The 57,671-nt window shown below is 55.0% G+C and carries 43 protein-coding genes and 2 riboswitches; of the genes, 18 read left to right on the top strand and 25 right to left on the bottom strand.

What is annotated here, in order from left to right:
* The first annotated feature begins 300 nt into the window (after nucleotides 1-300).
* Nucleotides 301-384: riboswitch (cyclic di-GMP riboswitch) on the top strand.
* A 136-nt stretch (nucleotides 385-520) separates the two neighbouring features.
* The 3 genes from I4V53_RS02810 (at nucleotide 521) to I4V53_RS02800 (ending at nucleotide 10,633) form a co-directional block, all read left to right on the top strand.
* Nucleotides 521-5,035 carry an NPCBM/NEW2 domain-containing protein gene (locus tag I4V53_RS02810; protein ID WP_195983878.1) on the top strand — a complete coding sequence of 1,505 codons (4,515 nt, stop codon included), beginning with the start codon at nucleotides 521-523 and terminating at the stop codon, nucleotides 5,033-5,035.
* 254 nt (nucleotides 5,036-5,289) lie between these two features.
* Nucleotides 5,290-5,373, top strand: a riboswitch (cyclic di-GMP riboswitch).
* Between the two features lie 139 nt (nucleotides 5,374-5,512).
* Nucleotides 5,513-9,763 carry an NPCBM/NEW2 domain-containing protein gene (locus I4V53_RS02805; RefSeq protein ID WP_195983877.1) on the top strand — a complete coding sequence of 1,417 codons (4,251 nt, stop codon included), beginning with the start codon at nucleotides 5,513-5,515 and terminating at the stop codon, nucleotides 9,761-9,763.
* Between the two features lie 378 nt (nucleotides 9,764-10,141).
* The gene (locus I4V53_RS02800; protein WP_195983876.1) at nucleotides 10,142-10,633 is read left to right on the top strand and encodes a GNAT family N-acetyltransferase; all 492 of its coding nucleotides are present in this window, start codon (nucleotides 10,142-10,144) and stop codon (nucleotides 10,631-10,633) included.
* Nucleotides 10,634-10,872: 239 nt separating this feature from the next.
* Here I4V53_RS02800 and I4V53_RS02795 read toward each other — a convergent pair whose 3' ends face one another.
* The 24 genes from I4V53_RS02795 to dnaA form a co-directional block, all read right to left on the bottom strand.
* Entirely contained in the window at nucleotides 10,873-11,265 is a 393-nt protein-coding gene (locus tag I4V53_RS02795) for a VOC family protein (RefSeq protein ID WP_195983875.1), read from the bottom strand.
* 120 nt (nucleotides 11,266-11,385) lie between these two features.
* Nucleotides 11,386-12,855, bottom strand: coding sequence for a DUF4340 domain-containing protein (locus I4V53_RS02790; protein WP_195983874.1), 1,470 nt, complete (start codon nucleotides 12,853-12,855; stop codon nucleotides 11,386-11,388).
* On the bottom strand, nucleotides 12,856-14,487 hold the full coding sequence (locus I4V53_RS02785; RefSeq protein WP_195983873.1) for a motility-associated ABC transporter substrate-binding family protein: 1,632 nt from the start codon (nucleotides 14,485-14,487) through the stop codon (nucleotides 12,856-12,858).
* Nucleotides 14,488-14,499: 12 nt separating this feature from the next.
* Entirely contained in the window at nucleotides 14,500-15,207 is a 708-nt protein-coding gene (locus tag I4V53_RS02780) for an ABC transporter permease (protein WP_195983872.1), read from the bottom strand.
* Entirely contained in the window at nucleotides 15,204-16,181 is a 978-nt protein-coding gene (locus I4V53_RS02775) for an ABC transporter ATP-binding protein (RefSeq protein WP_195983871.1), read from the bottom strand. Before I4V53_RS02775 ends, I4V53_RS02780 begins: the two co-directional genes overlap by 4 nt.
* A gap of 952 nt (nucleotides 16,182-17,133) precedes the next feature.
* Nucleotides 17,134-18,132, bottom strand: coding sequence for an aldo/keto reductase (locus I4V53_RS02770; protein ID WP_195983870.1), 999 nt, complete (start codon nucleotides 18,130-18,132; stop codon nucleotides 17,134-17,136).
* Between the two features lie 92 nt (nucleotides 18,133-18,224).
* Nucleotides 18,225-19,496: a DUF1015 domain-containing protein gene (locus tag I4V53_RS02765; protein WP_195983869.1), complete on the bottom strand. Its 1,272-nt coding sequence runs from the start codon at nucleotides 19,494-19,496 to the stop codon at nucleotides 18,225-18,227.
* A gap of 138 nt (nucleotides 19,497-19,634) precedes the next feature.
* Nucleotides 19,635-20,066: a hypothetical protein gene (locus tag I4V53_RS02760; RefSeq protein ID WP_195983868.1), complete on the bottom strand. Its 432-nt coding sequence runs from the start codon at nucleotides 20,064-20,066 to the stop codon at nucleotides 19,635-19,637.
* 83 nt (nucleotides 20,067-20,149) lie between these two features.
* Nucleotides 20,150-21,481 (bottom strand): MATE family efflux transporter, encoded by a 1,332-nt coding sequence (locus I4V53_RS02755; protein ID WP_195983867.1) that lies wholly within the window; start codon nucleotides 21,479-21,481, stop codon nucleotides 20,150-20,152.
* 398 nt (nucleotides 21,482-21,879) lie between these two features.
* Nucleotides 21,880-22,224, bottom strand: a complete 345-nt coding sequence (locus I4V53_RS02750) for a TIGR04076 family protein (protein WP_195983866.1) — start codon at nucleotides 22,222-22,224, stop codon at nucleotides 21,880-21,882.
* Between the two features lie 394 nt (nucleotides 22,225-22,618).
* On the bottom strand, nucleotides 22,619-23,164 hold the full coding sequence (locus tag I4V53_RS02745; protein WP_195983865.1) for an NUDIX hydrolase: 546 nt from the start codon (nucleotides 23,162-23,164) through the stop codon (nucleotides 22,619-22,621).
* 307 nt (nucleotides 23,165-23,471) lie between these two features.
* Nucleotides 23,472-24,008, bottom strand: a complete 537-nt coding sequence (locus I4V53_RS02740) for a heavy metal-binding domain-containing protein (protein WP_195983864.1) — start codon at nucleotides 24,006-24,008, stop codon at nucleotides 23,472-23,474.
* A 1,016-nt stretch (nucleotides 24,009-25,024) separates the two neighbouring features.
* A complete protein-coding gene (locus I4V53_RS02735) occupies nucleotides 25,025-25,681 on the bottom strand; it encodes a lysozyme inhibitor LprI family protein (protein ID WP_195983863.1) in 657 nt (218 codons plus the stop codon).
* Between the two features lie 13 nt (nucleotides 25,682-25,694).
* Nucleotides 25,695-28,238, bottom strand: coding sequence for a DNA gyrase subunit A (gene gyrA / locus I4V53_RS02730; RefSeq protein ID WP_195983862.1), 2,544 nt, complete (start codon nucleotides 28,236-28,238; stop codon nucleotides 25,695-25,697).
* Nucleotides 28,239-28,309: 71 nt separating this feature from the next.
* Nucleotides 28,310-28,837: a YcxB family protein gene (locus tag I4V53_RS02725; RefSeq protein ID WP_195983861.1), complete on the bottom strand. Its 528-nt coding sequence runs from the start codon at nucleotides 28,835-28,837 to the stop codon at nucleotides 28,310-28,312.
* Between the two features lie 13 nt (nucleotides 28,838-28,850).
* Nucleotides 28,851-29,423, bottom strand: a complete 573-nt coding sequence (locus I4V53_RS02720; protein WP_195983860.1) for a hypothetical protein — start codon at nucleotides 29,421-29,423, stop codon at nucleotides 28,851-28,853.
* A gap of 847 nt (nucleotides 29,424-30,270) precedes the next feature.
* The gene (locus tag I4V53_RS02715; protein ID WP_195983859.1) at nucleotides 30,271-30,954 is read right to left on the bottom strand and encodes a hypothetical protein; all 684 of its coding nucleotides are present in this window, start codon (nucleotides 30,952-30,954) and stop codon (nucleotides 30,271-30,273) included.
* Between the two features lie 47 nt (nucleotides 30,955-31,001).
* Entirely contained in the window at nucleotides 31,002-32,942 is a 1,941-nt protein-coding gene (gyrB, locus tag I4V53_RS02710; protein WP_195983858.1) for a DNA topoisomerase (ATP-hydrolyzing) subunit B, read from the bottom strand.
* A gap of 75 nt (nucleotides 32,943-33,017) precedes the next feature.
* Nucleotides 33,018-33,461: a hypothetical protein gene (locus I4V53_RS02705; RefSeq protein ID WP_195983857.1), complete on the bottom strand. Its 444-nt coding sequence runs from the start codon at nucleotides 33,459-33,461 to the stop codon at nucleotides 33,018-33,020.
* Nucleotides 33,462-33,476: 15 nt separating this feature from the next.
* Entirely contained in the window at nucleotides 33,477-33,749 is a 273-nt protein-coding gene (remB, locus tag I4V53_RS02700) for an extracellular matrix regulator RemB (protein WP_050696949.1), read from the bottom strand.
* Nucleotides 33,709-34,812, bottom strand: a complete 1,104-nt coding sequence (gene recF, locus I4V53_RS02695) for a DNA replication/repair protein RecF (protein WP_353616461.1) — start codon at nucleotides 34,810-34,812, stop codon at nucleotides 33,709-33,711. Before recF ends, remB begins: the two co-directional genes overlap by 41 nt.
* Nucleotides 34,781-35,020, bottom strand: a complete 240-nt coding sequence (locus I4V53_RS02690; protein WP_195983855.1) for an RNA-binding S4 domain-containing protein — start codon at nucleotides 35,018-35,020, stop codon at nucleotides 34,781-34,783. Before I4V53_RS02690 ends, recF begins: the two co-directional genes overlap by 32 nt.
* Before the next feature lie 1,166 nt (nucleotides 35,021-36,186).
* Entirely contained in the window at nucleotides 36,187-37,299 is a 1,113-nt protein-coding gene (gene dnaN / locus I4V53_RS02685; protein WP_195983854.1) for a DNA polymerase III subunit beta, read from the bottom strand.
* 1,526 nt (nucleotides 37,300-38,825) lie between these two features.
* A complete protein-coding gene (dnaA, locus tag I4V53_RS02680) occupies nucleotides 38,826-40,139 on the bottom strand; it encodes a chromosomal replication initiator protein DnaA (protein WP_195983853.1) in 1,314 nt (437 codons plus the stop codon).
* Between the two features lie 429 nt (nucleotides 40,140-40,568).
* On the opposite strand from dnaA, the gene rpmH reads away from it, so the two are divergent.
* The 10 genes from rpmH to I4V53_RS02630 all read left to right on the top strand — a co-directional run bounded on the left by rpmH (nucleotide 40,569) and on the right by I4V53_RS02630 (nucleotide 51,427).
* Nucleotides 40,569-40,703 carry a 50S ribosomal protein L34 gene (gene rpmH, locus I4V53_RS02675; RefSeq protein WP_038322395.1) on the top strand — a complete coding sequence of 45 codons (135 nt, stop codon included), beginning with the start codon at nucleotides 40,569-40,571 and terminating at the stop codon, nucleotides 40,701-40,703.
* Between the two features lie 103 nt (nucleotides 40,704-40,806).
* Nucleotides 40,807-41,136 carry a ribonuclease P protein component gene (rnpA, locus tag I4V53_RS02670; RefSeq protein WP_050696953.1) on the top strand — a complete coding sequence of 110 codons (330 nt, stop codon included), beginning with the start codon at nucleotides 40,807-40,809 and terminating at the stop codon, nucleotides 41,134-41,136.
* On the top strand, nucleotides 41,133-41,375 hold the full coding sequence (yidD, locus tag I4V53_RS02665; protein ID WP_195983852.1) for a membrane protein insertion efficiency factor YidD: 243 nt from the start codon (nucleotides 41,133-41,135) through the stop codon (nucleotides 41,373-41,375). Before rnpA ends, yidD begins: the two co-directional genes overlap by 4 nt.
* 158 nt (nucleotides 41,376-41,533) lie before the next feature.
* Nucleotides 41,534-42,595, top strand: a complete 1,062-nt coding sequence (locus I4V53_RS02660; protein WP_195983851.1) for a YidC/Oxa1 family membrane protein insertase — start codon at nucleotides 41,534-41,536, stop codon at nucleotides 42,593-42,595.
* Between the two features lie 53 nt (nucleotides 42,596-42,648).
* On the top strand, nucleotides 42,649-43,527 hold the full coding sequence (jag, locus tag I4V53_RS02655; protein ID WP_195983850.1) for an RNA-binding cell elongation regulator Jag/EloR: 879 nt from the start codon (nucleotides 42,649-42,651) through the stop codon (nucleotides 43,525-43,527).
* 944 nt (nucleotides 43,528-44,471) lie between these two features.
* Nucleotides 44,472-45,836, top strand: coding sequence for a tRNA uridine-5-carboxymethylaminomethyl(34) synthesis GTPase MnmE (mnmE, locus tag I4V53_RS02650; protein WP_195983849.1), 1,365 nt, complete (start codon nucleotides 44,472-44,474; stop codon nucleotides 45,834-45,836).
* 1,226 nt (nucleotides 45,837-47,062) lie between these two features.
* Entirely contained in the window at nucleotides 47,063-48,934 is a 1,872-nt protein-coding gene (gene mnmG / locus I4V53_RS02645) for a tRNA uridine-5-carboxymethylaminomethyl(34) synthesis enzyme MnmG (protein ID WP_195983848.1), read from the top strand.
* Nucleotides 48,931-49,650, top strand: a complete 720-nt coding sequence (gene rsmG / locus I4V53_RS02640) for a 16S rRNA (guanine(527)-N(7))-methyltransferase RsmG (protein ID WP_195983847.1) — start codon at nucleotides 48,931-48,933, stop codon at nucleotides 49,648-49,650. Before mnmG ends, rsmG begins: the two co-directional genes overlap by 4 nt.
* A gap of 74 nt (nucleotides 49,651-49,724) precedes the next feature.
* On the top strand, nucleotides 49,725-50,294 hold the full coding sequence (locus I4V53_RS02635) for a flavodoxin family protein (protein WP_195983846.1): 570 nt from the start codon (nucleotides 49,725-49,727) through the stop codon (nucleotides 50,292-50,294).
* Between the two features lie 164 nt (nucleotides 50,295-50,458).
* Entirely contained in the window at nucleotides 50,459-51,427 is a 969-nt protein-coding gene (locus I4V53_RS02630) for a ParB/RepB/Spo0J family partition protein (RefSeq protein ID WP_353616460.1), read from the top strand.
* A 207-nt stretch (nucleotides 51,428-51,634) separates the two neighbouring features.
* Here the strand turns inward: I4V53_RS02630 and I4V53_RS02625 are convergent, their stop codons facing one another.
* On the bottom strand, nucleotides 51,635-51,877 hold the full coding sequence (locus I4V53_RS02625) for a helix-turn-helix domain-containing protein (protein ID WP_195983845.1): 243 nt from the start codon (nucleotides 51,875-51,877) through the stop codon (nucleotides 51,635-51,637).
* Nucleotides 51,878-52,004: 127 nt separating this feature from the next.
* Here I4V53_RS02625 and I4V53_RS02620 point away from each other — a divergent pair, with 127 nt between their 5' ends.
* From I4V53_RS02620 to I4V53_RS02600, 5 genes are all read left to right on the top strand, one after another.
* Nucleotides 52,005-52,244: a hypothetical protein gene (locus tag I4V53_RS02620; protein ID WP_195983844.1), complete on the top strand. Its 240-nt coding sequence runs from the start codon at nucleotides 52,005-52,007 to the stop codon at nucleotides 52,242-52,244.
* Nucleotides 52,245-52,786: 542 nt separating this feature from the next.
* Nucleotides 52,787-53,551 (top strand): ParA family protein, encoded by a 765-nt coding sequence (locus I4V53_RS02615; RefSeq protein WP_195983843.1) that lies wholly within the window; start codon nucleotides 52,787-52,789, stop codon nucleotides 53,549-53,551.
* 680 nt (nucleotides 53,552-54,231) lie between these two features.
* Nucleotides 54,232-55,089 carry a ParB/RepB/Spo0J family partition protein gene (locus tag I4V53_RS02610; RefSeq protein ID WP_195983980.1) on the top strand — a complete coding sequence of 286 codons (858 nt, stop codon included), beginning with the start codon at nucleotides 54,232-54,234 and terminating at the stop codon, nucleotides 55,087-55,089.
* A gap of 43 nt (nucleotides 55,090-55,132) precedes the next feature.
* Entirely contained in the window at nucleotides 55,133-56,410 is a 1,278-nt protein-coding gene (gene serS / locus I4V53_RS02605; protein ID WP_195983842.1) for a serine--tRNA ligase, read from the top strand.
* Nucleotides 56,411-56,478: 68 nt separating this feature from the next.
* On the top strand, nucleotides 56,479-57,207 hold the full coding sequence (locus I4V53_RS02600; RefSeq protein WP_195983841.1) for an acyl-[acyl-carrier-protein] thioesterase: 729 nt from the start codon (nucleotides 56,479-56,481) through the stop codon (nucleotides 57,205-57,207).
* The last annotated feature ends 464 nt before the right edge of the window (nucleotides 57,208-57,671 follow it).

Raw genomic sequence — 57,671 nt, 5'->3', positions numbered from 1 at the left:
CATTGCAACCCCCGCAGCGTCCAACCGGATGATGCGGGGGTTTTGCGTTTGCCCCGCATCCTCTGAATCGGCAGCCCTCCTGACGCTTTAAAAGCCGGTTTTGCCGCGCGCCGCCGACCCGGCTCCGGATAAAAAAATAACAAAAACAGTAATTATTCCCAATGCGATCGAGGAAAAGTTTATGCGACCTTACAAAGTTCGACAAAAACGATAATACCTCTTGCTCTTGGTGGAAATCTCTGGTATACTGAATGCAATCGATAACCTAGTGGATTACTCGAGTATCCAATTCGAAACAACTTCATAATTTGGCAAACCTGTTGAAAAGCAGGGACGCAAAGCCACGGGTCTAAGCCGATGGAGGTATGACAGCCGGTTGCAGCTTTGGGGGGATTGTTTCGCCCTGGGGTTTTAACTGACGCTCTCAGACTGTCCATTCCCGGACCGGTCGAGGGTGTTTTTATTTTGCCCGGACCGGACGGCTTACTTTTACAGACAGGCATAGAAAGGAAGAAAAGAGATGAAACGAAACAATCTATCCAAAGTCGCGGCCTTTATCCTTACTTTCGCATTGGTCGCACAGGCAGCAGCCCTCCCGGCCTTCGCGGCAGAACAGCCCCTTTCCGTGGAAGCGGACAGCGCGTCCCTCGCTGAAGTCTACAACGCCCCGGAGGAGGAAGCCCCTCTCGTCATGGATTACGACACCACAGTGGGGAACGAAAACGTACAGAACGACATCGTGGACATGGACGCGGAACCGCTGGTGCAGGCGGAAGTCGCGCCCGCCGGCAGCGTGGGGAAATTCTCCGTACCGGCCGCCTATGCCGAATCCTATGACGCGGCCTTTGCCGTACAGGCCGCTTCTGTAACCACAAACGGCGGAAAATATGGATCCAGCGTGGTTACCAACGTCATCGACGGCAACGTCAACACCCATTGGGAGACCGGCAAAGCCAACAACGGCAGCTTTGTCAACAACCTGACCTTTACCTTTGCCGAGCCGGAAACGCTGGGCAGCGTGGTGTACTATCCGCGTGTGCAGGGAGCGACCAACAAGGGATTCCCGACCGCGTTTTCCATCTATGCCTCCCAGAGCGACGACGGGGAGGACTTCTCCCTGGTGTTCCAGGGAACGGCCAAAGTCGCCGGCGGCGGTACGCAGATCGCCTTCCCGGAAACTTCTTTTAAGCGCCTGCGCTTTGTATTTGACGCCTGCCAGGCCAACTGGGCCGCCTGCGGCGAGATGAAATTCTACCGCGCCGACCTCCTGCCCGCACAGGTGGACAAGCTGTTCGCCGACGGGACCTGGAGCGCGCTGGCGGACGGCCTGACGAACGAAGACGTCCAGTCGCTGGTGAACGGCATGGCGGAGCATCCTCTGCGCGATCTGTACGCAGACGCGCTGGACCTGGCCGCACTGCTGGCGGACGGCCAGACCGCGCCGGGCGTCACCGTATACGACGTACCCGCCCGCGGCCCCTACGGCGACGACATCGGCCGCGCCTCCACCTGGAACCAGATGTTCCCCTATCAGCCCACCGGCTATTACGTCGTTCCGGGCACCACGCTGGACGTCTATGTGGAACCCGGCTTCGCGGAGGGCCAGGCCGGCTCTCTCCCGCAGATTGTCTTCGGCCAGATTGCCAGAGACAAGAACGGCTGGGGCCGCCGCTTTAACCTGAAAGAAGGCCACAATGTGATTCAGGTGCCGGGCGTGGACAACATGAACCCGGGCGCGATCTACTTTGTCAACCAGAACTACGGCTACACCGGCATCGCTCCGGACATTCGTTTTGTGGACGCCTCCGGCGGAGACGGCGTGCGCCGCTTCCCGCTCTTCTATCAGGACGACTCCACCGCCAACACCGGTTATCTGCCGGACCGCCGCGACGAAGCCGCCTTCCTGGAGGAACTGGAAGCCTATATCCCGACTCTGTCCGCCACTGACGCAGAGGCCGCGGCAGGCGAGGGCAACTACAACATCTGCGAACTGGTTTCCACTAACGTGCTGGTTTCCACCAGCGCCACCGGCGCGCGCAACGGTTTGAAAAACACTTCCGTGGACAAGCGCACCGGGGAAACGATGAGCGGCCCGTCCGATTTGATGTTCCTGCATGAAAATCATTACAACAATATGATGACCTACGCCGGATATGAGCCGGAACGCCTGGGCGAAACCGCCGCTCCCAGCACGTCCGACCCGCTGTACCGCCAGTACCGCCCGATCGGCCGGTTCATGATCCGCGTATTCTGCCAGGGTCCCTTCGGCTGGGGCGACGCCGGCTATGTCGGCTTCAACGGCGGCTTCTCTGAAAACGACAAGCGCGCGGGCGACATGTTCTCCGCCGTGGCCTCCTGCAGCCAGATCACCGGCGCGGGCTGGGGCCTTGCGCATGAACTGGGCCATCTGCTGGAAGGCAGCCGCGTAGGCCGCGCAGAATACACCAATAACCTGTTCTCCCTGCAATTCCAGAACGAATTCCAGGTATCCAACCGCGTTTCCGCCCGGTTCCGCGAAGAAATTCTGAAATACAACAACAGCGATTATAAATTAGAGGAGCGCCCCGGCTACATTGGCGGCAACTTTGTGCTGCTCGCCATTCTGTACCAGCTGGAAGCCGCCTATGGCGACCACGGCAGCGCATTCTCCGCCGATTCGGTCTACGCCAAAACCCTGCGCTGGTCCCGCGACAACGGCGGACGCCTCGGCGGGCTGGAAAACGGCGACACCCTGTACATGAACCGCTTTGCGGTTGCCGCCTCCAACGCGCTGGGAATCGACCTGACCAACCACTTTGAGCATTACGGGATCGAGATCACCGACGCCGCACGCAAACAGCTGGATCCCGATTTGAAGCCGAACACAAAGAAGACTTGGCTGGCCACCAGCGCCGCCGATGCAAAAGACGTACAGACCCTGCCCGACGGATCCGTCCCCACTGTAAAACTTTCCCGTGAAAACGGGCTTGCCGTACTCCGCATGGATGTTCCGGAAGCCCCGGCCGGCGCGGTGCAGACCTACGAAATCCTGCGCGACGGCGAACTGGCAGGTTATGCGCTGGCAGGCAACGCCTCCAATATTCCGGTTTCCTTCCCGTCCAACCGCGTCACCTGGATCGATTCCGGCTCAAACGACGGTGCGGATCACAGTTATACCGTGCGCGCCTACGACGCCCGTCTCAACGAATCCGGAGACAGTGAACCCGCCGTATTCTCCGCCGACGCGCCTTACATTGTGATGGACGGCGTAAACGTCCTGATGATCCATCAGGAATTTGATCCCCTTTCCGTTGTCACAGCCCACTCGGTCGACGGGCAGGATCTGACCGATTCCATCCGCGTGATTGACAACAATCTGGACGTGGACGTCCGCGGCAACTACACGATTACCTATGCGGTAACCGACGAAGCGGGCAGAGAAACCACACTGGAAGTCCCGTTCGGCGTTATCAGCAACTATGTATATGCGTCCGATGTTTCCGAACAGAGCGCCAAAGTCGGCTACGGTACGCTCAACCATGACGCCAACATCCAAGGCGGCGTGATTACGCTGCTGGAGGACGGCAGACAGGTCACCTTTGCCAAAGGCCTGGGCGCGCATGCTTCTTCTGAAATCATCTACGACCTGACCGATACCGGGTTCTCCTGGTTCGAGTCTTACGTTGGCATCGACCAGTCCATGCGGAACAGCAGTCTTCCGCAAGCCAAGTTCCAGGTCTTTGTAGACGGCGAACTGCGCTACGACAGCGGCGCGATGAAATCCAACACCCCCATGAAGTATGTATCCGTCGATCTGACCGGCGCGAAACAGCTCCGCCTGGTCACCGACAGCATGGGTTCCAACAGCAACGACCATACGGTCTGGGGCGGCGCCCGCTTTACCACAGGCAATGCCGTTCCGGTCATCCATGCACAGGATCTTGTTTTTACCGATCCGGCGGACGTCGATCTGGATGAGATCCTCTCCTCTGTCACCGCAACCGATGCGGAAGACGGCGACATCACCAGCGCGCTCACCTATACCACAAACTTCAAGCCCGGCAAAACCGGTGTTTTTGAGATCACCTATTCTGTCACGGATTCTGAGGACAACACCACGGAAATCACCAGGAATCTTATCGTTGTCAACGATTATGCCTATGTCAGCGACCAGAACTGGAAGAGCGCCAAGGTCGGCTGGGGCAGCATCAAGCGCGACCGTTCCCTGAACGGCAACGCAATCAAGCTGGCTACCGAAAACGGCGTGCAGACCTTTGAAAAGGGCCTCGGCGTCCATGCCACCTCCGAGGTGGTCTATGACCTGACCGGCAAGGATTTCTACTACTTCACCTCTCAGGTGGGTGTGGACAACACCGCCGGAAGCAGCCTCTCTTCCGTCGTGTTCCGCGTATTTGTGGACGGCGAGCTGATGGCGGAAACGCCCGTCATGCGCAAGGGAATGCCCGCTGAAACGCTGGCGGTCTCTCTGGCCGGCGCTAAAACGCTGAAGCTGGTGGTCACCGACGGCGGAAACGGGAACGCGAACGACCACGCCAACTGGGCCGACGCCAAATTCTTCACCGCCGTAGCGGAAGCAGAAAAGGAATCCCTGTCCGAGGCTGTCGAGCGCGCCTATTCGCTGGATGAAAGCCGCTACACGGTCGAAAGCTGGGAGTCCCTGACGGACGCGCTGGAAGCGGCGGAGGACGTCCTCTCCCGTCTCACCGCTTCTCAGGAGGAAACCGACGAAGCTTTGGAAAACCTGCTCGACGCGATGGATGCGCTGGAAGTGTTCCTGGATACCGAAGCGCTGGAGGAAATCATCGAGCTGGCCCGCAGCGTGGCTTCCATTGAAAACGTGTCCTCCATCAATCCCAATCAGCAGCAGAGCTTTGTCGACAATGTGCTTGCCGCCGTTGCAGGCGCGGAAAAAGCGCTTGCCGACCCGGACGTCGACCAGGAAGAGATCGACCGGCAGTTTGCCGTCGTCCGCTATTTCCTCTGGGATATGAACCCCGATTTCACCCCCGGCTGGCAGCCCTATCCGTTCCAGTAATTTTAATGACACAAATGCCGTTCCGGTTCAACAGACCGGAACGGCATTTGTATTAATAGATCCATCATAAAAATCCGTCTTTTGCTGTTTAACAACAAGAATCGTAATTATTCCCAACAAATGTGAGGAAAGTTTATACGACCCTACAAAGTTCGATCAAAACGATAATACCTCTTGCTCTTAATGGAAATCTCTGGTATACTGAGTCCAATCGATAACCTAGTGGATTACTCGAGTATCCAATTCGAAACAACTTTATAATTTGGCAAACCTGTTGAAAAGCAGGGACGCAAAGCCACGGGTCTAAGCCGATGGAGGTATGACAGCCGGTTGCAGCTTTGGGGGGATTTTTCCGCCCCGGGTTTTTAACTGACGCTCTCAGACTGTCCATTCCCGGACCGGCCGAGGGTGTTTTTATTTTGCCCGGACCGGTCGGCAACTGATTTTAACAGACAGGCAGAGAAAGGAAGAAAAGAGATGAAACGTCATCATTTGTCCAAAGTTGCAGCCCTCATCCTCACCCTGGCGCTGACAGCGCAGGCGGCCAGCCCGGCCCTTGCCGCAGAACAGCCGTCCTCCGAAACAGCGGAGAGCAGCGATTCTCTGATGGTAAACCAGGAACCCGCGGAAGGGGAAGACGTCCTGCCCGAAGAGGGGGACGACCTCACCGGCGATATTATCCCTCCTGAAGAGGAGCTTCCCCCGGAACCGGCTCCCGTAAAAACCGGCGTGGGGCCGTTCCATGTGCCCGCCGCTTATCAGGAAGATTACGACGTGGCGTTCCGCGTCACCGGCGACCACGTGGTAAAAGCCGTCAGCAACGGCGGCCAATACGGCGGCAGCGCGCTCAAATACCTGTACGACGGCAACACAAAAACCCACTGGGAAACCGGCAAGGCCAACAACGACAATTTCCAGAACGCCGTTACCTTCACCTTTGACGCTCCGGTAGAGCTGGGCAGCGTGGTCTATTATCCCCGCACGCAGGGCGCGGCCAACAAGGGCTTCCCGACCGCGTTTTCCATTTACGCCTCCCAGAGCGAGAGCGGGGAGGACTTTACCCTGGTCTGCTCCGGCAACGCGGCGATCGCATCCGGCGGCACACAGATCAGCTTTGATCCCACCAGCTTCCTGCGCCTGCGCTTTGTCTTTGAAAAGGCCAACCAGAATTGGGCGGCTGGCGGCGAGCTGGCGTTCTACCGTCCCGACACCCTGGTTGCAGAGGTAGAAGACCTCTTTGCAGACGGCACCATGTCCGCGCTCAAGCCGCAGTATCAGGATCTGGCGCTGCTGCAGGAGATGCTGGAGACGGCCAAAAACAACCCGAATAAAGACCTGGAAAAACTCGTACAGTCCGCCATTGACATTCAGACCGGCGCGGTGGACTACGCGAAGGACGTCGTGACGCTGGAGCAGCGCGGCAACGGCGTCAACCACGCCCGCAACGTGCTGCAGATGAGCAGCTACGGCAGCAACTTCCTTCCGACCGGATACGCCGCCCGCCCCGGGGATGTCATCAAGTTCTATGTGGACGCCGATGAAAACGGCCCCATGCCGACTGTGGTCTTCACACAGCAGATCGGCCGGTTCGGCTGGTGGCAGCAGAGCTACGCTCTGAAAAACGGCGAGAACGTCATTACGGCGCCGAGGATTTTCAGCGACAAGTGGAGCACCAAAACGTATCCCGGCGGCGCGATTTACTTCAGCAATCCGTACACGTCCGAGCAGCAGGAGAAAGCGCCCCGCATCCGCATAGAGGGCGGCATCGACTATCCGCTGTTCCGCGATGGGGACAACGTGGACGCGTTCCTGGACGAGCTGCGCGCCTATAAAACGGCTGTGGAGGCCGACCGTGAGCACTCCGTGGACATCGTGGAGGTATACAGCGATCTCTTTATCCTCAACGGCAACCTGCAGGCCGCCGCGCCGTTCCTCAACGGCACCGGCGATCCCCAGCGCACCGTGGATCTTCACAACGCCCGGGTGGGCGAGATGCTCTCCTTTGCGGGCATCGACGAGAGCAGCTTTGAGAACTCCCGCAACGGCGCGCGGCTCAATATGCGCCTGATGCAGCCCTACGGCTCCGGCTACGCCGCCGGGGACCATGTGGGAATCCAGCAGGGCAGCGCCAACACGTTCTTCAAGGGCCAGCTGGTCGGCTGGGTCTATTCCCATGAAATCGGCCACCAGCTGGACATCAAGGGCGGAAAGGTTCCGGAAGTCACCAACAACATGTGGGCCAACCACATCGCCGTGGACGTCCAGAACGAAAATGACCGCGTGCAGTACGGCAACATCCTGCTCTATGTAGGACGCGACGATTATGAGGACAAAAAAGCCACGCCGCACGACCTGGGCATGTGGTGGCAGCTCCACCTCCTGAATGAAAACTACTGGCCGGACTATCAGAAGGCGTTCCGCGCGGGCGTCGCGAAGGATATGGGCCTGACCGACCGTCAGCGCATGGCGGTTGTCTCCTCCTACGTGCTGGGAATGGATCTGGTCGAGCACTTTGAGCGCTACGGATTCATCAAACGCAGCGAAGTTGTTGACAACGCGCTGGCCGCGCTGAACGTGCCCGCCGCGCCGGAGAATGTCAAGCCCTGGTACCTGTGGACCAAAGCGACCAAGGACCGCACCAGCGCCTTTACCGAGGAGTATACCCCTGAAGTCGTCTCTGTGGAGCGCAGCGGCGAAAACCTCCAGGTCACCCTGAAGATCGACGAATCCGCTTCTGACGCCCTGCTGGGCTTTGAAGTGATGGAAGACGGCAAGGTCATCGGCTTTACCAAAGGAAACACCCTGACCACCGCCTATTTTGCCAACGACAGCGCTGAGCACGTCTACACCGCCCGCGCGTACGACCTGCGCCTGAACCGGACCGAAAGCAGCGCGCCTTACGCGATCAATCTGGACGCCCCTGTATTCCAGATCACCGGAAGCACACTGACCGCGCTTTATGAAGCGTTTGATCCTCTGTCCGTCGTTTCCGCGCTGGACCGGGACGGCAACCGCCTCAACGATTCCATTCAGGTGGAATCCAACGATGTGGATACCTCCGCTAAGGGAACCTACTCCGTTACCTATTCCGTCACCGACGCGGCTGGCATCACCAGCCGTCTGACCGTTCCCGTGACGGTGGTCAGCCGTTTTGACTATGCCTCCGACGTACAGGAAACCAGCGCCACCGTTGGCTGGGGCCAGCTCCAGAAGGACAAGAACATTCAGGGCGGCACCATCAAGCTGCTGAAGGACGGCGCGCAGGTATCCTTCTCCAAGGGATTGGGCGCGCACGCTTCCTCTGAAATTGTCTATGACCTCACCGGTACCGGCTACACCTGGTTTGAATCCTTTGTCGGCATCGATCAGGCCATGAAGAATGCATCGTCCGCCAAGGCGAAATTCCAGGTCTATGTGGACGGCAGCCTGCGCTACGACAGCGGCGCGATGCTGGCAAACACCCCCATGAAGCACGTAGCCGTCGATCTGGCCGGGGCGGAGGAACTGCGCCTGGTCACCGACAGCATGGGCGCGACTTCCAGCGACCACACCGTGTGGGCGGATGCACGCTTCGCCAAGGGAAGCTCCGCTCCCGTCATCCATGTGCAGGACGTCGCGTTTTCCGATCCGGCGGACGTCGATCTGGACGCCATTGTCGCGGAAGCGACCGCCACGGATGTGGAGGACGGCGACCTGACAGACCGCCTGACCTATAACACCGACTATGTGCCCGGCAAAACCGGCGCGTTCACCGTTACCTACTCCGTCACCGATTCCGACGGCAACACCGCCGAGGCCGTGCAGAACCTGGTTGTGGTCAACAGCTTTGTCTATGTCAGCGACCAGAACTGGAAGAGCGCCAAGGTCGGCTGGGGCAGCATCAAGCGCGACCGTTCCCTGAACGGCAACGCGATCAAGCTGGCTACCGAAAACGGCGTGCAGACCTATGAAAAGGGCCTCGGTATCCATGCCACCTCCGAAGTGGTCTACGACCTGACCGGCAAGGATTTCTACTACTTCACCTCTCAGGTGGGCGTGGACAACACCGCCGGAAACAGCCTCTCTTCCGTCGTGTTCCGCGTATTTGTGGACGGCGAACTGATGGCGGAAACGCCCGTCATGCGCAAGGGAATGCCCGCTGAAACGCTGGCGGTCTCTCTGGCCGGCGCTAAAACACTGAAGCTGGTGGTCACCGACGGCGGAAACGGGAACGCAAACGACCACGCCAACTGGGCCGACGCGAAATTCCTGACCGCCGTAGCGGAAGCCGACAAGGAATCCCTGTCCGAGGCCGTCGAGCGCGCCTATGCGCTGGACGAAAGCCGCTACACGGTCGAAAGCTGGGAGGCTCTGACGGACGCGCTGGAAGCTGCGGAAGACGTCCTTTCCCGCCCCGACGCTTCACAGGAAGAAACCGATGAAACGCTGGAAAACCTGCTCGACGCGATGGATGCGCTGGAAGTGTTCCTGGATACCGAAGCGCTGGAGGAAATCATCGAGCTGGCCCGCAGCGTGGCTTCCATCGAGAACGTTTCCTCCATTAACCCCGATCACCAGCAGGCTTTTGTCGACAACCTGCTCTACGTGGTCGAACGGGCCGAAAAAGTGCTTGCCGATCCGGACGTTACCCAGGAAGAGATCGACCAGCAGTACGCGATCGTCCGCTATTGCCTCTGGGACATGAACCCCGATTTCACCCCCGGCTGGGAACCCTTCCCGTCCCGGTAACCCGGTCAGCGCAAGCTGATTGCAAACTACAGTAAGAGCCGCTGCTCCGGTCCAATGAACCGGAACGGCGGCTCTTCTTCTGTTGCAAAACAAACCATACAACGGGATGGGATAGCTCTTATTACCGGGCGGCATCATGGATTTATCATTCCGTATAATACAAGATGATTGTCAAATGACGCCTCATTGTTTGCCGCGTCATCTAAAAAAAGAATCCATGCAAACCCGTTTCTTCAATTTACTGTTCAGGCCATGAAAAAAGTAAATGCCGCCAGATGTTGACAACCGGCCGCCCCTGTCCGTACAATGAAAAGGCGTGGTCAGTCCGCTTTTCATCGCGGTACAGCCGCGGAAAGACAAAAGAAAGAAGTGGACGGGATGGAAATCAAAATCCGGGCATATACGGAAGCCGACGCCGCGGACGCGGTCAAAATCTGGAATCAGGTTGTGGAGGAGGGGACCTCCTTCCCGCAGACGGACCCACTGACGGAACAGGAGGGGCACGTGTTTTTCTCCGAACAGTCCTTCACGGGGCTCGCCTGTGATGCGGAGAGCGGGGCAATCGTGGGGCTGTACATCCTCCATCCGAACAACGTCGGGCGGTGCGGGCACATCTGCAACGCCAGCTACGCTGTCCGGGCCGACCTGCGCGGTCACCGGATTGGTGAAGCGCTCGTGCGCCACTGCCTGGAAAAGGGGAAGGCGCTGGGCTTCCGCGTCCTCCAATTCAACGCGGTGGTAAAAAGCAACGCCGCCGCGCTGCACCTGTACCGCAAGCTGGGGTTTACGCGTCTGGGAACCATTCCCGGCGGGTTTCTGATGAAGGACGGCCATTACGAGGACATCATCCTGCACTATATCGTGTTATAACGACAGGGCTGCGATAGGTTCGGGCAGGCCGCTTCCTCCGCAGCGCCTGACCGGCTGCAAAATGTTTTTTATCAAATGGCAAACGCCTGTATAGAAGCAAAAAGTAAAGGCTGATTCTCGCGGGAGAATCAGCCTGTTTTTGTATATCCTGCGCCAACGACGACGCATCTTTTTCCGCCTTTGAACCGCAGTAAAACGATGTTTGCCATAATGGTAAATAACTGGTGCGCCGTACATGCTTACATCCAGGGCAGAATGGGGGGCAGGATACAGAACGGATGCCCCGCGGGGTCAAGCATCACACGCCAACGATCGTCGAATTGCACTTCGGACAGGGTTGCGCCGCATGACAGGGCATGCTTCACACCTTCTTCCACATCTGCCACATGGAAGTCCAGATGCGCCATCTGCTGCTGTTCCTCTCGCGTGGCGGGCCAAACGGGAGGAACATAATCATCTGCCTGTTGAATGGTGATCCAGGTTGGAAGCCCCTTTTGCTCCAAATCGACTAAAACTGTATATTCTTCGCCTTTGAACCGCGTCCAGCCAAGCAGCTTTTCATAAAATGCAGACAGTTCATCCGCATGATCGGAATCCAGAACGGTATTCCACCCCACAAGGTTCAGCGCCATTATATGATACCTCCACTTTTTATCGCGCCTGAATCCCGCCTGACCGAGGGCGGTTTTTTTCAAAAAGAAACAAATAAAAGCACTTTTTTCAAGTTGTACCGACTTTTACCGCGCTGGTTTTTACGCCATCCCCTGCACGGCGGCGGCAAGGGCATCCACGTCCGTGCGCGGGACGCTGCCCCGCACGGAGCCGTTCAGCACGGCGACACAGGTACGCGCGCCGGAGGGATAGAACGTCAGCTCCTGCGCGGCGGAGCCGTCCTGCGCCTCCACTTTAACGGACAGGACCGGTTCCGTATCCGGCTGGCTGTCCGCGCTTTCCAAAACCGTTTCCGCGGCAAACTGGCGGTACAACGTCTGGAAGCGGTCGTAATCGACCGGCGCGCCGGACGCGTCCGTCACCGCGTATTGGTAATAGGGGGTGTCCTCCGTGGACTTTTCCTCATCCTTCGTGCGCGCCACATCCCAGCGGAAGGCCATGTCTCCTTCCAGCGTGACGCTGAGGCTTTTCACGTTTTCCACGCCGCCGGTCAGCAGCGCCTTGTCCTGCACGTCAAACGGTTTGAGGATACTGACCCACGGGGCTATCACGTCCTCCGCCACGCGGTAGACAATGTCCACGCCGTCCAGCATCAGGAAGCGGTCGCCCTCCCGGCCCGCGCCGGCCTTGAGCAGGTAGGTGTTGCCGTCGGAACAGTACAGCTCCACGGTGTTGACCGGGTTTTCCAGCCCGTATTCCCGGAGCTGCGCCGTATCGGGATGGAGGGCCGACACCTCGCTCGCGGTCAGCGTGGAGAGCAGATCGGTCAGGGCGGAAACCTCCGCTTCGTCGGTTTCCATCCGACCAGGTTCAGTCATCACATACCGGCCTTCCTGTCCCTGCTCCAGCGTGATGGGCTGCGTCAGGGCCTTGCCGCCCAGCACCAGCCTGCGGAAGGGGGCGGCGGTCCCGTCGCCCAGCGCGGTGAAGTCCAGAACCTGGCGGGATAGGAACGACCGCTTGTCGTCCAGATAGGTTTCCGGAAGTTTCACCACATAGACCTCTTCGGAATCGGTCCCGCGCAGGTAATAGGCGGCACTGTCCTCGACGGAGGTATTGCCGACCGTATAGCCGTAGACGCTGCCGTCCTGAAAGCGGACCGTCACTGTGGCGCGCGGCGTGGAGAGGCCGAATTCACCGGGATTGCTGACCGTGCCGATCTTCTTTGTCGCAAAGAGCTTCCAGCCGCCCTCCGCCGCCGTGTTGACGGCATAGGCGTCCTGCGGCAGACCCTCCAGTTCCGCGATGGTAAACGTGACGCTTTCCGCCCCGGAGGAAGATTCCTGCGAGGAAACGCCCGCCGCGCTGGTCTCCGGCTGTTTTTCCGCCGGAACGATGGTGAACAAACCGTTGGTATTGCTGACCTCAATGGAGGAAATATCCGTCTCCTCCCTGTTGAGCAGCGCGATATCCTCGGAGGGCTGCTCCAGCACGCCGGAGGAAATGACGTCCTCTTCGCTGCCGCCGGTCATCAGCAGGCCGGCCAATACGCCGCCCAGCACGATGATGCACGCGCCGAGGACGGCAAAATTACGGGTCGCCGGTTTCATTTACAATCGCCTCCTCCGGATATAGATCACCAGCCCGATCACCGCCACACAGAGTGGCAGCAGGATGGTAAAGACACCGAGCCCCAGCAGGGTGACGTTGAACAGGCTCATGGAGATGTCCAGTTCCGCCGTGCGCACCTGCGCGTTCTCCATGGAAACCGTCTCGCTTCCCGTCACGCCGGTCACGTACCGGGACAGGTCCGTAACGAAGGAACCGTTTCCATAGGTGTTGACGTTCAGGATGCCGTCGTCAAACATGAAGGTGCTGCCGACTGCCACCACATTGGCGGTATTCTGGCCCACCTGCTTCTGCGCCATGGCCGCGACGTTGTAGGAACCCATCTGCGGATTGTCGAAGCTCTCCTGCGTGCCGTCGAACAGGTAGGAGGTGCTGTTGCTGGCGGCAAGGGAATGCGTTGTGATCCCGTTGCGCTCGTCAAACAGGAGGTGGATGGGGCTGCTCTGCGGCATGACCACCAGATTGTAATTCTGCGTGTTGCTGTTCAATGTCACGTCTGAACCGATATTGACCAGAATATTGCCCGGGTCGGCGGGGATATAGCGGTTCGCGTCGCTCTCGACGACCTCCGTCGCCTGCTGCACGTCGAGTCCCCATTCCTTTAAAAAGGCCGTCAGGTTCGGCAGCGCGGCCTGGTTGGGGTGGAAGGTCACCAGCAGGGCGCGGTCAGAACCGCGGTTTTCGTCGTTCAGAAAAGATTCCAGCGTTTCGATCTCGTCCGGGGTGCAGTCCGTGGTGGGCGTACCCAGAACCAGAAGCTGCGCGTTCTCCGGAATTTCCCCGGTCAGGAGCTGGAAATCCTGCGTTTCAAAATTGTTCCCTTCCAACAGGGTGCGGTAGACGGAGAGGTCCACCGCCTCGCTGTGGCTGCTGTCAAAGACCGCGAGCGGCAGGGTGTCCGCGTTGACGGAGCTGACCGCGGAGGCCAGCGCATTGTCGACCTTGGAATACGTCGCCATACTGCCGTCCATGGAATACTGCGTGCTGAACAGGTCCCCGTAGTTGAGGACGCGGTGGCGCTTTTCCGTCTCCACCAGCACGCTTCCCGTCGTGATGTTTTCATCCTGGTACTGCGCCGCAAACGCCGGGTTTTTATCGAGCTCCAGATAGGCGACGGTAATGTTGGAATTGCGCTCCGCCATCTTATCGGCCAGAATGCTGACCTGCTGGTAGTTTGTATCGGACCGGGCGACGTCCTCGCCCGCCATGATTGTGATGGTGGTCGGGGTCTGCACGTTGTCGGCAACCTGCGCGGCGCTCTCGGAAAGGGTGTTCACCCTGCCCGTCGTCAGATCCAGATTCATGGAGGGGTAGCGATCGCCCAAAATGCTGACCACCACGTTCAGCAGGACGATCAATGCGATCAGGCCCGCGGTGAACGCGAAGGAAATCCCCCGGAATTTGCCCCTGCGGGAATCCTTCTTCGGCTTTTTGGGTTTCTCTTCGATTGCCGGTTCGGCGGGGGGCACCTGTTCCTCCGCGGCGGTTTCTTCCGTCGGGTTTTCCTGCTGCTCCTGTGCGGAATCTGCCGCCTCATTCTCCGTTACAGGCCCGCCCGTTGCAGCCGGGGTTTCTTCTTCTGGCTGGACGCCGTTTTTATTCTCGTGATCCATCTGCCTGCCTCCTTAGTTCCAGCGCCGGCTCTCCAGCTTGCGGGCCGTCAAAAACAGGAAGACCGCCGCAACGCTGAGGAAAAACACGATGCTTGCAAAGTTGAAGATGCCATTGGTGAACGGGGTATAGCGGCTGTTGAAGGACAGCCAGTCCAGAATTTTTGCAGCCGTTTCGTTGCCCGCCATGCCGGAGAACTGATCCACGATCACCAGCAGGATCGACACGCCGAACGTGCCGATGGCCGCGACAATCTGGCTCTGCGTCAGGGACGAGATAAAGATGCCGATGGCGAGCATCGCCGCGCCGTACAGGAACGAGCCAAACACCGTGCCGGCGATCAGCGCCCAGTTTGGGGCGGAAAAGAACGAGATGACCACCACCGGGACCAGACTTCCCAGCATGATGATCCCATATATGGCGGCGGACGCCAGAAACTTGCCCAGCACAATCGAACCAGTCCCAACGGGGGCGGTCAAAAGCGCCTGGTCGGTTTTGTTTTTCTGCTCTTCACTGAAGCTGCGCATGGTCAGGATGGGGAGGATCATCATGCTCCAAATGAACATGGAACTGTACACGCCCGCCGCGATGTAATAGGTGGAGCCGACGAGCATCACGGAATAATAGTAGAAGCCGTACAGGGCAAACAGCACCGCCGCACAGACATAGCCCACAGGGGAGGTGAAATAGGAACGCAGTTCCTTTTTGAAAATCGCCGTCATACCGCTTCCTCCTCCTTTTCCTCCGGTTCCGCTTCTTCGGATGTTTCCCCGCCGATCAATCGCAGGAAGACCTCCTCCAGCGTCAGGTCGCTGCTCTTCATGCCCAGGATGGGCCAATGATGCTGCGCGGCGGCGTCAAAGACCGGACGGCGCAGGTCGGTGTGCTCCGCGCCCTCCACCGAAAACTCATAGACGCCGGGTTCTTTTTCGCCCAGACTCGTGACGTGTTCCACGCCGGGGATCGCCTGCAGCGCCGTGTGGATGGCGGATTCCGCGCCTTCCATGCGGACCAGCAAACGGTTTTCCCGGGAAAGATCGTGCGCCAGGCTGTCCGGCGTGCCGTCCGCGACGATCGCGCCCTGGTTGACGACGATGATGCGGTCGCACACAGCCTGCACTTCCGGCAGGATATGGGAACTCAAAATAACGGTGTGCTTCTGGCCCAGGCTTTTAATCAGGTTGCGGATTTCAATGATCTGTTTGGGGTCGAGTCCAACGGTCGGTTCGTCGAGAATCAGAACCGGCGGGTTTCCCAGCATGGCCTGCGCGATGCCGACGCGCTGTTTATATCCTTTGGACAGGTTGGCGATCAGCCGGTTCAACATGTCGTCGATCTGAACCAGCGCGCAGATTTCCGCAATGTGTTCCTTTTTTGGCAGCTTGACTTTTTTCAGCTCATACATGAAGCTGAGGTATTCCCGCACGGTCATGTCGTTGTAGAGCGGGGGAATCTCCGGCAGGTAGCCGATGCGCTTTTTGGCCTCCATCGGGTTTTCCAGCGTATCGAAACCGCCCACGGTGACGCTGCCTTCCGTGGGGGAAAGGTAGCCGGTGATGATGTTCATGGTGGTGGACTTTCCCGCGCCGTTCGGACCGAGAAAACCCAATATGGTGCCTTCCTCCAGCGTAAAGCTGATATGGTTCAGCGCCAGATTTGTACCGTACCGCTTGGTGAGGTTTTTCACCTCGATCATATGCGTCCCTCCATTTTCTGGAATGTAAATACTGCAAAGATATCTAATTTTTATAGTGTAGCAAGTGAATGTGATGATTGCGTGAAAATCCCTTGAAAGCAGGCTGACAGGCTGAGCCTGCAGGCACGGCGCGGGCGGACGTTGGGTAAAATAAAATACCACGGATGTACGCGACGAAAAGAACAATCTCCCGTGTGGCATCTGCACCAATAATTTGCTAAAAATTTAAAGAGGAAAATTCAGCCAAAGTTCCGCCGTCAATGAAAACCACACCGCCCTCCCTGAGCAACTCAGGCATATGAGGATACCGGGGGTGAAGGGGGGCGCGAGTCGTACCCTCCCGGAGCCCAGCTCTCACGCCCCCCTTCGCGTGCTTTTGCTTACTTTTGTGGCAAGACGAAAAGTAAGTGCCGCCCGGCATGAGGGCAACCTGCGGTTTTCTCTTGCTTTTGCTAAAGCGAACAAGCGGTAAAGATTGCATTTGCAATCAATTTGCTTAATTTATGTGAAGCCCTATAAGGATATTCAGGATTTCGATATAATGTTGTTGATGCAACATTCTGTAAAACAAGGTTTTATTTGAGTAAATAAAAGTTTATAGAAACATTGCTTACGCAATGTAAAATTTGTTTTACTTTTTTAAAGTAAAAAGTCTTTGCTGTCGCTTTTCAAAGCGACGAACCCCCCCGGCGAAAGCCGGGAAACCAAAGAGAAGCCCCAGAGGCAGTGCCCTGCCTCATAAACAACTCTATCACTCGTTCCCACTCGCTCTTCTCAGAAAGAGAGTTTCGTTCTCTGCGGAGAACGACAAAGGGCGCCGCCCTTTGATCCCGCCACCTTTTGGAAAGGTGGATAAATACGTTTTAGCCTTTACCCGCAAGGCAAACAAAAAAGGGGCTGTTTTGCAACAGCCCCAAAATATTAAAATTTTAAGTTCTTTTAAAAAAGAACATCACCCCGCTGGGCTGATTGCATCAATCGCCCGCAGTTCCTCCGCTGTAAACGCGGTCTTTTTTACAATCCCAATATTCTCCAAAATCTGCGCCGGTTTGGACGCGCCGATCAACACGCTGGTCACTTCGCCGTCGCGCAGAACCCAGCTCAGCGCCATCTGTGCCAGCGTCTGGCCGCGGTTCTCTGCGATCTCGTTCAGCGCGGCAATCTGGCCCAATTTTTCCGGCGTCAGCTGGTCGGCGTGCAGGAAACGCCCGTCGCGCCTGATGCGGCTGTCCTCCGGAATGCCTTTCAGATATTTGTCCGTCAGAAGGCCCTGCGCCAGCGGGCTGAACGCAATGATCCCGCAGCCGTTCTGCGCCGCAAACGATTTCAAGCCGTCCGTTTCAATGTGCCGGTCAAAGATCGAATAGCGGCTCTGGTTGATGATAAACGGGCATTTCAGCTCCTTTAAAATTTCCATCGCCTTCCGTGTGGTCTCCCGGTTGTAATTGGAGATCCCCGCATACAGCGCCTTGCCGCTCTTAACGGCGGTATCCAGCGCCATCATGCTCTCCTCCAGCGGCGTATTGGGGTCCATGCGGTGATGGTAGAAGATGTCCACGTAGTCCAGGCCCAGCCGTTTCAAGCTCTGGTCCAGGCTGGCGAGCAGGTATTTCCGGCTGCCCCAGTCGCCATAGGGTCCGTCCCACATCGTGTACCCGGCCTTGGTGCTGATTACCAGCTCGTCGCGGTACCCGTGCAGCTCCTCCCGCACGATTTTTCCAAAGTTGACCTCCGCGCTGCCCGGCTCCGGGCCGTAGTTGTTCGCAAGGTCAAAATGCGTGATCCCGTTATCAAATGCGGTAAAGCACATGGCTTTCATGTTCGCATAGTTGTCGTTCGTGCCGAAATTGTGCCACAGGCCCAGGGACAGCATCGGCAGCTTTAATCCGCTCGCGCCGCAGCGGTTGTACGGGATTTGCCCGTATCGTTCTTTACTGGCTGTATAAGACATATTCATTCCTCCTGATTGTAAATGAAACAGGTTCGTTTTCATCGTTAAAATCATTTTACACCTTCAAGCACACTTGAAGTCAAGGGGAATTTTCACTCCGCCAACGGATTCATCAGGAATCCCGTAATCAGCTTGGGATAGAACCAGGTGGATTTCTGCGGCATCTTTTCGCCCGCGTCCGCGATCCGGCGGATTTCCTGTATGCGCGCGGGATTCAGAAAGAACGCACACTGGCTCTTCCCGTCGCGCACGGAGGAGAGCGCCTCCTGAAAATCGCGGGTATAGGTCAGGTTTTCCTGCCTGGCCAAATTGGCCGCGTCGATCCCGAGCATATCCTCCAGAATGACCTTGTGCAGCAGCGACACATTCAGGTTCCGCGTTGCTTCGCTCTGTTCCGGACAGAGGCGGTCCATCAGATTTTCGTCCTTCAAAATCAACAGCTGCCACTTGTCCCCGCCGGAATAATATGCAAACGCCTTCTTTGCCTGCCGGTGCAGCGCGTCCAGATTGGTTTCTATATTTTCCGGCGTGTCCATCTCATAGACGTGAAAATGCGTCCGGCAGCGCTCCAAAAGTGCGGCTTCGTCCAGATGGGGAAGACCGTGCAGCAGCCGGTGAATCGGCAGCACCGCCAACCCCGGTCCATTGATGTCCGCCAGTCCCATCATCAGATACTCCGCGCCGGGGTAGTCCTTTCCCTGTTCTTTACACCAGCGGCGGAATTCCAGCGCCGTCGCGTACCGGTGATGCCCGTCGGCGATATACAGCTTGCGATCCCGGAAGTCGTCGCAGAACGCTCGCAGCACCACCAGATCGTTGACCACCCACAGGCGGTGCGTTACGCCGTCCAGCGTGCAGGTATAGCGCGGCTTGCAGTCGGACAGACGGTCAATGCGTTCTTTTGTCTCGCGCCTGGGGTCCTCATACAGGCCGTAAACCGGGCTGATATTGCAAAACGTGGACTGCATCAGGCGCAGGCGGTCCTGTTTGGCTTCGTCAAGCGTTTCTTCATGCGGCAGAATCATCCCCTCCTGCGGCTCGGAGAGCTTGACCCGGCAGAACAGAATCTTGTTGCGCAGGATTTCCCCGCGCAGCCGGAACTCCTGTTCATAAAGAAACATAGCGGGCAGCAGGTCGCGCTTCAACACGGTTTCTTCCGTCCACTTCTGCAATCGCTCGGCGGCGGCCCGGTAAGGATCGTCCCCCTTGGGAACCTCCAGATGCATACAGTTGTACGGGTTCCGGGCGGCAAAGCGTTCCCGGTCGCCGGGAACGAGGACGTCGTACGGCGGGCAGAGCAGCGTCTCCATTTCTCCCGCCTTCGCGGTATAGCGCAGCGCGCGCAGGGGTGCGATTTCCGGCATAAGTACCGCCTTTCCGGCCTCATGGGGCCAACGAATTCAAGTGCTTTCATAGTACCCTATTTGCCTGTACAAAAGTTTCTAGAAAACAAAAAAGCGCACGCGGGAAGCCCCACATGCGCGGTTGTGCAATCTATGTATTTACGCGCCTTTCATGGCGTTCAGTTCCTGCCGTTGCATTTTGGTGATAGTCTCCAGCGTGCTGACACGCTCTTCCAAATCCCTGACTTTATCGACTTCGGGGAGCTTTTCCAAAATATCCCGATGGCCTTCCGCCAGCAGTTGAATCTGCTTTTCCACACGGGACTCGATGATGATATTCATCTGCTCAATCATTTCCGTTTTTAAACTTCCAATTTTTTGATCCTGACTTGTTAGTCTCTGTTCAATCTTTCGGTCTTGCTCTGTGAACCGCTCCTCAATTTTCCGATCCTGCTCCGCGAACCGCTCTTCCATTTTCCGGTCCTGCTCCGCGAATCGCTGTTCAATTTTCCGGTCTTGCTCTGCAAACCGCTGTTCCAGCTTTTGATCCATCAACTGCGCAATCGCAAGCAAATCATTTTGATCCAGCATGTCATTCCCCTCCCTCTGGATTCATTATAGCACAGCCCCTATGGCGGGACAAGGCGAAATACGGATTGCCCGTGTGAAAGATATTAACTCGCCTCCGGGATGGAATGCGCAATCCATTTGCCGCTGCGGAAGCGCCATGCAAACAGAGCGGCGCGGAATGTCCAATCGATAAACATGGCGATCCAAACGCCCATCACGCCCCAACCGCATACCAAAACCAGCACGTAACTCATGCCGATGCGGAACGCCCACATTGAAAAGATCGAGGTCAGCATCGTAAATTTGACGTCTGTCGCCGCGCGGAGCGTATTGGGAAGCGCGAAGGAAATTGGCCAGACCAGCATGGCCACGCTGTGCACAAGGATGAGCTGCTCCGCAATGGAAGCCGCCTCTGGAGACAGATTGTAAATACTGACGAGCGGTCCGGCAAGCAGGGAGAGAAGAACAGCCAGCACCGCCAGGATGAGATAGTTCAGCTTTATCAGGCTTTTTGTATATCTTTTGGCCTGTTCATATTCGCCTGCGCCGACGCATTGTCCGATCACCGTGACCATTCCCAGTCCAATCGCGGTGCCCGGCAGGTACTCAAAATTGACCAGGTTGCCTGCAACGGCAAAACCCGCGATGGACGCGGTTCCGAGTGTAGCCACAAGGCTTTGCACCAGGATTTTCCCCAGCTGGAACATGCTGTTTTCCATCCCGGCGGGAACACCGATTCGCAGAATGTTCCGAATCATGGAGGGATGAAAGCCCAGCTGCAGTTTCCGGTCGATATGAATCACATTGCTTTCATTCCGGACGATAACCAGCATGATGACCGCGGCGGTTGCCCGGGAAATCACCGTTGGGATTCCCACGCCTTCAACTCCCATATGCAGGCCGAACACACAGATGGCGTTGCCCGCGATATTGATGCCGTTCATGCAGAGGGAGGTTTTCATGGATACCTTGGAGTTGCCCATGGAGCGGTACAGCGCCGCACAGGAATTATAGATCGCAAGAAAGGGATACGACAGCGCAGACAGAAAAAAGTAAATTTCCGCGTTTTGCATGACGTCCGGCGCGATATTGCCAAAGATCAGGCGGAGCAGCGGTTTGCTTCCAATCAGCGCGATTGCCATAATGACAACGGAGAGCAAAAACGTGGACAATAGAAGTTGATTGGCGGCGACGCACGCCTGTTTGGATTCTTTCCGACCCAGACATTGAGAGCAGACCACCGCGCCGCCTGTCGCCAGCGCCGCGAGCAGCTGAATAATCAGCAGGCTGATGGAATCCACCAGCGAAACGCCGGAGACCGCCGCTTCTCCCACCGCCGCGACCATCACCACGTCCGCCATCCCGACCAGAACCGCCAGAATCTGCTCGACGATCAATGGAACCAGCAGCCGGGATAAATCTCTTCTTGAGAACATCACTTCACCCGCATTTCAAAATAGGCAGGTCCCTTTGTCGGAATCTGTCGTTGTTTTCCAGGAGACTATTATAGAACACGCGGCGGGTAAATGCAAATTTGGGATGCACGACGCCTCTTGTAAAAACACAGTATATCAAACACACATGGCGGCTTTCAGTAAAAGTCATCTAAAACTGAATTTGCACCCTTCACAAAAGGCGGTTTCCCCGGCAGGCTTTCATAAGATGCCTTTTGATATTCACAGGGTAGCTAAGATAAAACACAGTGGCGGGACAACCGGAATACGTTCCGGAACTTTATCCTGACAGGCAACGGTGGGAAAACGTGTTTCCGCCAAAATAAAAAACGACAGCCCGAAAAGCCGCCGTTTACTGTCTGTTTATTTTTGCACATGTTTTATCGAACCGGTATGTATTCCATTTGGGAGTCTTCGTCCGTTGATTCCAATTTGAAAATGACAGGGCGAAGGCCATCGTTGCAGCTGCAAATCGCGACGCCCGGTTTCCGGATCCAGTCGCCGTAATAGAACAGTTCCTGATCCGCGCCGTGCGAAAGGGCAAACACATACTGATAGATTGCTTTCCACGCCTCGTCGCAGAAACCATCCGGCTTGGCGTAATCGGCGTAAAATTCCTGGCCTTCCATCAGCATGGGGCAGGCGGTCAAACCCTCCGCGCCGTATTCATTCGCCAGTTCCTGATCCAGCGTCGTCTTCAATACGGTAATTTTCACTTTTTTCACTGCGTCCACACCCTTTCAAACTACCATGTATTTACGCATACCGGAAGTAAGAAATAAAATCCGGGATACGCTGATTATAATTACACAAACACATTAAGCCTCGCTGCAACCCCTCTATTTTGTAATAACATATTCATTTTATACAATCAGTTTACTGTTTACAATGGTTTGTAACGCTGAGAAGGAATCGTACAGCCCTTTTTCATTCGGCCTGACAACATATATGAGTCTATTTGTTCCAGTCCATACAGGACTATTCCAACGGACGCTTATTTTGAACCACTGGCAGTTGCATCTGTGATCCGCTTCAAAGACAGCGGCATACCCGATATGCCGTCGATTTCACGCGAAAAGAGGGGATTTCTGTTATAAATATTGCCGATTATACAAATCGTTAAAGTTTTCCTTCCGCTACAAGGCGCGCAGTCTTTAAAATCAGAACCTGTGTTTTGGCGTCCATGATTTCGTTGTTCATGACCATTTCGACGGCCTTGTCGAGTGGAATGCGCTCGACTTCCAGAAATTCGTCTTCATCAAAGTGCGTTTCCCCGAAGCCGGTCACACGGCAGGCGTACAGGTGAATAATCTCGTCACAATAACCGGGCGTGGGGTAGAGCTTTCCCAGGTTGAGGTATTGTTCTGCCGTCGTTCCGGTTTCCTCTTTCTGCTCGCGCTTGCCCGCCTCAAGCGGGTCTTCTCCGCGTTCCAGCTTTCCCGCGGGCGTTTCCAGCACGACCTGTCCATAGGGATACCGGTACTGGCGGACAAACAGCAGCTCATTCTGATCAGTCAGCGCCGCAACGCTTACGCCGCCCGGATGGGAAACAACCTCTCGTTTCGCCTTTGCGCCGTTTTCCAGCTCCACGTCATCTACAAACATGTCGATGATGCGGCCCTGATAAATCTCTGTGCGATCCAGCTTTTTTTCCGTCAGTTTCATAAAATCGGCCTTCCTCTCTCTACAATTCGTATAAAAAACAGCTATGTCATTTCGGTTTCTGAGCGCGTTCCGGTTAATCCGGCATAAAGAGATTTTTTGTTACGTTCAGAGGTTGAAAATCTGATGATTTTCTTAATGTAATAAAAAACATCCGGATTTTCCGGCTGTAAATTGACATATTCAGCATTCGGTTGAAAACTCTGTGGATAATACTAAAAGTTTACCTGTGGTCGCTGCGCAGCAAAACGGTTTTCCCGCTTTTTCAAGTTAAGGTTCAGATGATTGATTGCAAAGAGCGTTCGTTCTCTTACTCTATCTTTTCAATGGTAACCCCGGTTCCATTTGCGACAACCCCCATCATGTTGTTGGAGAATGTAATATAGTCAATATCAATGCCGATGATCGCATTGCTTCTTGTGCGGATCGCTTCTCCCGCCAGCTTTTTAATTGCGGCTTGTTTGGCCTTCTTCAGCTTATCCGCAAACATATTGGATTCTATCCCAAAAAAGTCGGAGAGAGAAGCGCCGAACTCGGAAAGAAAACCTGTGCCCAATACGACCTCGCCAAATATGACGCCATTATAGGAAACGATTTTATACCCGTCAAAAGAATATCCTGTTGTCATCATATTATCGATATAGAACTTTTCTGTTCTTTCTTCGAGGTCTTTTTTTATCTGCTGTTTTCTTTTTTCAAATTCTCTTTCTTCCCTGATTCTCCACAAATCTTTATTGTAAAGAGGGTTATGTACCTTATATTTTTCACTGACTGTCTTTGCCGATCTCCACAAATCCTCAGAAGAAAGCCCTTGAATCTCCTCATCTGTAAAAAGAACTTCCGTCAATCCGCCGCAATAATCGCAACAATCGTGAGGATCCTTTGCGGTAAAAAAATTGCCGCAGACTTTACAGCACAATATCATATGTATTCCCCTTATATACAAAATCACATCTACACAGGGTCAAAATTGAAAGAACAATTTCCCATGAAGCATCTCTGTCGACAATTTTCCAAAAGCTTAAAAGAAAAAAATTCAGCTAAAGCTCCGCCGGCAATGAAACGCACACAGCCCTCCCTGAGCTACTTACGCATATGAGGATACCGGGGGTGAAGGGGGGCGCGAGTCGAACCCACCCGGAGCCCAGCTCTCACGCCCCCCTTCGCGTGCTTTTGCTTACTTTTGTGGCAAGACGAAAAGTAAGTGCCGCCCGGCATGAGGGCAACCAGCGGTTTTTGCACGCTTTATTAAAAGCGTAATTAGGTTGTATGATTTCACATGCAATTGATTTTAAATACTTGATAAGAAATATAAATATAAGTTGCTTATGCAATGATAAGTAGAACTATAACAATGCAGTAGAATGAAAGTTTTAGAAGAAATGTTGTTTATGCAATAAAATTTCTTTAGCTTTCCAAAATCAAAGAACTTCATTGATTCTGCAATAAATATAAAAATTATTTTAGTAAAATTTGTTTTACTTTTTTAAAGTAAAAAGTTTTTGCTGTCGCTTTTCAAAGCGACGAAAATCCCCGGCGAAAGCCGGGGAACCAAAGAAAAGCCCCAGAGGCAGCTCCCTGCCTCGCAAAGGACTCTATCACTCGTTCCCACTCGCTCTTCTCAGGAAGAGAGTTCCGTTCTCTGCGGAGAACGGCAAAGGGCGCCGCCCTTTGATCTCGCCGCTTTTCAGAAAAGCGGAAAAACGCATTTTGGCCAGTACCTGTAAGGTAAAAAGCCCCGGGAGCTTGTCCCGTCCGTCCCACCACAATACTTCACCAAAGATTATTTTTTATATAAGCCTACTGGGAAAACCGCCGGAGGCGCGAAAGACGTTGCACGTCTGGGCCGTCCCGACCGGAGGTCTAGCTGTTTTCAGAAAAATCATATGCATAGTCGGGGTCCACCGCATACAATTCCTCATACAGCTTTGCGGCCCGGCTGCGGTAATAATCCATCACACGGCTGGACGCGTCTACCTGCGCCATGGTGCCGCCAACGGCGGCAGCTTCCTCTTCGATCTCCCGGAGCGCCGATTCCGTGCCGTCGCTCCAGGCCTTTTGTTCCGTTTTCAGCGTCTCGCAGCGGTCGGCGGACACTTTTTCCAGAAGTTTTTCGTAGGCGGAGGAAACCTCTTTTTTCCAGATTTCCGCGTACTTGTCGGAAACCTCGACCATATCGCGGTTGGAAATCGCGTTGTTGTTGTCTTTGATATAGGCCTTGTCGATGGGATTATTCCTGAATTTCGCATCAAATCCCTTGTCGTCCGTCTCCACAGGCAAAACCTGACCCGGGCTGCTCTCCGCCGGCTGAGAGGCGGGGGGAACAGAGGAAACCGGCGTTTCACTGGAGGATTCCCCGTCTACTGTGCCCTCGACGCTGCTCGAGGGCGCGCCGCTGGAGGAAACCGGCGGCGCGGAACTGTCCGGCGCCGGTTCCGGTTTCTGCTGATTGGTACAGCCCGCAAACAGGGACGCAGCGATACAAACTGCCAGTAAGGAAACCAAAAGCTGTTTTTTCATACGCAAGCCCCCTTTATTCTTCCGCAGGCGCGTCGGAACCGGCGGCCTCCTGTTCCATCTCTTCGGGCGTCAGCGCGCCGTCGTTGGCGTCGCCGTCGTCTTCGGGAAGTTCATCCGCCTCGTCTTCGTCCTCCTCATGCGCGGTGCGGGCCAGCGTCACGACGCGGCTGCCCCCGGTTAGGCGCATGACGCGCACACCTTTGCTGGGCCTTGCGCATTCGCGGATCGAATTGGCGCGGATGCGGATGATCACGCCGTCGCTTGCAATCAGGATAATATCGTCGTCCAGGTCGACCACCTTGATGGCGGCAACGTCCCCGTATTTTTCCACATGGTAGTTGGTCAATCCCTTGCCGCCGCGCGACTGGATGCGGTAGTCGTCGATGGAGGACAAGCGGCCGTAGCCGGTCTCGCTGACCGTCAGCACCAATCCGCCCTCGCGCAGGATGCTCATGCCGACGACGCAGTCGCCCTCTTTGAGCGTCAGCGCCTTCACGCCGCGCGCGGTGCGGCCCATGGCGCGCACATCTGTTTCACGGAAGCGGATCGCCATGCCCTTCTTTGTCGCAACCATCAGCTCGTCGCTGCCGTTGGTCATACGGACCCAGCAGAGCTCGTCGCCCTCGTCCAGGTCAATACCGATTACGCCGCCTTTGCGGGTGGTGTTATACGCATCAAGCGGCGTGCGCTTGATGATACCGTTGCGGGTGACCATGACCAGATAACTTTCCTCGTCGAACTGCGGCACGCGGATCATCGACGTGACGCGCTCGTCCGGCGAAATCGGCAGCAGGTTCGCGATGTTCATTCCCTTGCTGGTACGGGAGCCCTCCGGCACCTCGTAGCACTTCAAACGGTAGACGCGGCCCAGGTCGCTGAAGAACATGACATAGTCGTGGCTGTTGATGACAAACATCTCCGTCGCCACGTCCTCCTCCCGGCGGGTCATGCCGGACACGCCGCGCCCGCCGCGCCGCTGGGTGCGGTAGGTGTCGGTCTTCTGGCGCTTGACATACCCGAAGTTCGTCAGCGTGAGGACGCACTCCTCCTCGGGGATCAGGTCCTCGATGTCGACCTCGCCGCTGATGGCGGCAATCTCCGTGCGGCGCTCGTCGTTAAACTTCTTTTTGACCTCCAGCGCCTCTTCCTTGACAATCGCCAGCAGGCGGTCGCCGTTGCTCAGAATATCCTTCAAATCCGCGATCTTTGCCAGCAGGGCGTTCAGCTCGTCCTCCAGCTTCTGGCGGTCCAGACCGGTCAGCGCGCCCAGCTGCATCTGTACGATGGCCTGCGTCTGCACATCGTCCAGGCCGAAGCGCTCCGTCAGCCTCTGTCTGGCGTTGGAGCGGTCCTTGGACGACCGGATGATATTGATAACCTCGTCAATGTTATCGACGGCTATCTGCAAGCCCTCCAGGATATGCGCGCGGTCCTCCGCCTTTTTCAGCTCAAACTGCGTGCGGCGGGTAACGACGTCCACCTGGAAGTTGATGTACTCGTCTAGAATCTGCTTGAGCGTCAGGGTCTTCGGCTCGCCGTTGACGATCGCCAGCATGATTACGCCGAAGGTCGTCTGCATCTGTGTGAACGAATACAGCTTATTCAATACGATCTGCGGGGACGCGTCGCGCTTCACGGTAATTACAATGCGCATCCCCTCGCGGTCGGAATGGTCCTCGATATTGGAGATGCCGTCAAGACGCTTCTCCTTAATCAGCGTGGCGATGTTCTCAATCAGCCGCGCCTTGTTGACCTGATACGGCAGCTCCGTGACGATGATGTGGTACCGGCCGTTCTTTTCTTCTTCGATCTCCGCGCGGGCGCGCACGGTGATGCGGCCGCGGCCCGTCGCGTAGGCGGCGCGGATGCCCGCACGGCCCATGATGATCGCGCCGGTGGGGAAGTCCGGGCCTTTGATATGCTGCATCAGGTCGTCCAGCGTCGCGTCGGGGTTGTCGATCACACAGCACATGCCATCGATGACTTCGCCCATGTTGTGCGGCGGGATGTTCGTCGCCATGCCGACCGCGATGCCCGTGGAGCCGTTGACCAGCAGGTTTGGGAAATGGCTGGGCAGAACGGCGGGCTCTTTCAGGCGGTCGTCGTAGTTCGGCATGAAATCGACGGTATCCTTATCGATGTCCTGCAGCATTTCCACGGCAATATGGCTCATGCGGCTTTCCGTATAACGATAGGCCGCAGGGGGATCGCCGTCGATGGAACCGAAGTTTCCGTGTCCGTCCACCAGCATATAACGCATGGAGAAGTCCTGCGCCAGACGAACCAGCGCGTCGTACACGGACGCGTCGCCGTGCGGGTGGTAACGTCCCAGAACGGAACCGACGGTATCCGCGCATTTGCGGTACGCCTTGTCCGGGGATAAGTTGTTCTCATACATCGTATAGAGGATTCTTCTGTGTACCGGCTTCAGGCCGTCGCGCACGTCCGGCAGGGCGCGGGACACGATGACGGACATGGAGTAGTCCAGAAAGGATTTTTTCATTTCCTTTTCCAGGTCCACATTAATAATCCGGTTATTTTCCTGCATTTCTTCCATTTAGAAACCAACCCTTTCCTGCGGGGAACAATCCTCCGCTTTGATGGATGCTTTTACCGTACGAATTTTTCCTATAAGCTTTTTTCCAGCAGCCGGTGCAGCGCCTCGCATTCTTCACCGGACAGCGCGCGTTTGGGGACATACCGGGACTCCCACGGCCCCAACCGCAGCAAAAAGAGATTTTTATCCTCATACGCGCCGTACAGCAGCGTATAAGGGAGCGCGGCCTCATACCGGTCGGACCGGATTTCCGCGCGATCCTCATAGAACAGCAGCGTCTGCGCGGTCATGCGTTCCTGTGCGCGGTCAAAAAACGACTGCGCCCTGCTCCGCACAAACAACGGCTGGATCGAATCGTGATAAAACCCTACGGCAAGCCCCGCCAGCACCAGCAGGGAACACAGCAGGGTGTTGTACGGGTCCCCCAACCCGAAAAAAAGGCAAAGGACGAACCCGGTAATGACCATCAGGAACCCAACGGCACGCAGCGCGAGCCGTTCTCCGGGACTGGCCGCCGCCTCGACCGCGGCGAGCTGATAGTCGGCGTAATCCTGCCGTGTGGGCAGAAAGCTGACTGTCAATTGTGTGTTTTGCTCCAACCGAATCCCTCCTTTACCGTTTTGATGCGACACGGCGATACTTCGACGCAAAAGTATTCTGCATATGCGCGGACACGGCCTCCCGCCGCTCCTCCGGGATGTTTTTCTTTGCCAGAATCAGCAGGTTGCGGTCCCATCCGCCCGCGCAGACGATATAATCCCTGTTTTCATAACAGGCGCAATAGTCGGTCCAATAGGCACGGAGCTGTTCCATCTGCGTTTCCGCCGCGACGCTGTCGCGGTAAACGGAAATAGAGGCCGGCTCCGCCAGCACATGCGTTTCCCGAAAAACGGCGGCTTCATGCGCCTTTTTACGCTTTGGCTGTGTAAAGAAAAAATAAACCGCCAACAGAAGCGCCGCGCCCGCAAAAACAAAAGGAATCCACGCGGTCGCATACTGGTTCAGGTACACGGGGACGGAAGACAACGCCAGCGCCGCCGCCGACAGACAGATTGCCGCACGGACGCCTCTTCGATTGATGACCGCGCGCATCGAGTCGGCAAAGACCGCCGCCTGCGCGTATTCTTCTTCCGTCAGGGTTTGCTGGACAACGGCGATCGGTTCGCCTTCATAGAAGGTCGGCAAGAAGCAGGACTCCTTTCTTTTTTGTAAAAGGTTCATCAAAACATGTTTTCACCTTGCAGGTAACGGATAAAACGTATTTATCCACCTTTCCAAAAGGTGGCGGTTTCCAAAGGCAGGGCCTTTGGCCGCTCCTCGCAAGGAGCGGGACTCTCTTCCTGAGAAGAGCGAGTGGGAACGAGTGATAGAGATGTTTATGAGGCAGGGAGCTGCCTCTGGGGCTTTTCTTTGGTTCCACGGCTTTCGCCGGGGGTTTTCGTCGCTTTGAAAAGCGACAGCAAAGACTTTTTACTTTAAGAAAGTAAAACAAATCTTAGCATCGCGGAAGCAATAAGATTCTTTGCTTTCAAAAAGCAAAAGAAAATTTTTATCACAAAACAATGGAGTTTCTTTTCATTGCATAAACAACATTTCTTTTAAAACTTTTATTTTACTACACTACATAGTCTTACTTATCGTTGCGTAAGCAATTTATATTTATATTCCTTATCAAACATCTAAAACAAATTGCATGTGCAATCATACAACCTATTACGCTTTTGATAAAGCGGGAGAAAACCGCTGGTTGCCCTCATGCCGGGCGGCACTTACTTTTCGTCTTGCCACAAAAGTAAGCAAAAGCACGCGAAGGGGGGCGTGAGAGCTGGGCTCCGGATGGGTACGACTCGCGCCCCCCTTCACCCCCGGTATCCCCCATATACCTGAGTTGCTCAGGGAGGGCGGAGTGGTTTTCATTGCCGGCGAAGCTTTAGCTAAATTTTCTTCTTTGAATTTTTAGCAAATTATCGGTGCAGTTGCCACACGAGAAGTTATTCTCTTCGTCTCTCTACTGAACAGACAGGATTCTCTTTTATGCCATACGGCGGACTGTTCCGGCCTGTATAATCGCTTCAATTTCCGGAAGAATGTCAGGTTCCACACAGCGCATGGGGAGGATGACCATATCGTCACCTTTAAAATAGACGACGAGGTTCTGCCGGATCACCGCGCTGCGGCAGGAACCGTCGAGCGGGATATTCCATTTGCGGTCGCCGCGGCCCATCACGATTTCATCGGGATAGACCTCCATGCTGACCTCTTTGCCGTCGGCATTGCGCCGGGCGTCCTGCCTGATACGGATGCCCGGCAGGAAAATCATGATGAAGATAAACGCCGCGCAGACCGTGGCAAAAAACAAATTATCCGGCTGGCGATACAGGAAGAAGGAAACCAGAAAAAACAACAGCAGCGCGGAAAAGATACAAAGCTCCACCGCCGTGCGGCGCTTCCGCTTTTGATCGTACTGCGTCTCCTTCATGCAGGCGTAGATTTCTTCCTCGCGGAGTATGTACGAAAACTTGAAGCCGGTCACTGTGTCTTTGTATTCCCGGCTGTCGCCGTCCGCCACCAGTTCGGCCTCGCTTCCGTCCCACTCCACAGATTCTTCCCGCTCCTCTTCCGGATCCGCCGGGTAACCTTCGGATGAGGGGGACGGGTCCCCCTGCCGTTCCGGAGGCTGCCCGGTCTCCCCGTTTTCTTTCTCAAATGGTTTCATTTGGCTGCTTCGCTCCTTTAATCCTGTAAAAGGTATTTCCACTATCGTTATACGTCGAGATTCTGCACATATTTGGCGTTCTTTTCAATGAATGCGCGGCGCGGCTCGACCTTATCGCCCATCAGGACGGTGAACGCCTCGTCCGCGGCGGCGGCGTCCTCCACCTCCACGCGCAGCATGGTGCGGGTATCCGGGTTCATGGTCGTCTCCCAAAGCTGTTCGGAGTCCATTTCACCGAGGCCCTTGTATCGCTGGATTTCGTAACCGCTGACCATTTCCGCCATCAGCTGGTCGCGCTCCCGGTCGGAGAACGCGTAAAAATGCTTTTTCCCCTTGCTGACGCGGAAGAGCGGCGGCTGCGCCAGATAGATATGTCCTTCCTCGACCAAAGGCTTCATGAAGCGGAAAAAGAACGTCAGCAGCAGGGTGCGGATATGGGAGCCGTCGACGTCGGCATCCGCCATGATGATAATCTTGCCATAGCGCAGCCTGGACAGATCGAATTCGTCTCCGATTCCGCAGCCCAGCGCCGTCACGACCGGCATCAGTTTTTCATTGCCATACACTTTGTCCAGACGCGCCTTTTCCACGTTGAGCATCTTGCCCCAAAGCGGCAGGATCGCCTGATATTTGCGGTCGCGTCCGCCTTTTGCGGACCCGCCTGCGGAATCGCCCTCGACGATGTAGATTTCCGTCTCGTCCGGGTTGCGGCTCTGGCAGTCCGCCAGCTTGCCGGGCAGAGAAGCCGTTTCCAATTCGGATTTACGGCGCACCAGTTCACGGGCCTTGCGGGCCGCCTCCCTTGCACGGGAAGCCGCCAGCGCCTTGTCAAAGATCGCGCGCGCCGTCGCCGGATTTTCCTCCAGATACGTCGCCAGCTTATCGCCCATCAGCTGGCTGACCATGGTTCCGATCTCCGTATTGCCCAATCGCGCCTTGGTCTGTCCTTCAAACTGAGCTTCCTTCATCTTGACGCTGACGATCGCCGTCAAGCCCTCGCGGACGTCGTCGCCGGACAGGTTTTTATCGTTTTCCTTGATGATGTTGTACTTGCGCGCATATTCGTTCATCACACGCGTCAGCGAACGCTTAAAACCGTCTTCATGCGTGCCGCCGTCGGTCGTGTGGATGTTGTTCGCAAAGCTTAAAAGCAGTTCATTATAGGAATCATTGTACTGCATCGCGACTTCCGCCGTCGCGCTGTCGTCCGGCGCCACACAGGAGAAATGGATCACGTCCTCATGGATCGATTCCTTCTCCTTGTTGATGAACTCCACAAAGCTGGAGATACCGCCGGCATATTGGAAATCATCGATCACCAGGCGCTCCGGGTCGCGTTCGTCGCTCAATTCAATCCGCACGCCCGCGTTCAGGAACGCCTGCTCGCGCAGACGCTTTTGCAGCGTCTCGTATTCGTATACCGTGCTCTCTTTAAAAATTTCCGAATCCGCCTGAAACGTGACGTGCGTGCCGGTGCGGTCCGGATCGCAGTCGCCGATCACATGCAAATCCTCCACGGACTTGCCGCGCTCAAACCGCTGGTGATAGATTTTCCCCTCATGGAATACCTCGACCTCCAGCCATTCGGACAACGCGTTGACAACGGACGCGCCCACGCCGTGCAGGCCGCCCGCCACTTTGTATCCGCCGCCGCCGAATTTGCCGCCGGCGTGCAGGATCGTAAAGACCACCGTCACCGCCGGAAGGCCCGTCTTCTGCTGGATGCCAACCGGGATGCCGCGTCCATTGTCCGTTACGCGGATGACGTTGCCGGGCAGAATTTTCACTTCAATTTTATCGCAGTAACCCGCAAGCGCCTCGTCAATGGCGTTGTCCACGATCTCATACACCAGATGGTGCAGGCCGCGCGGTCCCGTGGAACCGATATACATGCCGGGACGCTTCCGGACTGCTTCCAGGCCCTCCAGAACCTGTATCTGGTTTTCATCATACGCCTGGGTCGTTTGGGTCATTTCGTTTATTTCCATGTTTGTGATCTCTCCCACTCAAATGTTACTCCATCCATCGGCAAAAACAGGTGGTTTTCGCCGTCCTGCCATTCGCTAAAGCGGTCTCCGGGTTCCGCCGTTCCGTGGCGGCGGGGGCCTTCGCACCGGCACATTCTGCTGTGGCGCCTGTTTCCTTATAGGCGCGCGCTCCGGATTCACCGGACGCCGCCGGAGCTCCGACGGCTGTCTCTTCGGCGCCGGAGGCCGCAGCTGCACAAAGAACGGGCTGGCCAGAAAGAAAAGCAAAAACGGCAGCACAATCCAGAGCAGCGCGAGAAAATCAAATTCCCTTACGAACGCCACCAGCACCAGAAACAGCACCGCGCTGACGCCCGCCGCAACGAACGCCAGGATATACAGCAGCCGGTTCAGCACCACGTTGGAGCAGGTCCCGCACCTGCCGCAGCGAAACTCTCCATGCGTTTTTACCGCCCACGCGCGGAACCAATTCAATCTTCTTCCGCAGCACGGGCATTTCGGCAACCCGAACTTCACCATAATTTCCTTCTCCCTTTACACGTTTGCGATCTCATCCATGTAGCCGGTACGCTTCAGCAGCGTCGCCGAAGAGATCTGCGAAATATAAACGGTTTCTTTCCCATGTTTATCACAGCACAGCACAAAGGATTTCGGCAGTTCCATGCTCACATTGAACACCTTGCCGCTCTTTTGCACGTCCGCCAGATAGTTGCGCGTTGTTTTGGAAATCGTGGACGTCTCCATATTGAAGATGCCGACGATCTCGTCAACCCGGACCACCGTATCCTGTCCCAGGTGTAGATACATAAACTTCCCCTTTCCGCACTTCAAACCGCGCGCCCACTTCCAGACGCGCAATGGTTTCGGGCTCGCAGCAGGTAATAAACACCTGCCTGCCGTCCAGCCGGTTCAACAGATAATTCTGCCGCCCGGCGTCCAGCTCGCTCATCACGTCGTCCAGCAGGACGACGGGCGGTTCCCCGCCCAGCTTTTCCAGCGTGCCGGCTTCCGCCAGCTTTAACGCCAGCACCAGCGACCGCTGCTGCCCCTGCGACCCGAAGGACCGGGCGGAAACGCCGTTAAGCGTCACTTCCAGATCGTCCCGGTGCGGGCCGACGGTGGTATGCCCGCACTGGATGTCTTCCCGGCGGGCGGCGCGCAGCGCCTCACTGAGATTTTCGGCGCTTTTGCGGTATTGTATACCAAATATTTCCTGATTCTCCGAAATGCCCGCGTAAATTTCCGCCGCGGACGGTTCAATTTTCTCTATGTACGCCGCGCGCTCCTTTGTAACGGCTTCCCCATACCGCGCCAGCCGGTCGTCCCAGATTTCCAGGGTATCCAGCAGTTCGGCATGGCGGGGAATATCCTTTAAAAGCGCATTGCGCTGATTCAGCGTGTGATTATAATGCGAAAGCAGGGACGCATACGCGGGCTTGATCTGGCACATCGCCGCGTCGATAAACGTGCGCCGCAGCGCCGGGCCGCCTTTAATCAGGGACAGATGTTCCGGAGAAAACAGCACCGCGCGGAAGGTTCCCACCAGCTGTGCGGGGGATTTTTTCGGCACGCCGTTCAGCACGGCGCTCCGTTTCCCATTTACAACGGATACTTCCGCCTCCTGCTCGCGTCCTTCGCTGTAAAACCGCAGAATCAACGACGCTTTTTCCTGTTCAAAGCCGACCAGCTCCGCGTCTTTTGCGCCGCGGAAGGACCGGCCGCCGGTAAACAGCCACATCGATTCCAACAGGTTTGTTTTCCCCTGCGCGTTTTTTCCGTAGATCACATTCATCCCATCACAGGGTTCGATCGATCCCGCACACAGGTTGCGGAACCCGTCAAACGCCAGACTGCATATCTTCAGAACCACACACCTCGTAACATACATCGTTATAGACGGCGCGGTCGCCCGGCCGCATCTTTTTGCCGCGCATCTCACACGGCTCGCCGTTGACCTGCACGTCGCCGGCCTGGATCACCCATTTGGCGCGCCCGCCGGTATCCACGGCGCCGCCAAGCTTCAACAACGCGTCCAAACGGATGAATTCGGTATCAATTTGGATTTTTTCTGTCTTCATTGTTTCCTCTGACCTCCGGGACCTGCGGTCGGCACGGGACCTGCAGTCGGCACGGGACTTGCAGTCGGCGCGGGACCTGCGGTCGGCACGGCCCGCCCTTTCGTGCTGCCGAAATCGTACCCGCGCTGTGGCGGGACGGACGGGACAAGCTCCCGGGGTTTTCTTTCTTTATCGGTATTTCTCACCTTGCAGGTAAGGACTTCAATGCGTTTTTCCGCTTTTCTGAAAAGCGGCGGTTTCCAAAGGCAGCGCCTTTGGTCGTTCTCCGCAGAGAACGGAATTCTCTTCCTGAGAAGAGCGAGTGAGAACGAGTAATATTGTTGTTTATGAGACAGGAAGCTGCCTCTGGGGCTTTTCTTTGGCTCCCCGGCTTTTGCCGGGGGGATTCGTCGCTTTGAAAAGCGACAGCAAAGACTTTTTACTTTAAAAAAGTAAAACAAATTTTATTAAACAATTTTCATGTCGCGGAAGCAATAAGGTTCTTTACTTTCAAAAAGCAAAAAGAAATTCTCTATATCACCAAAACAATGGGAGACTTTACTTTTAGAAAGTTAAAAGAACTTTGTTGCACAGACAACATTCCTTTAAAAACTTCTATTTCACTTCAATAAATATCTTATTCTTAGACTGTTGCATCAACAATATATTGAAATTCTTAAAGATTCTTATAGAACTTTATATAAATCAAGTAGATTGATTGCATGAGCAATCTTTATCACTTATTCGCTTTTGCAAAAGCGGGAGAAAACCGCAGGTTTGCCCTCATGCCGGGCGGCACCTCCGGTGGGGACGCTCGCTTGAGGCTAAAGCCTCGCTCGATGCTTCAAACGACCATCGCCGGAGGCGCGTCAGACACTGCGTGTCCGGTCTTGCCGCGAAAGTAGGCAAAGGCACGCGAAGGGGGGCGTGAGAGATGAGCTCCGGGTGGGTACGACTCGCGCCCCCCTTCACCCCCGGTATCCTCACATGCCTAAGTAGCTCAGGGAGGGCAAAGTGGTTTTCATTGACGGTGGAACTTGGCTGAATTTTCCTTTTTAAAATTTTAGCAAATTGTCGGCTAAAATTATACACGGGAGATTGTTCTTTCCGTCGCGGACATCCGTGGAATTGTACTTGAATCAACGTCCGCTCGCGCCGTGCCTACAGGCTCAGCCTGTCAGCCTTGTTCAGCCGACTTCGCTTTTGAGGCGGACGGGGAGGACGAGGAACAGGAAGGAATTGCCCTCACGGGGGAGGACTTTCATCGGGCTGAGCGGCCCATTCAGCTGGACGCGGACTTCGTCGCCGTCGGCGTTGCGCAGCGCGTCGAGCAGATATCGGTTATTAAACCCGATTTCCACATTCGGACCGGTGATTTCCGCTTCCAACTGATCGTTGGCGCGTCCCATCGCGGTGGAACAGGAAATCTTGATTTCATTATCCTGGAACACACAGCGCACCGGGCTTTTTAACCGATCTGTAATCAGCAGGGAAACGCGCTCCACGCTGTCCATCAGACCGCGCGTTTTTACCAGCACCTCCGTGCCGCTTACCGCCGGAATCGCAGCTTTATAATCCAAAAACTCGCCTTCCAGTAACCTGGATATTACAGTATAACATCCAATCTTGAACAGAATATGGCGACGGCCCACCAAAATCGAAAGTGTTTCCTCGTCGCTGTCGCCCAACAGCTTATTGACTTCACTCAACGTCTTGCCCGGCACCACAAAGCTGGTCGGCTCGGCGCACTGGACCGGTTCCTCGCGGATCGCCAGCCGATACCCGTCTACAGAGACCAGACGCAGCGCCGTCCCATCCAGTTCAAACAACGTCCCGGTATGAATCGGTTTCGCATCCGTATCCGCAACGGCAAAGATAGTCTGCCGGATCATGCTTTTCAACAGGTTGTGCGGCAGGTCGATGCTGGTCTCGCTGGTGATCGACGGAATTTCCGGATATTCCTCCGCCGGAATGCCAACGATGGAGAACTCGCTTGCCCCGCAGGTAATCGCCGTGATGTGCTTTTCGTCGGAGGCGATACAAACCTGTTCCGCAGGCAATCGGCGCACAATATCGCCGAACAAACGTGCGCTCAAAATCAGACTGCCCGGCTGTTCAACCGCCGCTTCGATGACCGTTGTCATGCCGAGCTCCAGATCGTAGCCGCATAAAGTAACGCTGTTTCCTTCCGCGCGAAGCAGGATGCCTTCCAGCGCGGGAATGGACGATTTTGTGGAGACCGCGCGCTGCACGTTGGAGACGGCCTCCGTCAATTGTTGTTTGTTGCAGATAATTTTCATTGTTTCACCCTTTTTTCTTCGCGCGGACGGGATTTGCCTGCCGATATGGTTATACAAATAGTAGATATACCGTGCGTATAGGTACCAGCTGCATAAATATACAGAGGGATCGAAACCCGTTCTGTCCAGCAAATTGCAGTCCGCTTTTGTTTTCCACATGGCTTGCGGGGTTTCCACGATGTCTGTTGGTTTATTTTAATATAGCATTGCTATGGAATAGCTATTGATTTAGTTTTAGCAGTAGGGGGCGCGGAAATGTTGATAACCGGACAATCTCCAGTCAGAATGCGGAAAAATGCCCTGATTTTTTCCAAATTGTAATGTGGACGAACTGTGAAAGGATTTCGGCGTTCAACCGAAAATCAACAGAGTGTTGAAAACTCTGTGGGGAAAGTTGAAAACCGGTGAAAAGATTTTTATGTACAAAAAGGCGCGCTTTCATGGTTGTAGAATAAAAAGATACACGAAAGCAGACGGTTTTACTGTTTTATTTTGGGAGGTGTTTTGAATTTGCAGGGGTTTTAAAAACTCTTGCAAAACATGTTTTCACCTTGCAGGTAAGGAACTTTAATATGTTTTTCCGCTTTTCTGAAAAGCGGCGATTGTCGTTTAGAACCCCGAGCGAGGCTTTAGCCTCAAGCGAGCGTTCCGACCGGAGGTCCTCTTCCTAAGAAGAGCGAGTGGGAACGAGTGATATTGTTGTTAATGAGGCAGGGAGCTGCCTCCGGGGCTTTTCTTTGCTTCCACGGCTTTCGCCGGGGATTTTCGTCGCTTTGAAAAGCGACAGCAAAGACTTTTTACGTTAAGAAAGTAAAACAAATTTCAGTAAAGCAATTTTTGCATTGTTGACGCAATAAGATTCTGTGCTTTTAAAAGTGAAAGGAAAGTTTCATTGCCAAGCAATGGAATTCTTTCTTTGGGAAAGCAAAAGAATTTTTGTTGTGTAAGCAACATTTCTATAAATTTTTATTTGCTTAAATAAAACCTTGTCTTGCAGAATGTTGCATCAACAACATTATATCAAAATTCTAAATATCCTTACATAGGGCTTCACACAAATCAAACAAACTGATTGCACATGCAATAATATGTTTTGCTCGCTTTTGCAAAAGCGGGAGAAAACCGCAGGTTGCCCTCATGCCGGGCGGCACCTCCGGTGGGGACGCTCGCTTGAGGCTAAAGCCTCGCTCGATGCTTCAAACGACCATCGCCGGAGGCGCGTCAGACACTGTGTGTCCGGTCTTGCCACGAAAGTAGGCAAAGGCACGCGAAGGGGGGCGTGAGAGCTGGGCTCCGGGTGGATACGACTCGCGCCCCCCTTCACCCCCGGTATCCCCATGAGGATTCTTTGCTCCGGGAGGGAAATGTGGTTTTCATTGCCGGCGGAGCTTTGGCTGAATTTTCTTCTTTAAATTTTTTTAGCAAATTATCGGTGCAGATGCCACACGGGAGATTGTTCTTTCCGTCGCGGACATCCGTGGAGTTTTATTTTGCCCAACGTCCGCCCGCGCCGTCCCGACCGGAGGTCAGCGGTCACGGATATTTTTGACGATGTCTTCGATTGTCGCTTTAATTTTGGGATCGCGGGCCATGCTCTTTTCGACCTGCTGGATGGCGTAGACCACAGTGGAATGGTCGCGCCCGCCGAACTCCTCGCCGATGGCGGTCATTGGCATCTGGGTAATCTCGCGGACGATGTACATCGCCACCTGGCGCGCGTTGGAAATATTCGCGGACCGCTTGCTGGACCGGATGTCCTCCGGCGTGGACCCAAAGGTGCGCGCAACCTCTTCGATAATCTTCTCAACCGTCACCGGGACAGGCTGGTCGTTGTTGATGATGTCGCTCACCGCCATCTGTGCCGTTGTCAGGCTCGGCGCGTCGCCGTTGAGCAGATAATACGCCTTCAGCTTCTTGACGGTCCCCTCCAGCTGGCGGATGTTGTTCTTCAGCCGGTTGGCGATGTATTCCACAACCGTGTTCGGCACGTCGATGCCCAACAGCTCCGCCTTGCGCTTGATGATTGCAATGCGCGTTTCAAAGTCCGGCGGCTGGATGTCCGCTGTCAATCCCCACTCAAAACGGGTCAGCAGGCGCTCTTCCAACGTGGCGATGTCCTTCGGCGGCCGGTCGGACGTCAGGACGATCTGCTTTTTCGCCTCATATAAGGTATTAAAGGTATGGAAAAATTCCTCCTGCGTGGATTCCTTGCCCGCGATAAACTGAATGTCGTCGACCAGAAACACGTCGGCCTTGCGGTACCGCTGGTGGAATTCCGCCGTGGTGCCGTGCCGGATCGCTTCGATTAGCTCGTTGGTAAACTCGTCGCCCTTGATATAAATGATGTTCATTTCCGGATGCGTCCGGGCAATCTCGTTGCAGATCGCGTACAATAAGTGCGTTTTGCCCAACCCGGAGTTCCCGTAGATGAACAGCGGGTTGTACAGCGTGGCGGGCTTGGTCGCCACCGCCATCGACGCCGCGTGCGCGAATTTATTGGACGGGCCGACGATGTAGGTGTCAAAGGTATATTCGTAATCGTCGTTCTTGTCGGATGTATCCTCCTGTTTTTCAGAGGAAGCGACCTCGTCCGGCACGCAGATCTGTACCTGGATACCCGTGCCGAAAATCTCGGAAAACGCGTCGTTGAGCAAAGTGGTATAGCACCGGTTCAGCGTCTGCCGGTGAAATTCGTTGGGCGCCTGCAGAAGCGCCACACCCTTTGCAAAATCCAGATTGACTGGTTCAATGCGGCTGATCCAGGTTGTGTAGGCGACTTCCGTGATATGGCTTTTGCAGTAATCGCATATCAGGCTCCATGCCTCGGTAAAAGATTCCATTTGTTGAACCTCCGTGTTGTGTAATCGTCCCGGCCCGCTGGTGCAGGCCTGTAAAACCGCGCCGGACGGCGTCTCAGCGCCCCGCCTGATACGGGACCGCCCGGCGTTCCGCCGTTTTTTCACAGGGGTGCCATCAGACAGTATATATCTTATAGTATCACATTTTTAATTTCATTACAACTTTTCCACGGGTTTTCCACAGAGATTTCCCACACGCTGTGGAATGTAAAAAAATTTTTTCCGCGATTTTCCTTACACTTGTACACGATATTGTGGTATGATAAAAACATATCCCTAAAAGCTGGGGAAACCGCGGCGTTTCGCGGATTTTTGCAGCCTGAAAAATACAAAGAAAAGGTTGACAGGCCGCCGGTACATCATATATAATGCTAAATTGCAAGGTTTGTACCCTGAAAGGAGGGTTTTTTCATGCTGAGAACGTATCAGCCTAAGAAGCTCCACAGAAAAAAGGAGCACGGCTTCCGCAAAAGAATGTCCACCAGCAATGGCCGTAAAGTCTTGGCCCGCCGCAGAGCAAAGGGCAGAGCGCGCCTGAGCTACTAAGACAAAAGGCCACCGGAGAGTGGCCTTTCTTTTTACAACCAATCAAACGGCAGGGGAACCGCCCCGCCGGCACGGCGCCCGCTTTAGAAGGTGAGGAACGGAATTGTTTATCGCGATCAAGGAAAACCGGGATTTCCGGCGCATATATACGAAAGGGAAATCGTATGTTTCCCCGATCGTCGTCACATACGTCCTGAAAAACCGCAGCCGCAACCTGCGCGCGGGAATCACCACGAGTAAAAAGACGGGCAATGCTGTCCTGCGCAACCGCTCCCGGCGGATCATGCGGGAAGCGTTCCGCCAGGCGTCCCCCCAGATTAAAGAAGGTTATGATTTTATTCTGGTGGCCAGGGGCCGAACGCCGTTTGTCAAAAGTACCGATATTTACCGCGTATTGATGCGGCAACTGAAGGACGCGGGTGTTTTGAAGTGAAACGCCTGCTTATTTTGCTTATCCGGTTTTATCAGCAGGCGATTTCCCCGTACAAGAAACCCTGCTGCAAGTATTATCCAACCTGTTCCAACTACGCCCTGGAGGCCGTGGCGCGTTTTGGCGCGTTTAAGGGCTTCTTTTTGGCGGCGTACCGTATCCTGCGGTGCAATCCCTTCAGCCGCGGCGGGTATGACCCCGTCCCGGAACGGAAGAACAAGCGGAAGGCAAAGGAAGGCTAAACGCAGTCCTGCGCGTTCCGGTCGTTGAAAGCGTGAAATGAAAGGTTTAAAGGATCTGTTTTCATAAGCGCTTTTCATGCAGTCTGAATGAAAGTTCCGGATACCATAGAGAAAAACCGGGCGTCTCGGCCCGGATCACAGTCAGGAGCATTGGTTACATGACGAGTATTTTTAACTGGTTCGGCGGGATCCTCGGATATCTGCTCTGGTTCTTTTACACCCTGATCCACAATTACGGGATCGCGATTCTTCTGTTCACCATTGTGACAAAGATTATCCTGTTCCCGTTCTCAATCAAGCAGCAGAAGTCCATGGCGGCCAACAGCAAGATGGCGGCTAAGCAAAAAGAGATTCAAAAGCGCTACGCAAACGACAAAGCAAAAATGCAGGAAGAGATGCAGAAGCTGTACGACCAGGAGGGGGTCAGCCCCGCCAGCGGCTGCCTGCCGATGCTTCTTCCGTTCCCGATCATGATCGGTATTTATTACACGGTGCTGTACCCGCTGCAGAATGCGCTGCACATCGGCATCGACTCCATCAATAAGGCGACGACGCTGCTCTCCCAAATCCCGGGCGTTGGCACGACGTTTAATTCCATGTATGGACAGATGGAGATTATCAAACACTTCGATCAGCTCCGCCCCCACCTCACCATGTTTAGCGGCGATGAGCTGGACAGAATCGCTTCCTTGAGCTCAGGTTTCAATTTCCTTGGATTGAACCTGCTGGATACCCCGCAGAGCAGCGGATTTTTCTCCTTTATGTGGCTGATTCCCGTGCTTTGCCTGGCCACGTCCTTGATTTCCCAGGTGGCGATGACAAAGATGCAGCCGGGCATGGACCAGCAGCAGGGCTGCATGAAGATAACGCTTTACATCATGCCCCTTTTCAGCGCATGGATCGCGTATACCCTGCCGGGCGCCGTCGGCTTCTATTGGATTATCCAGACGGTGGTCAGCTTTATCCAGACGCTGGTCCTGCGCAAGTTCTACAGCCCCGCGCTCATTGGCGCAAAGGCGGAGGCGCAGCGGATCGCGCTGCGTGAACAGGAGGAGGCCCGTATTCCGCGTTTGTCCGTGCCGATGAAGATTGCGTCCGGCGCACCGGCCAAACAGCAGGCAAACAAAAAAGAAAAAGCATTGCCTCAGCAGAGCCAGGGACAAAAGCCCAAGGGAAAGAACAAGCAAAACAGCGACGATTATCGCGGAAGCAAAAAATAAGGACGCCGCACGGCAGGAAAACCATGCGGTGAAACGCCGGGAGGGGTTTTAACGTGATTAAAGAAGTAATCGGCACGGGCGCGACAGTGGAAGAAGCCTTTGAGACCGCATGCAGGGAATTGGGCGTCGAGTCCCACGAAGCAGAGTTCGAGATTCTGGAAATGCCGGTCCGCAAGACATTCGGTTTATTCGGCGGTAATCCTGCAAAAGTGCGCGCGTTTATCAAGAGCAGTCCAGCGGACGCGGCGGCGGCGTATTTGAAAAGGATTTTGGAAAACATGGGCCTGACCTCCGTTGCATTTGATATTCAGGAGGAGGAAAGCGGCGCGATGATCTCCCTGACGGGGGATGACATCGGCTTTATCATCGGCCACCGCGGCGAGACGCTTGACGCGCTGCAGTATCTGGCGGGCCTGGTCGCCAACCACATCGACAACACCTATTATCGGATTACATTGGATATCGGTAATTACCGCGAGAAACGCAAGGACACCCTGGAAGTGCTGGGCCGAAAGATGGCGGCAAAAGCTGTTAAGATCGGCCGCAACTGTTCCCTGGAGCCGATGAACCCGTATGAGCGCCGCATCATTCATACCGCTGTGCAGCAGGTAGAGGGCGCAAAGAGCTGGAGCGAGGGAGAGGATCTCAACCGCCACGTGGTAATCGGTCCCGAAGGCGGCGAAAAGCCGCTGCCGCGCAGACCCTACAACAATACCCGCGGACCCCGCAAGCCCTATGGGGACAAGCCGTATGGAGATAAGCCGCGCGGCGGCTTCCATAAGAACGGCGGCGGTTATAACAACCGCGGCCCGCGCCCGCAGCAGAGCGGCCCCAGACCGCCGCGCCCGAACAACAGCGCGCCGCAGACGCCTAAGCGCGAAACAAGCGGCCCGCTCTATGGACGCATCGACGTCAAAAAAGAGGACAACTAACTGAACAAAGCAACCGGCGCTGCCGGAAGGGGGACGGTTCGTGGGAATCGTCCTCTTTTTATTGCGGCGGGGGTTGTGAATTCAGGCCGGTTGTGGATGGCTTTACAGTTTTTAAATTTATCGTTTTTATCTGCATCATCTTGCGTTGAACTGACAGAAGCCTGTGGGATGAAATCGCCGCGCCTTCGGTTCGCTTGATGTGCGGCAACGGTCAGGTTCCATGCGAGCCTGTGGATTGAAACAGGAAATCCATGCACTACAATCCTTTTGCCTGCAGTCAAAGCCCACAGGGGGTGCGATGGATAGAATTCACGCTTCCAGCGACGCGCCGCAGCTGGTGAAATAAAGTCAGTGCCAACAAAAGCACTGTGGATTGAAATGATGGTGGAACGTTACACCATGATGCGCTGCCTGTCAGTGCCCGCAGGGGCACTGTGGATTGAAATTACCAAGGCCAACGTCAAGTGTCAGTATCCATAGAGATACTGTGGGTTAAAAGCAGGAATCTGAATGGTCCGGATGAACCAGAGGAACAAAAATGAAATGGGATTGAAATAAAGAAAAGGTTGTGCAGAATGTGCTGTGTAGTCAGGCTCAGAAAGGCCTGTGGGTTGAAATCCGCAATCATAATTTTTCTTTCCCTCGTACACGGCCAGTACCCGCGGGGCACTGTGGGTTGAAATGGATCGTTCGGACGGCGTAAAAGTCATCGTTGCAAGACCGGTGTGCCGGAAATCGCGGTACATTTGATGTACTGCCGAAGTGAAAAATGAGTCAGTAGCCTTAAAGGTGCTGTGGAATGCAATTTGATTGGTGATAGTGTAAAGGATATGATCGTAAGACCGGCGTCCTTTTGGATGTCGTGAATAACGTGTTTGATCTGCCATTTCGGCAACAAAGTTGAGGTCAGCGTTATTTTAACGCTGTGTGTAAAGGAGAACAGCATGGCAAAGACAATCGCGGCAATTTCCACGCCGCAGGCGGCGGGCGGCATCGGAGTTGTCCGCATTTCCGGACCGGAGGCCCGCGCGGTTGCGGGTCGTGTATTTCGTTCCGCGCATGGGAAGTCGTTGGATGAGCTAAAGGGATATACCGCGCTCTATGGGCGCGTGTTTGACAGGGAAGGGGACATCGACGAAGCGATTGCCCTGAATTTCAGAGCGCCCGCGAGTTTTACCGGGGAGGACGTGGTGGAGCTTTCCTGCCACGGCGGCCTGTATGTGATGCGCCGCGTGCTCAAAGCGGTGTTTGCCGCGGGCGCATCCCCGGCGGGGCCGGGCGAATTTACGCGCAGGGCGTTTCTGAACGGAAAGATTGGATTGACAGAGGCCGAATCCGTGATGCAGATTATCTCCGCGCAGGGGGTAGAGGCGGGTAAGGTTGCTCTGGCGGGACATGACGGCGCGCTGGAAAAGCGCATCCACGCCATCCGGGAAACTCTGCTGTCCGCCGCCGCGCATCTGGAGGCGTGGGCCGATTATCCGGACGACGACATTCCGCAGGTGGACGAAGCCGAATTGGAGCAAACGCTGGCCCAGACAAAAATTGATCTGGAAAAGCTGCTTGCGCAGTTCGACGCGGGAAAAGCAATCCGCGAGGGCGTCAATACCGTGATCGCGGGTCGTCCCAATGTTGGAAAATCCACGTTGATGAACCTGCTCTCCGGCTGTGAACGCTCCATAGTGACGGAGTACGCCGGAACCACACGCGATATTGTGGAGGAGACCGTCCTGCTGGGCGGGGTGCCGCTGCATCTGGCGGATACGGCGGGCATCCGGTCGACCTCCGATCCGGTGGAACAGATCGGCGTCGACCGCGCGAAAGAACGCGTCCAGACGGCCCAGCTTGTTCTGGCGGTATTTGATTCCTCACAGGAGCTCAACGAGGAGGACATCGCCCTGATTGAGACGGTCAAAGACGCGCCCGCCGTCGCGGTGATTAATAAAAGCGACCTGGAAAGCCGGATCGACCTGCCCTATATCGAAAAGGCCTTTCGGCAGGTGGTGTACATTTCGGCTTTGTCCGGCGATGGTTTGGAAGCCCTGAAAGAAGCGGTTGCTTCGATTTTGAAAACAAATGAGCTGGACCCCTCCGGGGGAATTCTCTTTACGGAACGTCAGCGCGACGCGGCCCGGCGCGCGCTTGACTGCGTACAGGAAGCCGCCGACGCACAGCGCGCCGGTATGACGCTCGACGCTGTCACCGTTTCCGTGGAGGCGGCGATTTCCACACTGCTGGAACTCACCGGCGAACGCGCCACAGAGGCCGTTGTCGATCAGGTCTTTGCCCATTTCTGTGTGGGGAAATAGTCGTTTTTCTTAGGTTTTATAAGATAGCGTATTTGCTTGTTTGATATTATCTCAGCCAATAGGATATTGAAATTTCAAAGAGAAAACAGAAAACGAAAGCGTTGCCGACAATTTGCTGGAGTCTTAGATTTGCTATAGTCTCAGAGTAGAAAGACTAGTCAAAGCGCTGTCACTAATAAAAATCACGCCACTCCCCTGAGATTTTCAAGTATATGAGGAACACCGGGAGTAATGGGGGCGGACGTTGAGTAAAATACCATGAAATGCCCACAGAGAAAAGAATAATCTTCCATGAAGCATCTTTGTTGACAATTTGCCGAAATCTTAAAAGAAAAAAATTCAGCCAAAGCTCTGCCGGCAATGAAAAGCACGTCGCTCTCCCTGAGCAGCTCAGGTATATGAGGATACCGGGGGTGAAGGGGGGCGCGAGTCGTACCCTCCCGGAGCCCAGCTCTCACGCCCCCCTTCGCGTGCTTTTGCTTACTTTTGTGGCAAGACGAAAAGTAAGTGCCGCCCGGCATGAGGGCAAACCAGCGGGTTCCTCTCGCTTTATCAAAAGCGCAAGTAGGTTATATGATTACACATGCAATTGGTTTTAGATGTTTAAAGAAATATAAATACAAGTTGCTTATACAACAATATACAGGACTATTTAATGCAGTAAAATAAAATTTTTAAAAGAAATGTTGTTTATGCAATAAAATTTCTTTAGATTTTCAAAAGCAAAGTCTCCCATTGTTTTGGTAGTATAGAAAATTTCCTTTTTCTTTTTGAAAGTAAAGAACCTTATTGCTTCCGCAATATGAAAATTGTTTAATAAAATTTGTTTTACTTTTTTAAAGTAAAAAGTCTTTGCTGTCGCTTTTCAAAGCGACGAAAACCCCCGGCTTTTGCCGGGGAACCAAAGAAAAGCCCCAGAGGCAGCTCCCTGTCTCATAAAAAACCATATCACTCGTTCCCACTCGCTCTTCTCAGAAAGAGAGTTCCGTTCTCTGCGGAGAACGGCAAAGGACCCTGCCCTTTGATCCCGCCGCTTTTCAGAAAAGCGGAAAAACACGTTTTAGCCCTTACTTGCAAGGTAAAAAACACCATTGCCGGAGATGCAAAAGACATTAACGTCCATACCGTTCCGGGCCGCAGTCCTTTAACACTCGATCATTTCATCCAATGAAGAAAAAGAAGCCTTTATGGCGAAATTTGTAATAAAACAAAGGGGGAACCCCATTTTGACCTATCAAGCGGGAAATTACGATGTCGCCGTGATCGGTGCGGGGCACGCGGGCATCGAAGCGGCGCTGGCCTCTGCGCGGCTCGGCTGTAAGACCGTCGTCTTTACCATCAATCTGGATGCCGTGGGCAATTGTCCGTGTAACCCGTCCATCGGCGGAACGGCAAAAGGCCATCTCGTCCGTGAAATCGATGCGCTCGGCGGGGAGATGGGCAGGACAGCCGATGCAACGTTTATCCAGAGCCGGATGCTCAACCGCGGGAAAGGTCCAGCGGTGCATTCCCTGCGCGCGCAGATCGACCGGCGTGCCTACAGCGCCGTGATGAAACACAAGCTGGAATTACAGGAAAACCTGCAATTGAAGCAGGCGGAGGTAGTGTCTCTGTCCCGCGATGGGGAAAAGTGGCTCCTGACCACCCGGATGGGCGCGCAGTACCGCGTCAGGGCAGTAATCATCGCGACTGGAACCTTTCTCGGCGGGCGCATCTATGTCGGGGAAGTCGCCTACGACAGTGGGCCGGACGGCATGTTCCCGGCGGCGTTTCTGGGGGAGTCCCTGCAAAAGCTGGGATTGCGCCTGCGCCGCTTTAAAACGGGAACCCCCGCGCGCGTGCTGCGGTCCAGTATCGATTACACCGAGCTGGAAGTACAGGAGGGGGACGAACCCGTGGTTCCGTTTTCCTACGATACCCTTCATCCCGGGAAAAATAAAGCGGTTTGCCACGTCTCCTGGACAAACGAACGGACCAAAGAAATCATTTTGGAGAACATCCATCGGTCTCCGCTCTATGGCGGGAAAATAGAGGGCGTCGGCCCGCGCTATTGTCCCAGTCTGGAGGACAAAATCGTCCGGTTTGCGGACAAAAAGCGACACCAGCTTTTTATCGAGCCGTGCGGACTCGACACCGAAGAAATGTATTTGCAGGGGATGAGCTCGTCCCTGCCGGAGGAAGTGCAACTTCAATTCTACCGCTCGATCAAAGGGCTGGAGCATGTGGAAATCATGCGCTGCGCCTACGCGATTGAATACGACTGCGTGGACCCGCTCCAGATGGACGCCACGCTGGAATTCATGGATTGTCCCGGGCTCTACGGCGCGGGGCAGTTTAACGGCAGTTCCGGCTATGAGGAGGCCGCCGCACAGGGTTTGGTCGCGGGAATCAACGCCGCGTTGAAAATCCAGGGAAAGGAACCGCTGATCCTCGACCGCGCCGGTTCCTATATCGGCACGCTGATCGACGACCTGATTACCAAAGGCGTGACGGACCCCTACCGCATGATGACTTCCCGGTCGGAGTACCGGCTGGTCCTGCGGCAGGACAACGCGGACGAACGCCTCACGCCGACCGGGCGCGCCCTGGGCCTGATCGGAGACGAACGCTGGGAACGGTACTGCCTGAAGCAGGAGCGCATTCAAAAAGAGCGCGCCCGCGCGGGAAAAGTGGTTTTGCCGCCCTCAGAGGTGCTGAACGACATCCTTGTTTCACGTGGAACAGCGCCGGTTACGACCGGCGTCAAGCTGGCGGACCTGCTGCGCCGCCCGGAATTGAATTACGAGGTTTTGACGCCTGTGGATATTACGCGTCCGGAGCTGCCAGCGGATATTTTTGAAAACGTGGAGATTGAAATCAAATACGAGGGTTACATCAAACGCCAGAAGGCGGATATCGCGGAAATGCGGCGTCTGGAAGGCAAAAAACTGCCGCGCCACGTGGATTACCACACTATAGTCGGCCTGCGCACGGAAGCGCAGGAAAAGCTGGAAAAAGTCAAGCCGGCAAACATCGGGCAGGCGTCGCGCATCAGCGGCGTCAGTCCGGCGGACGTGTCCGTTCTGCTGATCTGGCTGGCAAAAGGGGAGGCAACATGAGCGAGGATATCAGAAGTTATTTGCGGGAAATCGCCCAGATCGATCAGATCGAGGTGACGGAGGAACAGGCCGAACAGTTTCAGACCTATCTGGAGCTGCTGGTGGAGTGGAACCAGAAGATGAACCTGACGGCGATTACAGAGCCGAAGGAGGTGGCTGTCAAGCATTTTCTGGACAGTATTCTTTTGCTGCCGTATATCGATGCGTACAAAGAGCCCGTTTCGCTGATTGATGTGGGAACGGGCGCGGGATTCCCCGGCGTGCCGCTGAAAATCATGCGTCCATCGTTGAAATTGACGCTGTTGGACAGTCTCAACAAGCGCCTGACCTTTTTAAAAGAGGTCACGGATCGGCTGGGGCAGGATGTGAAGATCATCCACGCGCGGGCGGAAGAAGGCGGGCGGCAGAAGCCCCTGCGCACGCAGTTTGCGTTTGCCACGGCCCGTGCGGTTGCGCCGATGAACCTGCTGTGCGAATACTGCTTGCCGTTTTTGAAGATGGGCGGGACGTTTCTCGCGATGAAGGGCCCCGGCGCGGAGGAAGAGGTGCAGGCGGCAAAGCATGCCATCGGCGTACTGGGCTGCGAACTGGATGGGATAGACGCCTTTGCATTGCCCGGCGGCGACGCGCGCCGTGTCGTTCGCATCACCCGCGTCAAGCCTCTGGACCCGGCATATCCGCGTCATGGTTCAAAAATCGCAAAAAAGCCGCTTTGAGAGCGGCCGGGTTTTCCACCAAAAACAGGACGGTTGTGGAAAACCTGCGCGCGTCGATTGAAAGGAAGGATCGTTTGAAGGCTTTACTGATAAACGCTAGCTCCAAAAAGAACGGCAATACAGCGCGTTTGGTCGGGCTGGTTGCAGACGCGTTTCAGGAGAAAGGCATGCAGGTGGAGACGCTTTGTCTGGGAGAGCAGTCGTATTCCTTTTGTAAGGGCTGCCGCAGCTGCTATCAGACGGCGGAATGCGTGCAGCAGGACGACGTCCAGAAGGTACTGGGAAAAATGGCGGACGCGGACGTTATTCTGATTGCTTCTCCGGATTATTGGGGCGACGTCACCGGCCATTTAAAGGTGTTTATGGATCGCTGTACGCCGTACAGCAAGGCGCATCAGCCGTATGCGGCGCTGCCGGGCGGAAAACGCGGCATTTCCATTGCATTGAGCGCGGGGGAGGACCCGCGCGAGTGCAAGGCGATTCTTATGAAGATAGAAAACCTGTTCCGAACGCTGGGGATCAAACCCGCCGCGAGCTTTTATACCTGTGGGATCCTGACGGAACAGGATCTGGAGCGCGATGAGGGAAAGCTGGCGGAAGCGGCCTTCTTTGCGTCGGAAATCGCAAAAGCGCTGGTTCCCTGATCGGTTTTCCACAAGAAACCCGCAAACGGTGGAAAACTCGCAAAATAAATGATTTTTCGCGTACAGATTGTTACAAAAAATCACGCCTCCCATATGGTATTCTATAAGCACAGAAGGACAAGCCCCACGGGGCCTTGACCATAAACGTGCGAGGAGAATCTCAGATGGGAGGTTTTTTGATGGGGATCCTGCAGGACAAGCGGCGCGTCATTGAGGTGCCGTTGGAAGAAATCATTCCAAACCCGGCGCAGCCGCGGCGGACGTTCCCGGAAAAGGAATTGCTGGAGCTCAGCCGCAGCATCAAGCAGAACGGGTTGTTACAGCCGCTGAGCGTACGGCGGACAAAAGACGGATACGAACTGATCGCGGGGGAACGCCGTCTGCGCGCCTGCCGGATGGCGGGGCTGGACAGCGTGTCGTGTATCGTTAATTCGTGCAGCGATAAACAAAGCGCGGTGCTGGCGATGACGGAAAACCTGCAGCGGCAGGATTTGCAGATATTTGAAGAGGCGGAGGGCATCCGCCGCCTGATTGAGGAGTGGGGCGTGACCCAGGAGGAAGCGGCGCTTCGATTGGGGAAGAGCCAGTCCACCCTGGCGAACAAGCTCCGGCTGCTGCGCCTGACGCAGGAAGAACGCAAAAAGATCAGCGAAGCGGGGCTGACGGAACGTCATGCGCGCGCGCTGCTGCGGATTGAGGACAGCGACCTGCGCGGGAAAGCGCTGCAGTCGATCATCGAGCATCATTTTAACGTACAGCAGACCGACGAGTATATCGAAAAGCTTTTATCCGACAAGGAGGAAAAGCCGAAGAGCAAACGACGCGTCATTGTCAAGGATATTCGCATCTTTATGAATACGATCAACCATGCGGTCAAGACCATGCAGATGTCGGGAATCCAGGCAAAAACCATCCGCAATGAAACCGACGAATACATAGAATGCGTCGTCCGTATCCCCAAGACGGCTTCCAGCCAGGTCGGCGCGGGCGAAAGCGTGCACAGACAAAGCACCCCGGAAGTCCGGACCTGCGGTCAGCACGGCGCGGGCGAAAGCATATACAAGCAAAGTACCCCGGAAGGCCGCGACGGAAAGGAGCTGCTCCCGGAAATCGCCTTGACGGCAACCGCCTGAAAAACTTTTTATGCTTATATATCCTCAATTGGATTGTAGATAGATGCAGCATGGGCGAGGCTGGATAAAAAACGCCCCTGAAACAGCGTACAAGACTACTCCCATTTCCCTTATATTTTCCCTGTGAAGAAAACCGGCGCAGGGCGGCTAAATGTCGCCTTGCGCCGGTTTTCTGTTGTTTTGCTGAAAAACAATCATTTTTAACGATTATAACAACCCTTCAAAGAATGCATCAAAAGAGCTGACTCCATAAATTTGCTTGAGTGCCAGCAAAACACTGATTTTGACACTATATTTGCCTTGTTCCATTTTAGCTAATATGTCCTCAGTCATGGGAAGTTCCAGCAGCTCTACCCGGGCGGAAGCCTCGCGTTGAGATAAACCGGCTTTTCTCCTTAGTGCTTTGAGATTAGGACCAATGGAAATATCTTGTTTCAATCCGTTCGACATAATACCCTCCCAAAATAAATAACTGGATAAATATATCCATCTTGATTTTATCTTAGTTTTTCTGATATAATTGGATAAATACATCCAGTTTGAAAATAAATGCAGACAAAACAGGGAGATAGTGAAAATGAACGAGAAAGAAGAACAGATTGGTAAGATTAAAGAACTTATGGAGGGAGCGCCTCCCAAGATGCAAAATGCGATCATACGTATCATTAGTAATTACGAATTTTTAAAAAAGATTTGTCAACATTCAGGACTAACGGAGAATGAAATGCAAAAATATAAGGAAGAAGCCCTCTTAAAAGAAGACTATATGATGTTTGCCATGCTGTGCTTTTCACAAATGTTAGAACAAGAAGAATAAAAAACGAATCATCCAATCTTGAGATAAAAGCTTTCTCTCATGCGACGATTCAACCGCCGGGCCGAATGTGAACCATCGGTGGGGATTCGCCTCTGGTGGAAACCATTCTCCCTATTGTTAATCTATTAAAGTTACAGGCTGTTTTCATTCCAAGGGGAGTATGGAGCACTGTCCGAAATGCAAACACCTGATCTATTGCGATTGACCATCGGATCGATCACAAATTACTTTGCGCCCTTAAGGCCAGGATCGCTCAAAAGCGGTTTAGCCCTTAGCGCTTTTTATTAGTATGAAAAAATGGAGCGGAACGGCAGAAAAGTCTGCAAAATGAAAGAGAGCGATCCCTTGATAAGAGAGCCAATCAACGCAAAGTTTCACGTGAAACAGCAGTTTTTAAACGATAAACCTTTCCCTTGCCGCTTGTCCGTGCTATAATAGGAAGCACAAGGAAGATGGCGCGGCCATCTTTTATCCTTTTTGAAAGTCCGGGACGGCTTTATTTCGTCCTGAGAGAAAAAAGGCAGGGAAACGGAGGCCGGTTCATGGGAAAAATACTCGCGATTGCAAACCAGAAGGGCGGCGTTGGGAAGACGACCACCGCGGTCAACCTTGCGTCCGCGCTCGGCGCGAAGGGGCAGAAGACGCTGCTGGTGGACGTGGACCCGCAGGGGAACTCCTCCAGCGGGGTGGGCGTCGACCGCCGCAGGCTGAAAAGTACCATGTATGAGGTCCTGATCGGCGAGGTGCAGGCGAAGGACGCGCGCATTCATACAGAGTTTGCCAACCTGGACCTGCTGCCCTCCAGCATGGACCTGGCCGGGGCGGAGCTGGAGCTGATCGAGATGGAGCACCGCGAATCCATCCTGAAAAGCGCGCTGGTGCCGCTCCGCGCGGAATACGATTACATCGTCATCGACTGTCCGCCGTCTCTGGGAATCATTACGACAAACGCGCTCTGTGTGGCGGATGCGCTGCTGGTGCCGATCCAGTGCGAATATTACGCGCTGGAAGGGTTGTCCCAGTTGATGAACTCTGTGCGGCGCGTGAAACGGCAGTATAACGAACAGCTGGACATCGAAGGCGTGCTCTTGACAATGTATGACGGGCGGTTGAACCTGACGCAGCAGGTGGTGGAAGAGGTCAAAAAGTACTTCCCGCGCAAAGTCTTTGCGACAGTGATTCCGCGCACGGTCCGCCTGAGCGAAGCGCCGAGTTTCGGCAAGCCGATCGGCTATTTTGACCGCAGTAACAAAGGCGCCCTTGCTTACGACGCCCTCGCCGACGAAATCCTTCTCCATAACCGCTGACCTCCGGTCGGGACGGCGCGGGCGGACGTTGAGTGAAACAAAATCCCACGGATGTCCGCGACAGAAAGGACAAGCTCCCGGCTCTGCAGTCAGTCTGCCGTACAGTGTATAAAAATCATAATCTGCGCAATAGAGGGATAAAAAGAATAAACATCCATATGGCATCCTAGCCGACAACGATATTTAAACCTAAAAGAAAAAGTAAAGACCAAAGTTTCGCCGGCAATGAAAAGCACGTAGCTCTCCCTGAGCAACTCAGGTATACGGGGGATACCGGGGGTGAAGGGGGGCGCGAGTCGAACCCACCCGGAGCCCAGCTCTCACGCCCCCCTTCGCGTGCTTTTGCTTACTTTTGTGGCAAGACGGACACGCAGTGTCTGACGCGCCTCCGGCGATGGTCGTTTGAAGCATCGAGCGAGGCTTTAGCCTCAAGCGAGCGTCCCCACCGGAGGTGCCGCCCGGCATGAGGGCAAACCAGCGGGTTTCTCTCGCTTTTTAAAAAGCAAAGAAAGCGTAAAATATGCGCATATATATTATGTCTGTTTTAAGAAAAACTCTTATTGAAGATAAAATCTTAACGATATGCCCATACTGAAAAAGTACCATTATAAAAATAAATATAAAAGTTTCCATTGCTTTCCCAAAGCAAAATCCCCCTTAGGAGGTGAAACACATTGGCAATGAAAAAGAAAGGCGGTCTGGGCAAAGGCCTGGACGCCATCTTCGCAGAAAACGATATGGAGGACGCCAACGCGACCGTCAAGCTGAAAATCAGCGAGATCGAGCCGAACCGTGCGCAGCCCCGTAAAGAGTTCAACGACGAAGCGCTGGCGGAGCTGGCGGATTCCATCGCACAGCACGGCGTGTTGCAGCCGCTTCTGGTCCGCCCGCTGTTGGGCGGCGGATACCAGATCGTCGCCGGGGAACGCCGCTGGCGGGCGGCGCGCATGGCCGGCGTTTCCGAGGTTCCCGTGCTGGTGCGGGAAATGAGCGACAGCGAAGTCATGGAACTGGCGCTGATCGAAAACCTTCAAAGGGAAGACCTGACTCCGCTGGAAGAGGCGCAGGGCTATCAGGCGCTGATCGAATCCTACAGCTTTACGCAGGAGGAAGTCTCCAAAACGGTGGGGAAATCCCGCCCCGCCGTGGCGAACGCGCTGCGCCTGCTGCATCTGCCGGAGGACCTGCAAGCGTTGGTCAACGCCGGGAAACTCTCTGCCGGCCACGCGCGCACGCTGCTGAGCTTCCAGGACCCGGAGGAAATGCAGAAGGCCGCAGCGCTCGTGGTGGAGCAGGGCATCTCTGTGCGGGAGCTGGAAAAGCTGGCGAACCAGTTAAACGGGAAAGAGCCCGCGCCGCGTCCGCGTAAAGCGAATCGCATCCACTATTTTGACGAGGTGGAATTGGCGCTCCATGAACACCTGGGACGCAAAGTACACGTCAGCGGAAGCAAAAAACGCGGCGTCCTGCAAATTGAGTTTTACGGCGAGCAGGATCTGGCGGACTTGATGAAGCTTTTCCAGGAGGAAGACACATAAAAAACTGTTTCACATGAAACATTGATAAAAGGAGTTAACGAACATGCTGGATATTAAATTGATTCGGACAGAGCCGGACCTGGTCAAGGCGGCGATTAAAAAGCGCGAGATGGACCTCGACGCGGTGGTGGACGATATTCTCAAGATCGACGTGGAGCGCCGCGAGGTCACCGGCAAGGTAGAAGCGAAGAAAGCGGAGCAGAACGCCGCGACCAAACAGATTCCTGTGATGAAAAAAGAGGGCAAGGACGTCTCCTCGCTGATGGCGCAGATGAAGGCGCTTTCCGCGGAGATCAAGGAGTTTGACGCAGAGCTGGGCAAGCTCGAGGACCGTCAGAAGGAACTGATGCTGTCCCTGCCAAACCTGCCGGACGAGGACGTCGCCGCGGGCGGCAAGGAGCAGAACGTCCCGGTCCGCTATTTCAAGGAAAAACCCGTCTTTGACTTTGAAATGAAGAACCATGTGGATCTCTGCGAAAGCCTTGGTATGATCGACTATCAGCGCGGCGCGAAGATCGCAGGAAACGGCGCGTGGCTATACCGTGGCTGGGGTGCGCGCATGGAGTGGGCGCTGCTGAACTTCTTTGTCAACGAGCATTTGGGAGACGGCTACGAGCTGATCCTCCCGCCGCACATGCTCAACTACGAATGCGGCTATGTCGCGGGCCAGTTCCCGAAGTTCGGGGACGAGGTCTACTGGATTCAGAATCCCACCAGCGCGGACCGCAAATTCATGCTGCCCACGGCGGAGACAGCGCTGGTCAACGTGCACCGCGACGAAATCCTCACAGAGGAGGAGCTGCCGCGCAAATATATTGCTTACACGCCCTGCTACCGCCGCGAGGCCGGTTCTTATCGCGCGGAGGAGCGCGGCATGATCCGCGGCCACCAGTTCAATAAGGTGGAAATGGTCCAGTACACCACGCCGGAGGGTTCCGACGCGGCGTTTGAGGAGATGGTCGGCAAGGCGGAACGTCTCGTTCAGGAGCTGGGGCTGCACTACCGCCTGAGCAAGCTCGCCGCGGGCGACTGCTCGTTCTCCATGGCGCGGACATACGACATCGAGGTCTGGATTCCCAGCATGGGCATTTACAAGGAGGTTTCCTCCGCGTCCAACGCGCGCGACTACCAGGCGCGCAGAGGCAACGTGAAATACCGCGGCGCGGACAAGAAGCTGCACTTTGCGCACACGCTGAACGCGTCCGGTCTGGCGACCAGCCGCATCATGCCCGCCATTGTGGAACAGTACCAGAACGCCGACGGTTCCGTAACCGTGCCGGAGGTTCTGCGTCCCTACATGGGTGTCGACGTCATTAAATAAAAAGAGCGATGATAGAAGAAGCAACTTCCCCCGGCGGCAGCGCCGGGGGATTCTTTCAGGAGGGTTTCATGATAACGACCGAAGAATATGTCCGCACCGAAACGGTGGCCAGCTATGAGGTGGGCGCGCAGGGCGTTTTAAAGCTCAGCGTCCTGCTGCGGATGGCGCAGGAGACCAGTGAACAGCATTTGGGTGCGCTGGGCCTCGGCTACGAAAAACTGAAGGCGGACGGACTTGTCTTTTTAATTACAAACAATCTGGTCAGAATCAGGCGCATGCCGCGCCACAACGACGTGCTGACCATTAAGACGCATCCGCGCGGCACGGCGGGCGTGCAGTTTTACCGCGACTTTGTGTTCTATATCGGCGAAGAGGAGGTCATCCGCATCATGCAGACCTCCGTATCCGCCGACCCGGAATCGCACAAAATCCTGCGCCCCAAGGTGTTTTTGGGCTATAACATCTTTGCGGATGAAAAGATGGAAAAGGAAAGCCGCGTCGAGCGCGTCACGCCGCCGGAGGGACTGCCGCTTTTGGGCGAGCGCCCGATCCGGTATTCCGACCTTGATTTTAACCACCACCTGAACAACGCGATCTATGGGGATATTCTGCTGGATTACCTGCCCGAGGGGATTCGTACGCGCGGGATTTCTGAAATCCAGGTCAGCTATGTCAATGAAAGTGTGCTGGGGGAAACCCTCCGCATTTTCGGCGGCGAAACAGGGGCGGGGGAATATATCCTTTACGGGGAAAATGCGCGCGGCCTTGGTTTTTCCACCCGGCTGCTTTTCGGGTAATGGTGTGATCGCCAGGAGAAGGGGAGAGGTTGCCAGCTAGGAAAGGCGTTCAGATCAAAATTATCAGCAGAACAAAACAGGCACAAGCAGAGACTGCTCTTTCCGCCCGCAGTGGACAGCGAAAAGAAAAAGCGGACACAACTGCGTCCGCTTGAAATGCGATCAATGTATAAGGAGTCACGGTTGGCCGCGCTGGGAAATGTCCGGTTGGCCCCGGGAAACACGTTTTGAAAGCGAATGGCCGGCGCGTATGATGATCAACGCCCTGGCATGCCTGACGAACGGTTGCGGCAACCAGACTGAAAGAATGAAAAGGCCAGCGCTCCCATAAGGTTGCATATGCAAAAAAGCCCTCCGGTTTGAACAGGTCCAGTAAAAACGGACAGTGACAAAGTACCCCCTGATGTAGGAAAATAGACTACATCAGGGGGTATTGTCATGGAGAAACGGAATTATACACAAGT

The organism is Clostridium sp. D33t1_170424_F3, from assembly GCF_015667585.1.
Lineage (GTDB): Bacteria > Bacillota > Clostridia > Oscillospirales > Acutalibacteraceae > Anaeromassilibacillus.
This window is presented reverse-complemented; position numbering and strand designations above follow the sequence as displayed.

What these genes read in the sequence shown, in the direction of transcription:
- I4V53_RS02600 (WP_195983841.1), top strand. Translation starts at nt 56,479, where the DNA reads ATGATAACGACCGAAGAATATGTCCGCACCGAAACGGTGGCCAGCTAT.
- I4V53_RS02690 (WP_195983855.1), bottom strand. Translation starts at nt 35,020, where the DNA reads ATGAAGACAGAAAAAATCCAAATTGATACCGAATTCATCCGTTTGGAC.
- I4V53_RS02780 (WP_195983872.1), bottom strand. Translation starts at nt 15,207, where the DNA reads ATGACGGCGATTTTCAAAAAGGAACTGCGTTCCTATTTCACCTCCCCT.
- I4V53_RS02735 (WP_195983863.1), bottom strand. Translation starts at nt 25,681, where the DNA reads ATGAAAAAACAGCTTTTGGTTTCCTTACTGGCAGTTTGTATCGCTGCG.
- gyrB (WP_195983858.1), bottom strand. Translation starts at nt 32,942, where the DNA reads ATGGAAATAAACGAAATGACCCAAACGACCCAGGCGTATGATGAAAAC.
- I4V53_RS02745 (WP_195983865.1), bottom strand. Translation starts at nt 23,164, where the DNA reads ATGAAACTGACGGAAAAAAAGCTGGATCGCACAGAGATTTATCAGGGC.
- I4V53_RS02630 (WP_353616460.1), top strand. Translation starts at nt 50,459, where the DNA reads ATGGGAGGTTTTTTGATGGGGATCCTGCAGGACAAGCGGCGCGTCATT.
- I4V53_RS02660 (WP_195983851.1), top strand. Translation starts at nt 41,534, where the DNA reads ATGACGAGTATTTTTAACTGGTTCGGCGGGATCCTCGGATATCTGCTC.
- I4V53_RS02610 (WP_195983980.1), top strand. Translation starts at nt 54,232, where the DNA reads ATGAAAAAGAAAGGCGGTCTGGGCAAAGGCCTGGACGCCATCTTCGCA.
- I4V53_RS02705 (WP_195983857.1), bottom strand. Translation starts at nt 33,461, where the DNA reads ATGGTGAAGTTCGGGTTGCCGAAATGCCCGTGCTGCGGAAGAAGATTG.
- I4V53_RS02775 (WP_195983871.1), bottom strand. Translation starts at nt 16,181, where the DNA reads ATGATCGAGGTGAAAAACCTCACCAAGCGGTACGGTACAAATCTGGCG.
- I4V53_RS02620 (WP_195983844.1), top strand. Translation starts at nt 52,005, where the DNA reads ATGAACGAGAAAGAAGAACAGATTGGTAAGATTAAAGAACTTATGGAG.
- I4V53_RS02790 (WP_195983874.1), bottom strand. Translation starts at nt 12,855, where the DNA reads ATGAAACCGGCGACCCGTAATTTTGCCGTCCTCGGCGCGTGCATCATC.
- I4V53_RS02785 (WP_195983873.1), bottom strand. Translation starts at nt 14,487, where the DNA reads ATGGATCACGAGAATAAAAACGGCGTCCAGCCAGAAGAAGAAACCCCG.
- I4V53_RS02765 (WP_195983869.1), bottom strand. Translation starts at nt 19,496, where the DNA reads ATGCCGGAAATCGCACCCCTGCGCGCGCTGCGCTATACCGCGAAGGCG.
- I4V53_RS02770 (WP_195983870.1), bottom strand. Translation starts at nt 18,132, where the DNA reads ATGTCTTATACAGCCAGTAAAGAACGATACGGGCAAATCCCGTACAAC.
- mnmE (WP_195983849.1), top strand. Translation starts at nt 44,472, where the DNA reads ATGGCAAAGACAATCGCGGCAATTTCCACGCCGCAGGCGGCGGGCGGC.
- rpmH (WP_038322395.1), top strand. Translation starts at nt 40,569, where the DNA reads ATGCTGAGAACGTATCAGCCTAAGAAGCTCCACAGAAAAAAGGAGCAC.
- I4V53_RS02800 (WP_195983876.1), top strand. Translation starts at nt 10,142, where the DNA reads ATGGAAATCAAAATCCGGGCATATACGGAAGCCGACGCCGCGGACGCG.
- I4V53_RS02625 (WP_195983845.1), bottom strand. Translation starts at nt 51,877, where the DNA reads ATGTCGAACGGATTGAAACAAGATATTTCCATTGGTCCTAATCTCAAA.
- serS (WP_195983842.1), top strand. Translation starts at nt 55,133, where the DNA reads ATGCTGGATATTAAATTGATTCGGACAGAGCCGGACCTGGTCAAGGCG.
- I4V53_RS02760 (WP_195983868.1), bottom strand. Translation starts at nt 20,066, where the DNA reads ATGCTGGATCAAAATGATTTGCTTGCGATTGCGCAGTTGATGGATCAA.
- I4V53_RS02805 (WP_195983877.1), top strand. Translation starts at nt 5,513, where the DNA reads ATGAAACGTCATCATTTGTCCAAAGTTGCAGCCCTCATCCTCACCCTG.
- gyrA (WP_195983862.1), bottom strand. Translation starts at nt 28,238, where the DNA reads ATGGAAGAAATGCAGGAAAATAACCGGATTATTAATGTGGACCTGGAA.
- remB (WP_050696949.1), bottom strand. Translation starts at nt 33,749, where the DNA reads ATGTATCTACACCTGGGACAGGATACGGTGGTCCGGGTTGACGAGATC.
- I4V53_RS02615 (WP_195983843.1), top strand. Translation starts at nt 52,787, where the DNA reads ATGGGAAAAATACTCGCGATTGCAAACCAGAAGGGCGGCGTTGGGAAG.
- I4V53_RS02755 (WP_195983867.1), bottom strand. Translation starts at nt 21,481, where the DNA reads ATGTTCTCAAGAAGAGATTTATCCCGGCTGCTGGTTCCATTGATCGTC.
- I4V53_RS02715 (WP_195983859.1), bottom strand. Translation starts at nt 30,954, where the DNA reads ATGAAACCATTTGAGAAAGAAAACGGGGAGACCGGGCAGCCTCCGGAA.
- I4V53_RS02795 (WP_195983875.1), bottom strand. Translation starts at nt 11,265, where the DNA reads ATGGCGCTGAACCTTGTGGGGTGGAATACCGTTCTGGATTCCGATCAT.
- rsmG (WP_195983847.1), top strand. Translation starts at nt 48,931, where the DNA reads ATGAGCGAGGATATCAGAAGTTATTTGCGGGAAATCGCCCAGATCGAT.
- dnaA (WP_195983853.1), bottom strand. Translation starts at nt 40,139, where the DNA reads ATGGAATCTTTTACCGAGGCATGGAGCCTGATATGCGATTACTGCAAA.
- I4V53_RS02810 (WP_195983878.1), top strand. Translation starts at nt 521, where the DNA reads ATGAAACGAAACAATCTATCCAAAGTCGCGGCCTTTATCCTTACTTTC.
- dnaN (WP_195983854.1), bottom strand. Translation starts at nt 37,299, where the DNA reads ATGAAAATTATCTGCAACAAACAACAATTGACGGAGGCCGTCTCCAAC.